At 67.8% G+C, this 57,671-nt stretch carries 49 protein-coding genes; 43 read left to right on the forward strand and 6 right to left on the reverse strand.

All coding sequences use genetic code 11. The features are described 5' to 3' along the window. The 20 genes from mraZ to B4M62_RS04295 all read left to right on the forward strand — a co-directional run. Positions 1 to 411: division/cell wall cluster transcriptional repressor MraZ (gene mraZ / locus B4M62_RS04200; RefSeq protein ID WP_290705592.1), on the forward strand; the 411-nt coding region annotated here is incomplete at its 5' end. A 152-nt stretch (positions 412 to 563) separates the two neighbouring features. Beyond that, complete coding sequence (gene rsmH / locus B4M62_RS04205; protein ID WP_290705595.1) at positions 564 to 1,571, forward strand: 16S rRNA (cytosine(1402)-N(4))-methyltransferase RsmH; 1,008 nt, start codon at positions 564 to 566, stop codon at positions 1,569 to 1,571. Continuing rightward, positions 1,568 to 2,434, forward strand: a complete 867-nt coding sequence (locus B4M62_RS04210; protein WP_290705598.1) for a hypothetical protein — start codon at positions 1,568 to 1,570, stop codon at positions 2,432 to 2,434. Before rsmH ends, B4M62_RS04210 begins: the two co-directional genes overlap by 4 nt. A 21-nt stretch (positions 2,435 to 2,455) precedes the next feature. After that, positions 2,456 to 4,408 carry a peptidoglycan D,D-transpeptidase FtsI family protein gene (locus B4M62_RS04215; RefSeq protein ID WP_290705601.1) on the forward strand — a complete coding sequence of 651 codons (1,953 nt, stop codon included), beginning with the start codon at positions 2,456 to 2,458 and terminating at the stop codon, positions 4,406 to 4,408. Between the two features lie 31 nt (positions 4,409 to 4,439). After that, positions 4,440 to 6,023 carry a UDP-N-acetylmuramoyl-L-alanyl-D-glutamate--2,6-diaminopimelate ligase gene (locus B4M62_RS04220; RefSeq protein ID WP_290705603.1) on the forward strand — a complete coding sequence of 528 codons (1,584 nt, stop codon included), beginning with the start codon at positions 4,440 to 4,442 and terminating at the stop codon, positions 6,021 to 6,023. Continuing rightward, the gene (locus B4M62_RS04225) at positions 6,020 to 6,532 is read left to right on the forward strand and encodes a UDP-N-acetylmuramoyl-tripeptide--D-alanyl-D-alanine ligase (RefSeq protein WP_290705606.1); all 513 of its coding nucleotides are present in this window, start codon (positions 6,020 to 6,022) and stop codon (positions 6,530 to 6,532) included. Before B4M62_RS04220 ends, B4M62_RS04225 begins: the two co-directional genes overlap by 4 nt. Before the next feature lie 114 nt (positions 6,533 to 6,646). Then, positions 6,647 to 7,747: a phospho-N-acetylmuramoyl-pentapeptide-transferase gene (mraY, locus tag B4M62_RS04230; RefSeq protein WP_290705807.1), complete on the forward strand. Its 1,101-nt coding sequence runs from the start codon at positions 6,647 to 6,649 to the stop codon at positions 7,745 to 7,747. Then, on the forward strand, positions 7,740 to 9,263 hold the full coding sequence (gene murD, locus B4M62_RS04235) for a UDP-N-acetylmuramoyl-L-alanine--D-glutamate ligase (protein ID WP_290705609.1): 1,524 nt from the start codon (positions 7,740 to 7,742) through the stop codon (positions 9,261 to 9,263). Before mraY ends, murD begins: the two co-directional genes overlap by 8 nt. Beyond that, positions 9,260 to 10,834, forward strand: coding sequence for a putative lipid II flippase FtsW (ftsW, locus tag B4M62_RS04240; RefSeq protein ID WP_290705612.1), 1,575 nt, complete (start codon positions 9,260 to 9,262; stop codon positions 10,832 to 10,834). The genes murD and ftsW overlap by 4 nt, the downstream gene beginning before the upstream one ends. Continuing rightward, positions 10,831 to 11,958, forward strand: a complete 1,128-nt coding sequence (gene murG, locus B4M62_RS04245; protein ID WP_290705615.1) for an undecaprenyldiphospho-muramoylpentapeptide beta-N-acetylglucosaminyltransferase — start codon at positions 10,831 to 10,833, stop codon at positions 11,956 to 11,958. The genes ftsW and murG overlap by 4 nt, the downstream gene beginning before the upstream one ends. 25 nt (positions 11,959 to 11,983) lie before the next feature. After that, complete coding sequence (gene murC / locus B4M62_RS04250) at positions 11,984 to 13,459, forward strand: UDP-N-acetylmuramate--L-alanine ligase (protein ID WP_290705618.1); 1,476 nt, start codon at positions 11,984 to 11,986, stop codon at positions 13,457 to 13,459. Next, positions 13,456 to 14,148: a cell division protein FtsQ/DivIB gene (locus B4M62_RS04255; RefSeq protein ID WP_290705621.1), complete on the forward strand. Its 693-nt coding sequence runs from the start codon at positions 13,456 to 13,458 to the stop codon at positions 14,146 to 14,148. Before murC ends, B4M62_RS04255 begins: the two co-directional genes overlap by 4 nt. Positions 14,149 to 14,368: 220 nt before the next feature. Next, the gene (gene ftsZ / locus B4M62_RS04260) at positions 14,369 to 15,523 is read left to right on the forward strand and encodes a cell division protein FtsZ (RefSeq protein WP_290705624.1); all 1,155 of its coding nucleotides are present in this window, start codon (positions 14,369 to 14,371) and stop codon (positions 15,521 to 15,523) included. Next, entirely contained in the window at positions 15,523 to 16,233 is a 711-nt protein-coding gene (pgeF, locus tag B4M62_RS04265) for a peptidoglycan editing factor PgeF (protein ID WP_290705627.1), read from the forward strand. The genes ftsZ and pgeF overlap by 1 nt, the downstream gene beginning before the upstream one ends. A gap of 144 nt (positions 16,234 to 16,377) precedes the next feature. Then, positions 16,378 to 17,133: a cell division protein SepF gene (locus B4M62_RS04270; protein ID WP_290705630.1), complete on the forward strand. Its 756-nt coding sequence runs from the start codon at positions 16,378 to 16,380 to the stop codon at positions 17,131 to 17,133. A gap of 57 nt (positions 17,134 to 17,190) precedes the next feature. Beyond that, a complete protein-coding gene (locus tag B4M62_RS04275; protein WP_290705633.1) occupies positions 17,191 to 17,484 on the forward strand; it encodes a YggT family protein in 294 nt (97 codons plus the stop codon). A 251-nt stretch (positions 17,485 to 17,735) separates the two neighbouring features. Continuing rightward, positions 17,736 to 18,527, forward strand: a complete 792-nt coding sequence (locus B4M62_RS04280) for a DivIVA domain-containing protein (protein ID WP_290705636.1) — start codon at positions 17,736 to 17,738, stop codon at positions 18,525 to 18,527. Between the two features lie 22 nt (positions 18,528 to 18,549). Continuing rightward, the gene (locus B4M62_RS04285) at positions 18,550 to 19,476 is read left to right on the forward strand and encodes a hypothetical protein (protein ID WP_290705639.1); all 927 of its coding nucleotides are present in this window, start codon (positions 18,550 to 18,552) and stop codon (positions 19,474 to 19,476) included. A 240-nt stretch (positions 19,477 to 19,716) separates the two neighbouring features. After that, positions 19,717 to 22,899, forward strand: a complete 3,183-nt coding sequence (gene ileS, locus B4M62_RS04290) for an isoleucine--tRNA ligase (RefSeq protein WP_290705641.1) — start codon at positions 19,717 to 19,719, stop codon at positions 22,897 to 22,899. Positions 22,900 to 22,954: 55 nt separating this feature from the next. Continuing rightward, on the forward strand, positions 22,955 to 24,283 hold the full coding sequence (locus B4M62_RS04295; RefSeq protein ID WP_414651779.1) for a DNA polymerase IV: 1,329 nt from the start codon (positions 22,955 to 22,957) through the stop codon (positions 24,281 to 24,283). On the opposite strand, the gene B4M62_RS04300 is transcribed toward B4M62_RS04295, so the two are convergent. Next, positions 24,280 to 25,245, reverse strand: coding sequence for an asparaginase domain-containing protein (locus B4M62_RS04300; protein ID WP_290705645.1), 966 nt, complete (start codon positions 25,243 to 25,245; stop codon positions 24,280 to 24,282). The two genes, B4M62_RS04295 and B4M62_RS04300, sit on opposite strands and share 4 nt — an antisense overlap. Positions 25,246 to 25,399: 154 nt before the next feature. Here B4M62_RS04300 and B4M62_RS04305 point away from each other — a divergent pair, with 154 nt between their 5' ends. Then, the gene (locus B4M62_RS04305; RefSeq protein WP_290705647.1) at positions 25,400 to 25,975 is read left to right on the forward strand and encodes a hypothetical protein; all 576 of its coding nucleotides are present in this window, start codon (positions 25,400 to 25,402) and stop codon (positions 25,973 to 25,975) included. Between the two features lie 41 nt (positions 25,976 to 26,016). Here B4M62_RS04305 and B4M62_RS04310 read toward each other — a convergent pair whose 3' ends face one another. Further along, positions 26,017 to 26,973, reverse strand: coding sequence for a hypothetical protein (locus B4M62_RS04310; RefSeq protein ID WP_290705823.1), 957 nt, complete (start codon positions 26,971 to 26,973; stop codon positions 26,017 to 26,019). A 48-nt stretch (positions 26,974 to 27,021) separates the two neighbouring features. Here B4M62_RS04310 and lspA point away from each other — a divergent pair, with 48 nt between their 5' ends. The 13 genes from lspA to B4M62_RS04375 all read left to right on the forward strand — a co-directional run bounded on the left by lspA (position 27,022) and on the right by B4M62_RS04375 (position 42,932). Continuing rightward, the gene (gene lspA, locus B4M62_RS04315) at positions 27,022 to 27,576 is read left to right on the forward strand and encodes a signal peptidase II (RefSeq protein WP_414651773.1); all 555 of its coding nucleotides are present in this window, start codon (positions 27,022 to 27,024) and stop codon (positions 27,574 to 27,576) included. Next, positions 27,569 to 28,495, forward strand: a complete 927-nt coding sequence (locus B4M62_RS04320) for an RluA family pseudouridine synthase (RefSeq protein ID WP_290705811.1) — start codon at positions 27,569 to 27,571, stop codon at positions 28,493 to 28,495. The genes lspA and B4M62_RS04320 overlap by 8 nt, the downstream gene beginning before the upstream one ends. A gap of 75 nt (positions 28,496 to 28,570) precedes the next feature. Continuing rightward, positions 28,571 to 32,119, forward strand: a complete 3,549-nt coding sequence (dnaE, locus tag B4M62_RS04325) for a DNA polymerase III subunit alpha (RefSeq protein WP_290705649.1) — start codon at positions 28,571 to 28,573, stop codon at positions 32,117 to 32,119. Positions 32,120 to 32,174: 55 nt separating this feature from the next. Then, the gene (gene ilvA, locus B4M62_RS04330; RefSeq protein ID WP_290705813.1) at positions 32,175 to 33,548 is read left to right on the forward strand and encodes a threonine ammonia-lyase IlvA; all 1,374 of its coding nucleotides are present in this window, start codon (positions 32,175 to 32,177) and stop codon (positions 33,546 to 33,548) included. Positions 33,549 to 33,689: 141 nt separating this feature from the next. Further along, entirely contained in the window at positions 33,690 to 34,511 is an 822-nt protein-coding gene (locus tag B4M62_RS04335) for an MlaE family ABC transporter permease (protein WP_290705651.1), read from the forward strand. Position 34,512: 1 nt separating this feature from the next. Further along, positions 34,513 to 35,379: an MlaE family ABC transporter permease gene (locus tag B4M62_RS04340; RefSeq protein ID WP_290705653.1), complete on the forward strand. Its 867-nt coding sequence runs from the start codon at positions 34,513 to 34,515 to the stop codon at positions 35,377 to 35,379. Positions 35,380 to 35,382: 3 nt separating this feature from the next. Next, positions 35,383 to 36,741 (forward strand): MlaD family protein, encoded by a 1,359-nt coding sequence (locus B4M62_RS04345; RefSeq protein WP_290705655.1) that lies wholly within the window; start codon positions 35,383 to 35,385, stop codon positions 36,739 to 36,741. Beyond that, positions 36,723 to 37,757 (forward strand): MlaD family protein, encoded by a 1,035-nt coding sequence (locus tag B4M62_RS04350; protein ID WP_414651780.1) that lies wholly within the window; start codon positions 36,723 to 36,725, stop codon positions 37,755 to 37,757. Before B4M62_RS04345 ends, B4M62_RS04350 begins: the two co-directional genes overlap by 19 nt. After that, positions 37,754 to 38,746, forward strand: a complete 993-nt coding sequence (locus B4M62_RS04355; protein ID WP_414651774.1) for an MCE family protein — start codon at positions 37,754 to 37,756, stop codon at positions 38,744 to 38,746. Before B4M62_RS04350 ends, B4M62_RS04355 begins: the two co-directional genes overlap by 4 nt. 5 nt (positions 38,747 to 38,751) lie before the next feature. Further along, positions 38,752 to 39,870: an MCE family protein gene (locus B4M62_RS04360; protein ID WP_290705661.1), complete on the forward strand. Its 1,119-nt coding sequence runs from the start codon at positions 38,752 to 38,754 to the stop codon at positions 39,868 to 39,870. Beyond that, entirely contained in the window at positions 39,871 to 40,986 is a 1,116-nt protein-coding gene (locus B4M62_RS04365; RefSeq protein WP_290705662.1) for an MlaD family protein, read from the forward strand. After that, positions 40,974 to 42,146 carry an MlaD family protein gene (locus tag B4M62_RS04370; protein ID WP_290705664.1) on the forward strand — a complete coding sequence of 391 codons (1,173 nt, stop codon included), beginning with the start codon at positions 40,974 to 40,976 and terminating at the stop codon, positions 42,144 to 42,146. Before B4M62_RS04365 ends, B4M62_RS04370 begins: the two co-directional genes overlap by 13 nt. A gap of 60 nt (positions 42,147 to 42,206) precedes the next feature. Further along, positions 42,207 to 42,932: a hypothetical protein gene (locus B4M62_RS04375; RefSeq protein WP_290705666.1), complete on the forward strand. Its 726-nt coding sequence runs from the start codon at positions 42,207 to 42,209 to the stop codon at positions 42,930 to 42,932. Between the two features lie 16 nt (positions 42,933 to 42,948). Here the strand turns inward: B4M62_RS04375 and treY are convergent, their stop codons facing one another. From treY to B4M62_RS04390, 3 genes are read right to left on the reverse strand one after another with little or no spacing between them, the layout of a single operon-like run. Beyond that, on the reverse strand, positions 42,949 to 45,270 hold the full coding sequence (gene treY / locus B4M62_RS04380; RefSeq protein ID WP_290705668.1) for a malto-oligosyltrehalose synthase: 2,322 nt from the start codon (positions 45,268 to 45,270) through the stop codon (positions 42,949 to 42,951). Positions 45,271 to 45,287: 17 nt separating this feature from the next. Beyond that, positions 45,288 to 47,522, reverse strand: a complete 2,235-nt coding sequence (locus tag B4M62_RS04385; protein ID WP_290705670.1) for an acyltransferase family protein — start codon at positions 47,520 to 47,522, stop codon at positions 45,288 to 45,290. Positions 47,523 to 47,562: 40 nt separating this feature from the next. Then, positions 47,563 to 48,180, reverse strand: coding sequence for a TetR/AcrR family transcriptional regulator (locus B4M62_RS04390; RefSeq protein ID WP_290705672.1), 618 nt, complete (start codon positions 48,178 to 48,180; stop codon positions 47,563 to 47,565). 112 nt (positions 48,181 to 48,292) lie between these two features. On the opposite strand from B4M62_RS04390, the gene B4M62_RS04395 reads away from it, so the two are divergent. From B4M62_RS04395 to B4M62_RS04420, 6 genes are read left to right on the forward strand one after another with little or no spacing between them, the layout of a single operon-like run. Beyond that, positions 48,293 to 49,564 (forward strand): adenosylmethionine--8-amino-7-oxononanoate transaminase, encoded by a 1,272-nt coding sequence (locus B4M62_RS04395; protein ID WP_290705674.1) that lies wholly within the window; start codon positions 48,293 to 48,295, stop codon positions 49,562 to 49,564. Then, a complete protein-coding gene (locus B4M62_RS04400) occupies positions 49,561 to 50,691 on the forward strand; it encodes an 8-amino-7-oxononanoate synthase (protein WP_290705676.1) in 1,131 nt (376 codons plus the stop codon). Before B4M62_RS04395 ends, B4M62_RS04400 begins: the two co-directional genes overlap by 4 nt. Then, entirely contained in the window at positions 50,688 to 51,440 is a 753-nt protein-coding gene (gene bioD / locus B4M62_RS04405; RefSeq protein WP_290705680.1) for a dethiobiotin synthase, read from the forward strand. Before B4M62_RS04400 ends, bioD begins: the two co-directional genes overlap by 4 nt. After that, on the forward strand, positions 51,437 to 52,474 hold the full coding sequence (gene bioB / locus B4M62_RS04410; protein ID WP_290705682.1) for a biotin synthase BioB: 1,038 nt from the start codon (positions 51,437 to 51,439) through the stop codon (positions 52,472 to 52,474). The genes bioD and bioB overlap by 4 nt, the downstream gene beginning before the upstream one ends. Positions 52,475 to 52,477: 3 nt before the next feature. Then, positions 52,478 to 52,732 (forward strand): hypothetical protein, encoded by a 255-nt coding sequence (locus B4M62_RS04415; RefSeq protein WP_290705684.1) that lies wholly within the window; start codon positions 52,478 to 52,480, stop codon positions 52,730 to 52,732. After that, complete coding sequence (locus B4M62_RS04420) at positions 52,729 to 53,346, forward strand: DUF2567 domain-containing protein (protein WP_290705686.1); 618 nt, start codon at positions 52,729 to 52,731, stop codon at positions 53,344 to 53,346. Before B4M62_RS04415 ends, B4M62_RS04420 begins: the two co-directional genes overlap by 4 nt. Before the next feature lie 14 nt (positions 53,347 to 53,360). Here the strand turns inward: B4M62_RS04420 and B4M62_RS04425 are convergent, their stop codons facing one another. Beyond that, entirely contained in the window at positions 53,361 to 54,077 is a 717-nt protein-coding gene (locus B4M62_RS04425; protein ID WP_414651775.1) for an NUDIX hydrolase, read from the reverse strand. Positions 54,078 to 54,238: 161 nt separating this feature from the next. Here B4M62_RS04425 and nadA point away from each other — a divergent pair, with 161 nt between their 5' ends. From nadA to B4M62_RS04440, 3 genes are read left to right on the forward strand one after another with little or no spacing between them, the layout of a single operon-like run. Beyond that, positions 54,239 to 55,273, forward strand: a complete 1,035-nt coding sequence (gene nadA, locus B4M62_RS04430; protein ID WP_290705688.1) for a quinolinate synthase NadA — start codon at positions 54,239 to 54,241, stop codon at positions 55,271 to 55,273. Beyond that, positions 55,270 to 56,133: a carboxylating nicotinate-nucleotide diphosphorylase gene (gene nadC / locus B4M62_RS04435; protein ID WP_290705690.1), complete on the forward strand. Its 864-nt coding sequence runs from the start codon at positions 55,270 to 55,272 to the stop codon at positions 56,131 to 56,133. The genes nadA and nadC overlap by 4 nt, the downstream gene beginning before the upstream one ends. 53 nt (positions 56,134 to 56,186) lie before the next feature. Beyond that, entirely contained in the window at positions 56,187 to 57,566 is a 1,380-nt protein-coding gene (locus B4M62_RS04440; protein WP_290705692.1) for an NAD-dependent succinate-semialdehyde dehydrogenase, read from the forward strand. Positions 57,567 to 57,671: the final 105 nt, after the last annotated feature.

Below are 57,671 nucleotides of genomic sequence, written 5' to 3' on the forward strand. Positions count from 1 at the left end.
CCGAAACTGGACGACAAGGGGCGGCTGACACTGCCCGCAAAATTTCGGGACGCATTGGCAGGAGGGGTGATGGTCACTCGCAACCAGGACAACAGCCTCGCCGTCTATCGCCTCGACGATTTCGATGTGCTTGCGGAGCGGACCAAAGCTGCCTCGCGCAACAACCCGCAGGCCCGCGCGTATCAGCGGTACTTCTTCGCCAGCGCCGATGAGCAGCGGCCCGACGGGCAGGGTCGTATCACCCTGTCGCCCGACCATCGGAACTATGCGGGGCTGACCAAGGACTGCGTGGTGATCGGCAGCTTCGACCACCTCGAGATCTGGGACGCCCAGACGTGGGGGGCATACCAGTCCGAGCACGAGGAGGACTTTTCCGCAGCGGGCTCGGACGCCTTTGAGGCCCTGCTCTAGACAACCGAATGAGCCCCGTGACCGCCATCGTGGGTGAGACGAGGCCTGCGCCCGATCCGACCCTGACGCACTTCCCCAGCGCCAGGTTCGCGATCGGGCGGGGACCCCGGTTCATCCACTCCAGCTGTCCGGCTACACGAGAAGGGCGCGCGATGAGCGGCGGTGATCACGGGCATATCCCGGTAATGGCGGATCGGATCATCGACCTGCTGGCGCCCGCGGTGACGCGGCGGAGCCCCACCGGGGTGGGGGCGGTGGTGGTTGATGCGACACTCGGCGCCGGTGGCCACGCCGAATTGCTCCTCGCGACCTTTACCGACCTGACTGTGGTCGGCATCGATCGGGACGGCGCTGCCCGCGAAGCAGCGGCCGACCGACTCGCATCGTTCGGCAGTCGCGCTTCGGTCAACGCCGGTCGATACGACGAACTCGACCGGGTCCTGCAGGCACCCACCGGCCTCGGTCGAAGCCTCACCGAGGTCGACGGAGTGCTCTTCGACCTCGGTGTGTCGTCAATGCAACTCGACCAGCGCAATCGTGGATTCGCCTACTCCGTCGATGCGCCGCTGGACATGCGGATGAACCCCGAGGACACCCTGACCGCGGCCGACGTGCTCAACACCTATTCGCACGGTGATCTGGCCCGGGTACTCAGCGACTACGGCGAAGAGCGCTTCGCCGGAAGAATCGCCTCGGCGGTGGTGGCAGCGAGGCGCGAACGTCCGTTCACCACAAGTGCACGGTTGGTGGAGTTGCTGTACGCGACAATTCCGGCCGCCACTCGCCGGACGGGTGGTCATCCGGCGAAGCGCACCTTCCAGGCGCTGCGTATCGAGGTTAACGGCGAGCTCGATTCGCTTCGGGCAGCCCTGCCGGGCGCTCTCGATGCGCTGACGATCGGTGGGCGAACGGTGGTGATGAGCTACCAATCGCTGGAGGATCGCATCGTCAAGCGCGAGTTCGCCCAGCGCTGCCGGTCGAGTTCTCCGGCGGGTCTGCCGGTGGAGTTGCCGGGCACCGCCCCGCGCTTCACCTTGGTCACCCGCGGAGCCGAGCAGGCGACGGAGACCGAGATCGACGCCAATCCACGCTCGGCCCCCGCACGGGTCCGCGCCATTGAACGAATCGCGCCCGACGGGGCGGAGGGGGGAGTGCAATGATGCGCATTTCGGGGGAATCGGCGGCAGTGCCGACTGGTGAGCTGTCGGTGATCGATGCGCCGCGCCAGCGGCGCGCTGGGGCCGGTGCGGTGCACCGCGCGAGCAGGTCGCGCGCCGCGCAACGTGCCGTCGACCGCCGCGCCGCGCGTCTCGCGCGGGAGGCGCGCAAGCCCGAACAGCCGGGCAAGCGCGGGCGGATCCGACCGCAGGTGCAACGCCCGGGCCTCATCGCGCAGATCCGGTCCATGCCGTTCGCGGTACCCGTTATCGGTCTAGTCGCAGCCGGCCTGATCGCCACCCTGTGGCTGTCCACCCGCGCTGCGCAAGATTCGTACGAACTCACCGTCGCCAAAGTGGCGCACCAGTCGCTGGTCGACAAGCGTGACGCGCTCAAACGGACGTACGAGTCCGCCGATTCGGCACCGGAGCTGTCGGACAAGGCAGCCCGGCTCGGACTTGTCCCGGCCCGCAACTCGGCCCGCCTGGTCGTCGGTGACAACGGGCGGGTGAACGTGCGGGGCACCCCGGCGCCGGCAGCGGGACGCGCGCCGCGCTCGATCAACCCGAAGCCCATTGACGAGGCGCTGCGTCATATCGATGCGAACAAGGTCGAGGACTCGACGGGTCTTCCGGGGGCCGATCCGGCGTCGCAGCCCGATCCAGGGCCGCCGGTGGGTGCGCCGCCGCCGTCGAACCCGAGCCGGCCTGATGACCAGGGACAAGCACAGGCACCGGGACAAATACAGACACCGGGGCAACAGGCGAATACGCCGGCGCCGACCGAGGCGACGCCCAATGTGCTACCCCAATCCGACGCGGCTACTCGCGGCGCGCCGAGGACAAATCCTCGGCGCAACTCGTAGTGACGGGAATGATTGAGAATCATGACGCGCGCCGCTTTTCACCTCCGAGCTCCCCGTCGGGGTCGGCCGGGGACTCCGGTGGAGGGCCGGGGGTTCACGCGTACGAACCCGTCGGCGGCGGGCGGTTCGCGCCGTCCGCCGACGGGCGGCACCGGACACCAGACGGGTGAGAAGGGGCCTGACCGGTTCACTGTTCGCACCCGCTGGGCCGTGGTCTTTGTGGCGATTGCCGTCACCGCGATCGCCGGCCGACTGGTCGTGGTGCACACCGTCGAGTCACGATCTCTCGCCGCGGCGGCGGCGGCTCAGCGTGAGTACACCCAGGTCCTGACGGCCACCAGAGGAGCGATTCTGGATCGCAACGGACGCCCGCTGGCCTACACCGACGAAGCCCGCGCGCTGACGTTCCTTCCGCAAGCGGTGCGCACCGCCGCCGACGCCGCCCATCACCGCGACCCCAAGGTGCCCGACGCCGCAACCAGATTCGCTGAAATAGCGAAAGGCGTCTCGGCCGCGCTCGGCGGATCGATTTCCGAGGCCGATCTGCTGGCGAAGCTGAACGGCTCGGAGAAGTTCGTGTACCTCGCACGCTCGGTGGCGACCGATGTGGCGGCCCGGATCGTCGCGGACTTCCCGGAAGTCGGTGCCGATCCGGAGAACTTGCGCCTCTACCCGGGTGGCTCGCTGGCGGCCAACGTCGTCGGCGATGTCAACTTCGACGGCAACGGCCTTATCGGCCTGGAGTCGTCGATGGACTCGGTGCTCGGCGGGACGAATGGGTCCAAGACCTACGACCGCGGCTCGGACGGTGCAATCATCCCGGGCAGCGCTCGCAACGTTGCGTCCGCGATCAACGGTGCGACGATCCGGCTCACCCTCGATTCAGATATCCAATGGTTCGTGCAGAGCCAGGTCTATGCGGCAAAGGCAGCCTCCGGGGCGAAGCGTGTCGCGGCCGTCGTCTTGGACGCCAAGACCGGCGAGGTTCTCGCGATGGCGAACGATTCGACATTCAACGCGTCGCGGCCGCTGTCGGAACAGCGTGACGCCAACCTCGACAACCTGGCCGTGACCACACCATTCGAGCCAGGCTCGGTGAACAAGGTCGTTACCGCCGCGGCCGCGATCCAGTACGGGGTCACCACCCCCGAAGCGCCGCACCTGGTGCCCGGCTCCATCCGGATGGCCGGGGTAACGGTCAAGGACGCGTGGTCCCACGACGCCCAGCGCTTCACCACCACCGGAATCTTCGGCAAGTCCTCGAACGTCGGCACGCTCATGCTTGCGCGGCAGGTGGGCGAAAAGCGGTTCGCCGACATGGTCAGCGCGTTCGGGCTGGGACAGCGCACGGGCGTCAGCCTTCCCGGTGAGAGCCCGGGCCAGGTACCGGCACTGTCCCAGTGGTCGGGCGGTTCGTTCGCCAACCTGCCGATCGGCCAGGGCCTCTCGATGACCCTGCTGCAGATGACGTCGGTCTACCAGGCGATCGCCAACGACGGCGTGCGCATTCCGCCGCGCGTCATCGCTGCGGAGGCACGTGACGGGCACCGGGAGTCGCCCTTGCCGGTGCCCGAGGGGGTGGCGGTGGTTTCGCCGGAGACTGCCCGGACGGTCCGCGATATGTTCCGCGGCGTCGTCCAGAACGATCCGACCGGGAGGCAGCGGGGCACCGGAACGCAGGCCGCGGTGCCCGGTTACCAGATTTCTGGAAAGACCGGGACCGCGCAACAGGTCGATCCGCGGTGCAACTGCTACTCGAACTCGCGCTACAACATCACCTTTGCGGGCATCGCTCCCGCGGATAGCCCCCGCTACGTGATCGGGTTGATGCTCGACAATCCGCAGCGCAGTGCGGACGGCAGCGGTGGGCAGTCGGCTGCCCCGTTGTTCGGCACGATTGCGAGCTGGTTGATGCAGCGGTCCCGGGTCCCATACTCGCCGCCCGCGCCGCGTTTGGTGCTCGAGGCGGACTGACCGTCGACGGCGCCCGGTAGATTGACACTCCATGGGTACTGACTCGATCCGTCCCGAGCACGTGGTTCCGACGCCGGTCGCCGATCTTGCCGCGCTGATCGGCACTGTCAGCGGGGGAGAGGGCGGCGAGGTCTCCGGGGTCACGCTGCGCGCGCAGCACGTGCGCCCCGGTGACCTGTTCGCCGCCTTACCCGGTCTGCGGGTCCACGGTGCGGCTTACGCCGAGGAGGCGATCCGGCGTGGCGCCACCGCGGTGCTCACCGATCCGGCTGGCGCCGACCTCATCGCGGAACAGGCCGGTCGGCGCCGGTCCGCGGTCGCCGTCCTGATCCATCCGGATCCGCGTAGGGTGCTCGGCGTCCTCAGCGCACGCGTCTTCCACCACCCGAGTGCGGCGTTGGCACTCATCGGAATCACCGGTACCTCGGGCAAGACGACGACCGCGTACATGGTGGAGGCGGCCTTGTTGGCGGCCGGGCGGTCGGTGGGGCTCATCGGCACCGTGGCCACCCGCATCAACGGCGTGGTGGCGCCCAGTTCGCTGACGACACCGGAGGCTCCGGACCTGCAGGCTTTGCTGGCGGCGATGGTCGAGCGCGGCGTCGACACGGTCGTCATGGAAGTCTCCAGCCATGCGCTGTCCCTCGGACGGGTGGCCGGTACTTCGTTTGCCGTCGGCGGATTCACCAATCTCTCGCAGGACCACCTCGACTTCCATCCGACTATGGAGGACTACTTCGCAGCGAAGACGGCGTTGTTCGCACCAGATTCGCCAGTGGCCGCCGCCACCGCGGTGATCTGCGTCGACGATGAGTGGGGGCGGCGGATGGCGGCGCTCACCGACGATCCGGTCACGGTTGCGACGGTCGACCTACCGTCGCAGCGGGCGGGCGACGCGCCGGCCCGGCGCTGGACGGCCCTGGTGGCAACCGGTGACGGGGCGGCGACCCTCCTCGAACCCTCCGGGGACGAGCACGCACTGTCGGTTCCGCTCCCCGGTCGCTACAACGTGACCAACGCGGCGCTGGCGGTCGCGCTGTGCGCCGCTGTGGGCGTCGACGTGCGGCGAGCCTGCGCGGGAATCGCCGATGTCGTGGTGCCCGGTCGACTGGAACCAGTGCAGGCCGGGCAGGACTTCCTGGCCGTAGTCGACTACGCCCACAAGCCGGCCGCGGTCGAGGCGGTGCTCGCGACGCTGGGCGCCGAATCCGCGGGGCGGATCGCCGTCGTCCTCGGCGCGGGGGGCGACCGGGACCGGGGGAAGCGGGCGCAGATGGGAGCCGCGGCCGCGCGCGGCGCCGATCTGGTGATAGTGACCGACGACAATCCGCGAACCGAGGACCCGGCTACGATTCGCGCCGCGGTGGCGGCGGGTGCCCGGGCGGTCGGTGACGGGCAGCGTCGTGCCGCCGAGATCCGCGAGACCGCCGGCCGGGCCGAGGCGATTGCCGCCGCGGTGGCATGGGCCCGGTCCGGCGATGTCGTCCTGATCGCGGGCAAGGGCCACGAGGCCGGCCAGGAGATCAATGGCGTCAAGCACGATTTCGACGATCGGGTGGTGTTGGGGAATGCGTTGGCAGACCTGATGAGCCGGCGGGACGAGGGCTCCCGATGAGCGTCGGCGCCGATCCCCGGCCCGGTTCTGACGAGATCACGGTGATCGACAGCGCCGGGGCCACATCGATTGCCGAGGGCAGGGCGGTGCTGCGTCGGTTGGTGGAGATAGCCGCCGATACCGGCGCCGGCAGCACCCATCGAGGGGCGCCCGGTGCCGCGCGCACGTGGTTGGTGCTCGGCGAGTTGGCCGACGAATCAGAGGTGGACCGTCGCGTCATCGACCATGACCTTCTCGGGCGTGCCGCGGTGCGGCTCGCCGTCGACAAGATCGTCTGCATCGGTGACTCACGGCCGGTCCGAGCGGCGCACCAGGGCGCGGTTATGGAGGGATCGTGGGGCGACGAGGCCAACCTGGTCGGGACCGCCGAGGAACTCGCGCTCCGGTGGCGAGACCCGGGTGAGCCGGCGCCGTCGGGCGGTGATGTGATCGCCCTGGTCGGCGGGTGGGATCGGACTGCGGTGCTCGCCGTGTTGGCCGAGCGGGACCTGGTGGTCCGGCGGATCTGACGACACGGTTGGATGGTGGGTGTGCCGGTCCCGCGCCGTTAGGCGGAGCGGGGCACCCGGGGACGGAAGGGACTGGGATTAGTTGAGCGGGATGGAGCAGATGTGACGCATGACGTGACGCAGATTCTGGTGGCGGGGGCGGTCGCCCTCGTTGTCTCGATCGGCTTGACGCCGGTGCTGATCAGGGTGTTCACCAAGCAGGGGTTCGGGCAGGAGATCCGTGTCGAGGGGCCGGAGAGCCACCAGACCAAACGGGGAACGCCGTCGATGGGCGGTGTGGCCATCGTCGCCGGACTGGTCGCCGGCTACTTCTGCGCTCACATCACCGGATACCTCCTAGACGGCTCGGGGCCGACGGCGTCGGGGTTGCTCGTACTGGGTTTGGCGGTGATGCTGGCGATCGTCGGCTTCCTCGATGACATCATCAAGGTCCGCAAGCATCGCAACCTCGGTCTGAACAAGACGGCGAAATCGGTGGGCCAGGCTGTTGCCGCAATCCTGTTCGGGGTGCTCGTACTCCGGTTCCGCAACGAGTACGGCTACACCCCGGCCAGTGAACACCTTTCCTACGCGCGCGATATCAGCTCGATCACGCTGGCCGGTCTCGGTGGCGTCGTGTTCGTCCTCTTCGTTTGGTTCGTCGTCGCCGCATGGTCCAACGCGGTGAACTTCACCGACGGGCTCGACGGGCTGGCCGCGGGCTCCATGGCGATGGTCCTGGGTTCCTACGTCCTGATCACCTACTGGCAGTATCGGAACGCCTGCCAGGGTGGCGCGGCGGGAGTGGCGTCGGCGCCGGGCTGCTACGCGGTGCGTGATCCACTCGATCTGACCATTCTGGCCACGGCCGGTGGTGCGGCCTGTCTGGGATTCCTGTGGTGGAACGCCGCTCCGGCGAAGATCTTCATGGGCGACACTGGTTCATTGGCCCTCGGTGGCCTGCTGGCGGGGCTGTCGATCGTGACCCGCACCGAATTGGTCGCGGTGGTCCTCGGCGCGCTGTTCGTCGCCGAGATGGTTTCGGTGGTCCTGCAGATCCTGGTGTTCCGGACATCGGGGCGCCGACTCTTCCGCATGGCGCCCTTCCATCACCATTTCGAGTTGGGCGGGTGGGCCGAGACCACGGTCATCATCCGGTTCTGGCTGCTGACGGCAGTCTCCATCGGATTGGGTCTGTCGCTGTTCTACAGCGAGTTCAAGAATTTCGGTGGCTAGCCACGGCGATGAGCGTGCCGCCGAACTCGTAGCCGGGTTGGGCGGCACGGACGTCGTGGTCGCCGGGTTCGGCACCGCGGGGCGTTCGGCGGCGGGCTATCTGCGTTCGGTGGGTGCGCGTGTCACGGTGGTCGATTCCGCGTTCGGTGCCGCCGAGTCCGGCGGCGGGCTGGACAGGGTCGGCGTCGACGAGGCGGTCGCCGATGCCGCGTTGTGGGGGGGTGTGCGACTGCTCGTCGTATCCCCGGGGTTCGCCCCGGACCATCCGGTGGTGGCGGTAGCGCGGGCCGCCGGTGTTCCGGTGTGGGGGGAAGTCGAGTTGGCCTGGTGGGTCGATCGCAGTGGTGTGACGGGCCCGCCGCGGACCTGGTTGGTCGTCACCGGCACCAACGGGAAGACGACGACCACCGCAATGCTCGAGTCGATCGTGGCCGCCGCCGGGCGGACCGTCGCGGCAGGCGGAAACTATGGGACCCCGGTCCTGGACATCCTGGTGCGGACCCCGCGGGTCGACGTGCTTTGCGTCGAGGCGTCGTCGTTTCAATTGCACTGGGCACCATCACTGGTCCCGGCGGCCGGTGTCGTTCTCAATGTGGCGCAGGACCACCTCGATTGGCATGGCGGGATGGCCGCATACAGCGCGGCGAAGGCGGGTGCGCTGCGCGGGCGGGTCGCGGTGGTCGGCGGCGATGATCCGATTGCGGCGCACCTTCGGGTTGGCGAGGCGTCCAGGCGCGTGGTCTTCACCCTCGGCGAGCCGGCCGATGGCGAGCTCGGCGTCGCCGGGGGCATGCTCGTCGACCGCGCCTTCGGTGTCCGCCGGGACCTCGTGGAAGTGGATTGCATCCATCCCGTGGGGCCGTCTGGGCGGGCCGACGCGCTGGCCGCGGCGGCACTCGCGCTGGCGATCGACATCCCGGTACCCGCAATTGCTGCGGGACTGGCGGGTTTTGTGCCGGCGGGGCACCGCGGCGAGCAGGTCGCCGAGTGCATCGGGGAGTCGGGCCGGCCGGTGGCGTTTATCGACGACTCGAAGGCGACGAATCCGCATGCGGCTGCGGCGGCGATCGCGGCCCGGCGCCGCGTGGTACTGATCGTTGGCGGCCTGCTCAAGGGTGCATCGGTCGACGAGATGATCGAGGGTGCGCGGGGTCGGTTGGCCGGGCTGGTAGTGATTGGACGCGATCGCGACGAGATTGTCCGTGCGATCGCGCGACACGCCCCAGAAGTCCCAACAGTCACAGTATTCACAAGGGACGATGGGCGGGTGACTGTTGAGAAGCTGCTGCCGACCCCCGACTTCTCCTCCGGAGAGGCGGGCACTGACCGGGCGAACGCGGTTGCGGTGATGGCTGCGGCGGTACGCCAGGCATGGGAGATCGCCCGTGTCGACGGCGACGTTGAAGCGGTTCTCCTCGCGCCGGCCGCGGCCTCCCTCGACATGTTCGACAGCTACGCCGCTCGGGGCGATGCGTTCACTGCGGCCGCCGCCGTAGTGGCCGGGGACCCGCGATGACGACGGCGGCGACCTCACCGAAGAAGGCAACTCAGGAGAAGGCAACTCAGAAGAAAGACACTGAAGGCGAGTCGAATCGGGCTGGCTCGCAGCAGCAGGAGTCGTTGCTGGCCTGGCCCAGGGTGATCGCCGACGCGGTGCGCAGCCTGCTCGCCCGTCCGACCGCTTCCTTTCACCTGGTCGTCGGGATGGCATTGGTGCTCACCGTGCTGGGGCTGGTCATGGTCCTGTCGGCCTCCTCGGTTGAGGGCTATTCGAAGGAAGGCTCCGCGTACAGCCTGTTCACCACGCAGGTGATCTTCGCGCTGCTGGGCCTCGTGGTGTTCTCGGTGACTGTTCGGCTGCCGGTGCGGCTGCTGCGCCGCGCCGCCGGTCCGATGATCGTGGTGACGACTATCCTGCTGGCACTGGTCCTCATCCCGGGAGTGGGCACGCTCAGTCAGGGCGCACGCCGCTGGTTCGTCGTATACGGGCTCTCGGTACAGCCATCCGAGTTGGTCAAAGTGGCACTTTGCGTGTGGGGTGCCCACCTGCTGGCCTCCCGCCGGCGCGACGGCGTCAGTCTCACCGAGTTGCTGGTGCCGCTCATCCCGGTGGCCGCCCTCATCTGTCTGCTGATTCTCTTGGAGCCGAACCTCTCGACGACCATCACCATCGCCATCATCGTGGCCGCCCTCCTGTGGTTCGCCGGACTGCCGTGGCGCGTCTTCGCGAGCTTCGTGGTGGTCGGTGCGATGATCGCGCTGGGCCTGGCTCTGATTGAGGGGTACCGATCTGAGCGTGTCCGAAGCTTCATCGGCGCGATCAACGACCCCCAAGGGGCCGGGTACCAAGCGCGGCAGGCCTTGTATGCACTGGCGAACGGCGGTGTGTTCGGTGTCGGGCTGGGTCAGAGCCGCGCCAAGTGGAACTATCTGCCGAATGCGCACAACGACTTCATCTTCGCGATCGTCGGCGAGGAGCTGGGACTCATCGGGGCCTTCGTCGTCATCGCGTTGTTCGTCGGCCTGATGCTCATCGGAATGCGGATCGCCCTGCGGTCGGAGGACCCTTTCCTCAAGCTGATGACCTCGACGATCACGGTGTTGATCACCGCGCAGGCGATCATCAACATCGGGTACGTGGTCGGCCTTCTGCCAGTCACCGGCATCCAGCTTCCGCTGGTGTCGGCCGGCGGTACGTCGACGCTGACCATGCTGGCCATGCTGGGTCTGATGGCCAACGCCGCACGTCACGAACCGGAATCGGTCACCGCACTTGCGCACGCCAGCCCGGTGGGCTGGCGTGCCCGGATGTGGCGACTGCCCGCTCCCGTGGCCTATCGGCCGAGCCGGGCGGAAAAGCTGCGCGACCGGATGGCCGGTCGCCCGCGGCGCTCGGAACCGGTTGCCCGTCGTCGTGCAGCGGCGCGCCCGGCGCGGCCCATCGCGGCCGGCGGTCGTTCGGTCGGCGCTCGCCCGCGCCTCACGGAGACCGGGTCACCGGTCCGGTCCGATCGTGATCGGCAGCAGTGGCCGCGGTCGGAAGCCGGTGCCGGCACACGACGCCGGGGATGGAACGGAGGGCGATGAGTCAGCGTTCATTGTCGGTCGTGGTGGCCGGTGGCGGCACGGCCGGCCACATTGAGCCGGCGATGGCCGTCGCCGACGCGGTTGCGGCGATCGACCCGGGCGCACGGATCACCGCGCTGGGCACCGCGAAGGGGCTGGAGACCACCATCGTGCCCGAGCGCGGATATGATCTGCGGCTGATTCCGCCGGCCCCGCTGCCGCGGGAAATGGGGCTCGACCTTGTCCGCACCCCGGCCCGGCTGATGCGCTCGGTGCTGGCGACCCGCAAAGTCCTGGCCGAGGTCCAGGCCGATGTGGTGATTGGATTCGGTGGGTATGTCGCGCTGCCGGCGTATCTCGGCGCGCGCGGTCACCTGCGCAGGCGCACCCGGATCCCGCTGGTGATTCACGAGGCCAACGCCAGTGCCGGGATCGCCAACAAGGTCGGGGCGCGGTGGGCCGACCGGGTGCTGGCCGCGACGCCGGATTGTGGACTCCCCGGCGCCGAAGTCGTCGGGATCCCGGTCCGCGGCAGTCTGGCGGGTTTGGACCGAGGGGCCGCGCGTGCCAAGGCCCGCCATTATTTCGGTCTCGACGAGTCAGCGCCCACACTGCTCGTGTTCGGTGGATCGCAAGGCGCACTGCGGCTGAACGACGCCGTCACCGGTGCGTCCTGGGCGCTCGGGGAGGCGGGGATCGGCGTCCTGCATGCCTATGGGCCCAAGAATGAGATCTCCCCGGCGCGGCCCGCGGGCGCTCCGCCGTACATTGGCGTCGGCTACCTCAAGCGGATGGATTTGGCTTACGCCGCGGCCGATCTGGTGATCTGTCGGGCCGGTGCGATGACGGTGGCCGAGGTATCGGCGACGGGACTGCCGGCCGTCTATGTTCCGCTTCCGCACGGCAATGGTGAGCAGGAGCTCAACGCTCTCCCCGTCGTCGATGCCGGCGGGGGGCTGTTGGTTCCCGACGGCGAGATGACGTCCGAATGGGTGGCTCGTGAGGTTCCCGCGCTGCTGGCCGATGCGCCGCGCCTGGCCCAGATGGCAGAGAAGGCGGCCGTGGGCGGGCACCGCGATGCCGCCAATCGCGTCGCGGCGGTGGCCCTGGCACTCGCCGCCGCCCACCGCGGGGCAGACTTGTAGCCAGACGAGAGGACCGAGACGTTCAATGGCGGAGATCGAATCGGCAGCATTGCCGGCACACCTGAAGCGGGTCCACATGGTTGGTATCGGCGGCGCCGGCATGTCCGGTCTGGCGCGCATCCTGCTGGCGCGGGGAGGCCAGGTTTCGGGGTCCGACGCCAAGGAGGGCCGCAGCGTCCTGGCGCTGCGCACGCGCGGAGCGGTAGTGGCCATCGGCCACGACCCGGCGGCCATCGATGCGCTGCCGGGCGGACCCACTGTCGTTGTGAGCACGCGAGCGGCGATCCCCGACTCGAACCCGGAACTGGTTGAGGCGCGCAGGCGCGGCATCGACGTGGTGATGCGCCCGGCCGTGCTGGCGACGCTGATGGCGGGCTATCGAACGTTGCTTGTCGCCGGCACGCATGGGAAGACGTCGACGACGTCGATGGCGGTGGCCGCGCTCCAGCACTGTGGGGCGGACCCGTCTTTCGCAGTGGGCGGTGAGCTCAATGAATCGGGGACGAATGCCCATCACGGGAGTGGCGAGGTGTTCGTCGCCGAAGCCGACGAAAGCGACGGCTCGCTGCTGGAGTATCCCGCTTCGGTGGTCGTGATCACCAACATCGAAGCCGACCATCTCGACTTCTTCGGCAGCGTGGATGCCTATGTCGCCGTCTTCGATGAGTTCGTCCGCGGAGTCGACCGGGGCGGTGTGGTGGTCGCCTGCGTCGACGACCCCGGCGTGCGCGCACTGCTGGAGCGGAGTGGTGACGCCCTGGCCGCCACCGGCGTGGCCGTGTGGGGCTACGGCCATCAATCCGGCGATTCGGCGGATCGGCCCGACCACCTGTTGGCCGAGTTGGTGGAGTTCACCAGCGATCCCACGGGGGGCCGTAGCCGGGTGCGGCTGCACCCGCCACTCGTCGACGAGGCCGTCGAGTTGACGCTGGTCACCCCGATGCCGGGAGTCCACATGGCCCTCAACGCGCTGGCCGCCGTCCTGGCCGACTTTGCGGTCGTGGATAAGTCGATCCCGCTGACTGCGGTGGCGGCCGGAATCGCCGAGTTTTCCGGGGTCCGGCGAAGGTTCGAATACCGTGGCAGCGCGGGCGGGGTCCGGGTCTACGACGACTACGCCCACCACCCGACGGAAGTTCGCGCAGTGTTGTCGGCCGCGCGCGCCGCGGCAGGCGGCGGGCGGGTGATCGCGGTGTTCCAGCCACACCTGTATTCCCGAACGCTGGAGTTCGCCGGGGACTTCGCCGGCGCGCTCGACCTCGCGGACGAAGCGGTTGTCGCCGAGGTGTTCGGCGCACGGGAAGAGCCGATGCCGGGGGTGAGTGGTCGATTGATCACCGAGCAGATGACTGGCCCGGCACAGTTCGTGCCCGATATGTCTGACCTGGTTCCGGCCGTCGCGGCGATCGCCAAACCCGGCGACCTCGTTCTTACGCTGGGGGCGGGCGATATCACGATGCAGGGTCCGGAGATACTCGCGGCGCTGGGCGGCCGGGGGTGAGTCCTGCCCGTCGCTGGCCGGTCGTCGTGGCGGTGGTCGCGCTGGTGGCAGGACTGGCGGCAGTCGCGTACTTCACCCCGCTGATGTCGGTCCGCGCCGTGTCGGTCCACGGACTCGAGTCGGGGTCGACGTTGACCGCGGACCAGGTGGTGGCGGCCGCGCAGGTCCCCAAGGGGCGCCCGTTGCTCCAGGTCAACACGGCGCAGGCGGCCCACCGGGTGGCCGCGATCGCGGCGGTGGAGACGGCTCGGGTTAGGCGGCAATACCCGTCGGCGATCGAGGTGATCGTTGTCGAGCGCAGGCCGGTCGTACGGGTGGAGACCGATCGCGCGGTCCACGTGCTTGACCGCCTCGGCGTGTCGTATCGGCACTATGATCGGGGGGTTGCGGTGCCCCCCGGCGTGGCCGGGCTGCCGCTGTTGTCGACGCCCAGCCCGGGGCCGACGGACCCGGCGACGACAGCGGCGCTGGGTGTTGTCGCAGGCCTTCCGCCGGACTTGCGGGCCTCGGTGGTTGCGGTGGAGGCCCAATCGCCGGTAGATCTGAGTTTCCGGCTGAAGAACGGGGCCACCGTGGTGTGGGGTGACTCGACGCGTGCCGACGACAAGGCCGTCGCGTGGCGGGCCATCATTACCCGCCGGGGAACCCTCTATAACGTATCGAGCCCTGACTACCCGTCGTACCGCTAGGGGATCGGGCACATCGGACGCCGCATTCCTGGTGCACGTCACTGAACAGGCGTGGAGGGTGTGACGGGAGTTAATCGGTGAGAGAAGTTTGCGACACGCCGCGGCGATGCTGGCCCGGGCACGCGGCAGTGCCTAGCGTGGCCCAGTGAAAGTTCAGTACTTGACATAACTCTACATCTATGGTTCAGGTTTAGAGTTTTTCCTAGAAGGGCGAGTCGTCATGACGCCACCGCACAACTACCTCGCCGTGATCAAAGTCGTCGGCATCGGCGGTGGTGGCGTCAACGCCGTCAACCGGATGATCGAGCAGGGTCTCAAGGGCGTCGAGTTCATCGCCATCAACACGGACGCGCAGGCACTGCTGATGAGTGATGCCGACGTGAAGCTCGACGTCGGCCGTGACTCGACGCGGGGGCTGGGTGCCGGCGCCGATCCCGAGGTGGGTCGCCGGGCGACCGAGGACAACCGAGACGATATCGAGGAGCTCCTCAAGGGCGCCGACATGGTCTTCGTGACCGCAGGAGAGGGCGGCGGCACCGGGACGGGCGGTGCGCCGGTGGTGGCGTCGATCGCCCGCAAACTCGGAGCGCTGACGGTCGGTGTCGTCACCCGCCCCTTCGCGTTCGAGGGCAAGCGGCGCAGTGGTCAGGCCGACGCCGGGATCACGTCGCTGCGGGAGTCCTGCGACACCCTGATCGTCATCCCCAACGACCGGTTGCTGCAGCTCGGCGACGCGAACGTGAGTCTGATGGACGCGTTCCGTAGTGCCGATGAGGTGCTCCTCAACGGTGTCCAGGGCATCACCGATCTGATCACCACACCGGGCCTCATCAATGTGGACTTCGCCGATGTCAAAGGCGTGATGAGCGATGCCGGCAGCGCGTTGATGGGCATCGGGTCGGCACGCGGCGAGGAGCGTGCCAAGAAGGCGGCCGAGCTTGCGATCAACTCACCTCTGCTCGAGGCCTCCATGGAGGGTGCGCGCGGCGTGCTGATCTCGATCGCGGGCGGGTCAGACCTCGGTCTGTTCGAGATCCACAACGCGGCGACTCAAGTCCAGGAGGCCGCCCACGAGGACGCGAACATCATCTTCGGCACCGTGATCGACGACAACCTCGGTGACGAGGTGCGCGTCACAGTGATCGCGGCCGGGTTCGACGGCGGCGCACCGCGTCGGCGCACCGATGCTCCGGCGGTTGGGCATACCGGCGTCGCCGCCGGTCAGGCCGGGAAGGTCAACTCGCCCGCTGTGGGGGAGTCGATCTTCAGTGGCGGGTTCGACGCCAATCCGGCGGTCCAGCGCAGCGACGAGATGCGCCCCAATGCGGTGCGCCTCGACGACGACGACGTCGATGTCCCCGACTTCATGAAGTGATGGGAGTCGTTCGCCGGGTGGTGACCACCCGGGAGGGGGGCGTATCGGTTGCGCCGTACGACTCATTCAACCTGGGCGACCACGTGGGTGACGATCCGCAGGCGGTCGCGGCCAATCGCTCCCGCCTGGCCCGGCACGTGGGCCTGCCCGATGAGCGGGTGGTGTGGATGGAGCAGATCCACAGCCCGACGATCACCGTCGTCGACGGGCCCGTCGACGGGCCCGTGCCGGCGACCGACGGATTGGTCACCGCAGCCCCGAATCTGGCACTGGCGGTGCTGACCGCCGACTGTGTGCCGGTGCTACTCAGCGACGATGAGGCCGGGGTGATTGGTGCGGTGCACGCGGGCCGGATCGGGGCCCGCAACGGCATTGTGGCCGAAGCGCTGCGCGTCATGGTCGGACTGGGCGCCGATCCGGCGCGGATCAGCGCACTCCTGGGGCCGGCCGCGTCCGGACACTTGTACGAAGTGCCGCCGGACATGGCGCGCGACGTGGAGGCGCGGCTGCCGGGGAGCATGTGCCGCACCGGCGCCAATACGATCGGGCTCGACCTGCGGGCCGGAATCACGCGACAACTCGCTGCAGCCGGGGTCACCGCGATCGCCGTTGACCCTCGGTGCACGATTGCCGATGAGCGGCTGTTCAGTCATCGCCGGGGTGCGCCAACCGGACGGTTGGCGTCAGTGATCTGGCGGGAGGCGCACTGATGGAATTGCTTGCGTGTCGTGCCGGGCGGGGGCCAGTGGCGAGGGCTACGGTAGGCAACAACAACAGATCACTTTGGTCACACGAGAAACATCAATCACAATCGTGACGCGGACCGTCGTCGCCGACCAACAGAGAGGCCCGAGATGACCACGATGCAGAAGTTCAAGGCCTATTTCGGCATGGTTCCGCCGAGCGAGTACGAGGACGACTACCTCGATGACGGGACCGGAGCGGTGCGCCGGGTGCGTGGACGTGGCGACTACGACGATCGGTACCGCCAGGACTCCTACCGCGACGGTGGTGGCTACGGCGATTCCTACGGTGACGAACCCTATGGCGCTGATGGGTTCGGCGGCAATCAGCACCATGCTGGCCGCTACGGAGACGAAGGCGACCTGCGCCGCGAGCGAATGCGCACGTCGAGTCGCTACGACGAGGACGAGCGAGACTACGCCGCCGTCGGCAACGGCGGATATGTCTACACCGGTGCAACGCGGGGCGAGCCGCGCGGCGCTGCCCGGCTCGAGCCCTTGCAGCGTTCGGCCGGCGCGACGCTGCGCGCGGTGGGGGCATCGGCGGCAGCGGGTCACGACGCCGATTTGGACGGGGTGGGCGGCGACGGACAGAAGATCACCACGCTGCGCCCGTCGAGTTACAGCGAGGCCCGCACAATCGGCGAGCGGTTTCGCAACGGCAACCCGGTGATCATGGACCTGGTGGATATGAGCAACGCCGATGCCAAGCGCCTCGTCGACTTCGCCGCGGGCCTCGCCTTCGCATTGCGCGGCTCCTTCGACAAGGTTGCGACGAAGGTCTTTCTGCTGGCACCAGCCGATATCGACGTCTCGCCGGAGGACCGTCGACGGATCGCCGAGACCGGCTTCTACAGTCACTCCTAATCGCGCCGCACCGACCCCGGAAGTGTCCCGGCGGCGGATTTGCGGCAGAGTGTCCCTGTGACCGTTTTCCTCACCGTCGTCGGCTATCTGCTCTGGGTGTACTGGATGCTGCTGCTCGCGCGACTGATACTCGAGCTGGTGCGCTCCTTCGCCCGAGACTGGCGGCCCAAGGGGGCCGTCGTCGTCGTCGTAGAAGTGATCTTCACCCTCACAGATCCGCCGATTAAATTGCTGCGCCGGGTGATTCCACCGCTCAACATCGGTGCGGTGCGGCTGGATTTGTCGCTGATGATCGCCCTTATTGTGGTGCTGATCGCCCGGCAGATCGTGATGGGCCTGGCTGCGGGCTGAACGGGCTAACCCACTGGTCGGAATGAGATTGGACTAGGGTGGCTAGGGACGCAATGTCAATGTCAGGCGACCGTTGTGTTGCGAGACCATCTCGGGCCGGTGCGACCAGCGGGAGGTTTGTGACAGGATGGTGCGCTAGTGGCAGGACTGCCAGTTGTTGATGGAGCGTCGTGAGAGACGTTCGATGGGCAACAGCCACGAGGACGTTGAGGCGAGACTCGCCTTCGACACGGATGTAAGGGGAATGAGCCATGCGGTTGACACCGGCTGATGTGCACAATGTCGCGTTCAGTAAACCGCCAATCGGCAAGCGCGGTTACAACGAGGACGAGGTCGATCAGTTCCTAGACTTCGTCGGGGCAGAACTCGCCCGACTCATCAGCGAGAACAACGAGCTCTCCACGCGCGTGGAGGAGCTCGAGTCTGAGGTCGCGCACGCCCGGGCCGCTGGTGGTCCCGCCCCCGTCCAGGCCCCGCTCGCCCCCGCGCCGGTCCCGGTCTATGCTGCCCCGGAGCCGCCGCGGCCCGCCGTGGTCAGTGACGACGACGCCAATGCCCGCGCAGCCCGGGTCCTCGCGCTCGCGCAGGACACGGCCGACCGGCTCACCGCCACGGCCCGGACGGAGTCGGAAAGCGTACTGGGCGACGCGCGCAATCGTGCCGACGCCATCGTCGCCGACGCGCAGGCTAAAGCCGACGGAATCTTCGTCGATGCCCGGCAGCGCGCCGAAGCCATCCTGGCCGATGCACAAACCCGCTCGGAGGCTCAGTTGCGCCAGGCTGCCGAGCGTGCGGATGCGATGGAAGCCGATGCGCAGCGCAAACACAGCGAATTCCAGGCGATGTTCAGCCAGCAGCGCGGACTGCTTGAGGGGCGTATTGAGCAACTCAAGACCTATGAACGCGAGTATCGGACCCGGCTGAAGACCTACCTGGAGTCGCAGCTGGAGGAACTTGACCAGCGCGGGAGTGCCGCGCCGGTCGATGGTGGTCGTGAGGCTATCGCCGATTCCGGGGGCTACCCGGGCAACGAGTTGGGCTGACGCCGATCGGGGGGTGTGAACCATGTTGAGTGCTGCCATTGTCGCCGCTGTCGCGGCGTTCGGACTGCTGGTCGCCGGATTGGTGACCGGGCAGGTGTGGCTGGCGATCGCCTGTGTGGTCGCCGCCGTGATCGGACTGGTCCTGTTGGTGATCGACCTCCGCCGGGGTGCCCGCCAAACCGCGCTGGAGGACGCGCCGACTACCGGCGCCTTTCTCGGTGAGGACGTCGATGCCTTCGTCGCCCAGCGCGAGGCCCAGCGCGAGGCGCGGCGCGAGGCCGGCACCGGCGGGATGTCCCTCGGACGGGTGGCCGCGGTCGGCGGATTCCGCGAGGCGGAGCCGGACTTCACCGGTCCGCTCAACCTCGCCGGGCTCGCGCAGCCGGGTGCAGCTGCGCCAGCGGGCGACCGGCCCATGGGTCGGCCATCCCAACCGCCGATGATGGCTCCCGCCCCGGCCCAGTCGGCCCCGGCCCAGTCGGCCCCGGCCCAGTCGGCCCCGGCCCAGTCGGCCCCGGCCCAGTCGGCCCCGGCCCAGTCGGCCCCGGCCCAGTCGGCCCCGATCACCGGACCGTCTTTCACCCTGCCGACGGTGTCCGCACCCCGCCGGCCGCCCGCCGACACCGGGAGCGGGGCGATTCGGACTGGTCCGGGGCACCGCCGCGTCGGTAATCTGCACGACTACGTCGCCTCGACCGGGTCCGTTCCGCGGGTTGAGGCCAGCGGAACGATTCCCGCCGACAACAGCGAGCCAGGCACGATTCGTTGGGAGTCCTCGATTCCGCCTGCCGGGTCAGCGCTGGTGTCCGACCAGTCACGGGAAGCTATTCGGCATGTCAACGACCTTCCGCCGACGCCGCCGACACCGCGGCGGGCCCGGCGTGACGAGCCGCCGCGGGCCAAGCCGATCGACCCGCTGGATCCCAATTGGCGTCCGCCGCGCGACTGACTAGACTGTCGACTGCGTCGATCCGGCAATCACCGGGGAGCACTCGGAAGAACAGGGGCGCCGCCCTCGGCGGCGACCCAGAGTAGAACCGAGCGGGTCTGGGCCCGTCATAGCCCGACTGAAAGAGTGGCCGTTGCACCGCCCGCCGGGCGCCGCGATCGGCAAGCGGGGTGGTACCGCGACGACCGGCCTCATGGCCGACGGCGTCCCCGTGCTGGTGAACGAGCACGGAGGTACTGCGTGGCAACGCCCGATCGACCCTATCCCGTCGTCGACCTGACCGGCGGCACCCCGCGTGCGCCGAGGTTCCCCGATATCGAACAGACGGTACTGGCGTACTGGGATGTCGATGGAACTTTTGCCGCGTCGATCGAAAACAGGTCCACCGCGCCGGAGTTTGTCTTTTATGACGGACCGCCGTTCGCCAATGGGCTGCCGCACTACGGCCATCTGCTGACCGGCTACGTCAAGGACGTGATCCCGCGGTTCCAGACGATGCGCGGCAAGCGTGTGGAACGCCGGTTCGGGTGGGACACCCACGGGCTCCCCGCGGAACTCGAAGCAGAGCGGCAACTCGGCATCACCGACAAGGCGCAGATCGAGACGATGGGCGTCGACAAGTTCAACGAGTACTGCCGCGATTCGGTGCTGCGCTACACCGGCGAGTGGCGGACCTATGTTCAACGACAGGCGCGGTGGGTTGATTTCGACAACGACTACAAGACGCTCGACCTCGACTTCATGGAATCGGTCATGTGGGCGTTCAAAGAGCTCTACGACAAGGGTCTGATCTATCAGGGCTACCGGGTGCTGCCGTACAGCTGGTACGAGCAGACGCCGCTGAGTAACCAGGAGTCCAAGCTCGACGACGCATACCGGATGCGCCAGGACCCGGCGCTGACGGTAACCATGCCGCTGCACGCCGGCGCAGGTGCCGACGGACCGCACGCAGAGTTGAACGGCGTGAACGCGCTGATCTGGACGACGACTCCGTGGACGTTGCCGTCGAACCTGGCGATCGCCGTGCACCCCGATACCGAGTACTCACACGTTCGCACCGCTCAGGGTACCGACTACCTCTTGGCTACCGCGCTGGTCGGCTCCTATACGCGCGAGCTGGGGGAGGTACAGACCATCGGCACCTATCTCGGAAGCGAGTTGGCCGGGCTGGCCTACACCCCGCCGTTCGACTATTTCCGGGGCCACCCGAACGCCCACCGCGTGCTCCTTGCCGACTACGTCACGACCGACTCGGGCACCGGCGTGGTTCATCTGGCGCCGGCATTCGGCGAAGAGGACATGGACGTCGCCGCGGCCAACGGGATCGAGGTGGTACAGCCGCTGGATCCGGGCGGCCGCTTCACCGAACTGGTGCCCGACTACGAGGGGCAGATGATCTTCGATGCCAACCCGGCCATCATCAAAGATCTCAAGGGCCGGGATCGGGTCCTGCGGCACGAGACGATCGAGCACTCCTATCCGCATTCGTGGCGGTCGGGCCAGCCGCTGATCTACATGGCGGTGCCCTCGTGGTTCGTCGACGTGACCGCCGTGAAGCCGCGCATGATCGAGCTGAACCAAGAGATCTCCTGGTCGCCGGCGCACCTGCGTGACGGACAGTTCGGCAAGTGGCTCGAAGGCGCCAAGGATTGGAACATCAGCCGCAATCGGTATTGGGGAGCGCCGATCCCGGTTTGGATCTCCGACGATCCCGCCCACCCGCGGATCGACGTGTACGGCAGCCTCGACGAACTCGAGCGCGATTTCGGGGTGCGTCCAGACGATCTGCACCGCCCGGGAATCGACGAGCTGGTCCGTCCCAACCCGGACGATCCGGCCGGGCGTTCGATGATGCGCCGGGTGCCGGAGGTCCTCGACTGCTGGTTCGAGTCCGGGTCGATGCCGTATGCCCAGGTCCACTACCCGTTCGAGAATCGCGATTGGTTCGATGGGAATGCCGCGACCGGTGTCCTGCCGCACAATCCGGGCGACTTCATCGTCGAGTACAACGGGCAGACGCGCGGCTGGTTCTACAATCTGCACGTCCTGGCCACGGCGCTGTTCGACCGTCCCGCGTTCCGCAACGTGTCCTCGCACGGGATCGTGCTGGGTGATGACGGACAGAAGATGAGCAAGTCGAAGCGCAACTTCCCCGACGTCAACGAGGTCTTCGACCGCGACGGCTCCGACGCGATGCGCTGGTTCCTGATGGCGTCGCCGATTTTGCGCGGTGGCAACCTCATCGTCACCGAGCAGGGTATCCGCGAGGGAGTCCGGCAGGCACTGCTACCGCTGTGGAACGCCTACAGCTTCCTGCAGCTCTACGCCGAGCGGCCCGCCACCTGGCGGACCGATTCCGATCACGTGCTCGACCGCTACATCCTGTCAAAGCTCGCCCTGACCCGCGACGAGATCACCGATGCGATGGAGATCTTCGACATCTCCGGTGCGTGCGAGTCGTTTCGCGAGTTCTGCGAGTCGCTCACCAACTGGTATGTGCGTCGTTCGCGTGCGCGGTTCTGGGCCGGGCAGGATGACGATCCGGCGGCCTTCGACACCCTCTACACGGTGCTGGAGGTGGCCAGCCGACTCGCGGCTCCGCTGCTGCCGCTGGCGACCGAGGCGATCTGGCGGGGCCTCACCGGGGGGCGGTCGGTGCATCTGACTGACTGGCCGTCAGCGCACGACCTGCCACGCGATCTGGAACTCGTGTCCGCGATGGACGAGGTCCGGGCGGTCTGTTCGGTCACCTCCAGGGTGCGCAAGGCCAACAAACTGCGGGTCCGCCTGCCGTTGTCGCAGCTGACGATCGCCTCGTCGACCGCAATGCGACTGGCGCCCTACACCGATCTGATCGCCGACGAGATGAATGTGAAGTCCGTAGCGCTGCATACTGACCCGTCCGAATTCGGCAGCAGTGAAATCGTGGTGAACGCACGGGCGGCGGGTCCGCGGCTGGGTAAAGACGTGCAGCGTGTGATCAAGGCGGTCAAGGCCGGAGACTGGTCGGTAGAGGCCGGCGCCGACGGAGCCGAGACAGTCGTCGCCGGTGGTGTTGAACTGCGCGCGGGCGAATACACCCGCAAGCTAGTGGCCGCCGCCCCCGATTCGACGGCGGAGTTGCCCGGGGGAGCCGGGCTGGTGGTGCTCGACACCGCGGTCACGCCCGCACTGGAGGCCGAGGGCTGGGCCAAGGACCGGGTGCGCGAGCTCCAAGAGGCGCGCCGTGACCTCGACCTGGATATCATCGACCGGATTGTGGTGCGGCTAGCAGTGCCCGCTGACCGGGCGGCGTGGGCACACGCCCACGCCGGGCTGATCGCCGACGAGGTGCTCGCCACCGACTTCGCGATCGACGCCGACGGCCTGCCCGGGGCGGTCGAACTCGGCGACGGTGTGAGCGCGGACATCCGCAAGGCCTGAGGTGGCGAAGGACGATCCGCGCCAGATCAGCAATCGGTGGGTGCTGCATCTGGACATGGACGCCTTCTTTGCGTCGGTCGAACAGCTGACCCGCCCAACGCTGCGCGGGCGGCCGGTGCTCGTCGGGGGCCGCGGCGGCCGGGGCGTCGTCGCCGGGGCCAGCTACGAGGCCCGCGCGTATGGCGCGCGATCGGCGATGCCGATGCATCAGGCTCGGCGTCTCGTCGGCGCCCCGGCGGTGGTGGTACCGCCGCGCGGCGCGGTGTATCGGGCAGCGAGCGAGCGAGTCTTCGGTGCTGTGCGCGAGTCCATTCCCGTCATCGAAATGCTGTCCTTCGACGAGGCGTTCGGAGAGCCCGCCGAGCTGGCCGGGGCGGGTTCGGACGACGCGCGGGCCTTTGCCGAAGCCCTGCGCGAGCGGATCCGCCGGCAGACGGGCCTGACGGCCTCGGTGGGCGCCGGCAGCGGCAAGCAGATCGCCAAGATCGCCTCGGGTGCCGCCAAGCCAGACGGAGTGCTGGTGATCGAACCCGATCGCGAGTTGACCTACCTCCACGCGTTGCCGGTCCGCAAGCTGTGGGGAATCGGGCCGGTATCGGGAGATCGGTTGGCGCGCTTGGGGATTGAGACGATCGGCGACTTCGCGGCGCTGGCGCCGACCGAGGCGGCCTCGGTGTTGGGGGCGAAGATCGGGCTGGCCCTGCACGAGTTGGCCCGCGGGATCGACGAGCGACCGGTGCGCGAGCGCGCCGAGGCCAAGCAGATCAGCTCGGAGTCGACGCTGGCCGTGGACATCGTCGACCTGGTCCCGTTGCGCGAGGAGATTTCGCGAGCTGCGGCAGATGCTCATCGTCGCCTCTCGACCGATGGCCGGCTGGCCCGCACGGTGGTGCTGAAACTGCGCCGCGCCGACATGTCGGTGCTGACCCGGTCGCTCACGCTGGCAGTCGGTGCGGCAGATCTCGTGGATCTCACCGCGGCAGCGCAGCGCCTCGCACTCGATCCGCGCGACATCGGGCCGATCCGGCTCGTCGGCGTCGGCTACTCGGGCCTGACCACCGCCGAGCAGTTCACCCTGTTCGACAGCCCGGCCGGCGAGGTGATCGGGGAGGCTGCGCCCGATGACGACTCACCCGAGCTCACCGCGGCCGGACTCGACAGCGCCTTCGGTGAGTCGCAGGAGTCGGGCTGGGCCACCGGCTCTGACGTCCGCCACAACGAATACGGTCACGGGTGGGTGCAGGGCACCGGCCATGGAGTGGTGACGGTCCGCTTCGAAACGCGCGCCACCGGGCCGGGAATCGCCCGGACATTTACCCTGCCCGAACCCTTCCTCCAGATCGCCGACCCACTCGATTCGCTCGACTGGAACGAACCGGGCTAGGCGGGACCCGACCGCGCGAGGAAGTCGGCGATGTCATCGCGGGAGGCGCCAGCGGTCAGCAGGGCGATCACCGCCATGCGGGCCTGCGGGGCACGCAGCCACGCGGAGACGAGGGCGCCCGCGGCGACGAGATCGACGGCACCGCCGCCGCCGCCGTAGCGGGCGGCCACCTTCCCATAGGGGACGCGGGTGCTCACCACGACCGTGACGCCTTGCTGCACCGCCAGGGACACCTGTGCGGTGATGTCCGGATGGGTGTTGCCCGAGCCGGTGGCGGAGAGAACGATGCCTGCGGCGTGTTGGGATACGGCCGCCGCGATCGTGCCGGGACTTACCCCCGGATACAGCGCGAGGGTGTCCACTCGTGCGGTGCGCCCCGCCGGTACCGGTAAATCGGCCAGTGGTCGACCAAGGCCGGGGTGTACGACATCGTAGGCGCGAAGAGCCTCGGTATCGACTTTGAATAGACCCCGGACGGGCTGCGGGTCGCCGCCCACCACCACCTGGACCCCTCGCCCGACCGAATCCGGATCGAGGGCGCAGGCAATGGCGGCGACAATGTTGCCCGGGCCGTCGGCGTCGGGCTGATCGCTGGGCAGCTGCGCCCCGGTGAACACGACGGGCCGCCGGTCATGGGCGTACAGGTCGACCAGGAAGGCCGTTTCCTCCATCGTGTCGGTGCCGTGTGTCACAACGACCCCGGTGACGCTGGGGTCGGCCAGGGCACCGATGACCGCCGTCGCGATGATGAACTGGTCGTGCGTTCGTAGGGCGGAGGAGTCCCGGGTCATCAGGTCGATCGTGGCGATATCCGGCTTCGCGGTGGTTCCGGCCTGGTCAAAGGCTGCCTGTGCGAGGTTCATGAGATCACCGGAGTGCAGGACCGGAACCGCGCCCCCGGCGGTTTGATGGGCGGCCACGGTGCCGCCGGTGGTGATGAGCGCGATCCGCTTTGACGCCATGTGTCCAGCCTGTGGGAACCAACCGCCGTGGTCAAGCGTTGTCGGCATGTTGACTGCTGCGAATACCAGCTTTGCGGGGTCGCGTGAACTAGCCTCGTTGAGGGCTTTGGCATAGTGGAGTGCGGCGCAATGGCCGTCAGAGAAGGATGGAAACGTGAAACTACCGAAGGTTTTCGCCGGTGTGATGGTCGCCGGAGTGGCGCTGTCGGTTGCCGCTTGCGGCGGCAACAGTGATGACGGCTTGCCTCCGCTTTCCCCGGTGAGCACAACAACCCAGGCCTCGGCTGCAGCGTCGAGCGGCGGCAAGTACGACCTGACCGGGGTCACCAACCCCAAAGTCCGCCCGACGGTGAAGACGCTCAACAAGATGCTGGACCTCGCCCTGGACCCCAACGTCCCCAACTCCGAGAAGACCAACCTGGTTGAGGGTTCGGAGAAGGATCCCGACGTGTTCAACAAGCTCGTCCAGGCCCGTAAGGACAATCCCGACGCGACGTACAAGATCTTCCCGCCGGTCATCCCGGCCGGGCCGAAGCGGGCCACCGTCAAGGTTCAGGTGAAGATCGGCGAGAACCCGCCGGCCAAGGCCGAAGCGGGCATCGTCTTCGTCGACGGCCGGTGGAAGTTGTCGAGGGACACCGTCTGCCCGTTGCTGAGCGGCAACAACGTCAAGACCGCGATGTGCCCGGCGCCGGCCGCTTCACATCCGGGGACCACGCCCACCGGATAGGTACCCGGCACTCCGGCGGGCCACCTCCCGTCAGCGACCCGCTATCGGCTCCACTGGAGTTGATAGCGGGTTTGCTGCACAAGGGGCCGCGTGGCGTCGTCGCCCACGAGTTCGCGCGCCCCGTGGACATCGATCGACCCGCCGATGGGCAGTGCGCGCCGAAGATCGAAGCGGGCCGTGCCATGCCCGAGCGCCGTATAGCGGGCGATGCGCAGCGTCTTACCGGTGCCCGGCACGGTGTACTCCGCCCCGGTGGGCGTCTCGTCGACGGAGATATCGAGGTCGATGAGGTCGCCGGCCCGCCTGCGCAGCGTCGCCGTGACGGTCTGGTGCAGGGTTGTCGCGCCGAGCAGCGTGCGGGTGATGCGCCAGCTCGCCCCGGTGCCGACGGGCTCGCTGGGCAGCGCGACAATATTCTGTAGCGCCGTCGCCACGGTGTTCTCCACGATGGCCCGCGCGGTCGTCGGGGCGCCGTCCCGGGGCCAGAGCCGCAGTGAGACCGGCGCACCCGAATCGCCCAGCGTCAATCCGCCGCGCGAGCCGTTGTCCTTGGCCAGGTCGGCCGACAGTCGGGGGTCGGTGGCCGACAGCGCGTCGAAGCGCAGCGCGACGTCGGTGTCATCGGTGCAGTTGCGGCGCTCGGTGATTTCGGCGGTGACCGATTGGTCCTCCCGCGAGATCGAGTCATCCCCGCCCGTGTCGGCCAGCCGGGTCAGCACCGTCGTCGTCGACGTGATGCGTGCCCGGTGTGCAGCCGTTCGGTCCGGTGCGGCGCGCAGTGCCTGATGCGGCGCCGTCCCGCTCGAGATCAACTCGACGGCCGGGGGGGCCAGCGGAATGGGTCGTGCCGAGGCGTCCGTCGTCGCGGCCGTGGCGCAGGGGCCGTCATCGGCCGCCTTGTCGGCGCCGCCGCAGGCGACGAGTGCGCCAACGAGCACGCCGGTGAGGGGGAGAAGTGCGGCGCGGCACAGCGCAGCCGTCGCGGACGGGGTCAGCACGGGGCCAGCGTAGCGGCTGCCCGGCCGGGCACCAGTACCCTGGTCAACGTGCAGAAGCGATATGCGACGACCATGACTGTGCTCGGGGTCGCACTCACGGTGTGGGTCCTTGACGTTCTCACCAAGAACTGGGCGGTGGCCGCTCTGGAAGGCCGTGACCCGCTGTATCTGATCGGTGACTGGGCGCGGTTGCTCGTCCTGCGGAATAGTGGAGCGGCATTCTCCATGGCCACCGGGTACACGTGGGTGCTCACCCTGATCGCCACCGGCGTGGTGATCGCCATCATTCGATTGTCGTCGCGGCTGCGCTCGGGGTGGTGGACCCTGGGATTGGGTCTGGTGCTGGGCGGCGCCCTGGGCAATCTCACCGACCGGGTCTTCCGGTCGCCGGGCGCACTGCGCGGCCACGTCGTGGACTTCATCGCCGTCGGGTGGTGGCCCGTCTTCAACGTCGCCGACTCGGCGGTGGTGTGCGGGGCGGTCCTGCTGGTCGTCCTGACCGTTCTGGGCTTCGACTATGACGGCGGCCGCAGCGGCTGGGCAGCCCGCCATGAACCCGCGGCCCCATCCGCGGACAGTGCGGCCGGTGACGCGCATGCGTGAGTCGCGGACCCTGCCGGTGCCCGACGGCGTTGCGCAGATGCGGGTCGACGCCGGGGTGGCGCGGATCCTGGGGATTTCGCGGACGGTGGCCGCCGAACTTGCCGCGGCCGGCGACATCACGGTCGACGGTGCACCGGTTGCCAAGTCCGACAAACTCCCGGTCGGGGCACTACTCGACGTCCTGCTGCCCGAACCGCCGCGGCCACTGCGGGTTGAGCCGACGCCGGTGGCGGACTTGACCGTCGTCTTTCACGACTCGGACATCATCGTCGTCGACAAGCCGGTCGGGGTCGCCGCACATCCGTCGCAGGGGTGGACCGGTCCGACGGTGGTGGGAGCACTGGCTGCGGCCGGGTACCGGATCTCCACCTCGGGCGCCCAGGAACGACAGGGCGTCGTGCAGCGCCTCGACGTGGGCACCTCCGGGCTGATGGTCGTCGCGGCCTCCGAGCAGGCGTACACCCTGCTCAAGCGGGCGTTCAAGAACCGTGAGGTGCAAAAGCGCTACCACGCACTGGTTCAGGGCCACGTCGATCCGCCCGCGGGTACGATCGACGCGCCGATCGGGCGGCACCCCGGAAGTGACTGGCGTTTCGCGGTGACAGCGAGTGGGAAGCCGTCGATCACCCACTACGACACGCTCGAGATGTTCGCCGCCGCCTCCTTGCTCGACGTGGCACTGGAAACCGGGCGCACCCATCAGATCCGGGTACACTTCTCGGCGCTGCACCACCCGTGCTGTGGTGACCCCACCTACGGGGGTGATCCGGTGCTCGCCGCTCGGCTCGGCTTGGACCGACAGTGGCTGCATGCGCGGGAACTGGCGTTCGCGCACCCCGCAGACGGGCGCGAGGTCCGTTTCACCAGCGCGTATCCCGATGATTTGCAGCACGCGCTCGACGTCTTGCGGGACGACTGAGTCCCGGGTGCCTCATCCGTCACGACGTGGCGTGGCGCTCGGTTTGTGTCGGACCGGAGTCCTAGAGTGGACGCCGTGACCGACTCCGGATCTTTCGTCCACCTGCACAACCACACCGAATACTCGATGCTCGACGGTGCGGCGAAGGTCGGTCCGCTGTTCGCCGAGGCCAAGCGGCTGGGGATGACCGCCATCGGCATGACCGACCACGGCAACATGTTCGGGGCCAGCGAGTTCTACAACGTCGCGGTGCGCAACGAGATCAAACCGATCATCGGCATCGAGGCCTATATCGCCCCGGAATCGCGGTTTTCCACCAAACGCGTGCAGTGGGGGACGCGCGACCAACGGTCCGATGACATCTCCGGCAGCGGTTCCTACACGCACATGACGATGGTCGCATCGAATGCGACCGGTCTGCGCAACCTGTTCAAACTGTCGTCCCTGGCATCGATCGAGGGACAGCTGGGTAAGTGGGCCCGGATGGACGCCGACCTCATCGCGCAGCACGCGTCGGGCATCATTGCGACCACCGGCTGTCCGTCGGGCGAGGTGCAGACCCGGCTGCGCCTGGGCCAAGAGCGGGAGGCGCTGGAGGCTGCGGCCAAGTGGCGCGACATCTTCGGTCCCGACAACTTCTATCTCGAATTGATGGAGCACGGCATCGAGATCGAGAGCCGGGTGCGCGATGGCCTTCTCGAGGTCGGTCGCAAGCTGGGCATCAAACCGCTGGCGACCAACGACTGCCACTACGTCACCCAGTCCGACGCCGGGGCCCACGAGGCGCTGTTGTGCGTGCAGACCGGCAAGTCCCTCTCCGATCCGACGCGGTTCAAGTTCGACGGCGACGGTTACTACCTGAAGTCGGCGGCAGAAATGCGCGCCCTGTGGGATGCACAGGTACCCGGGGCATGCGACTCGACGCTGGAGATCGCTGAACGGGTGGAGTCCTACGCGGAGGTGTTCACCCACCGTGATCGGATGCCGGTGTTCCCGGTACCGGCGGGCGACAGTGAGGCGACGTTTCTACGCAAGGAGGTGCTGAGCGGCCTCGCGCAGCGCCGGTTCCCCGGTACCGAGGTCCCGCAGGAGTATCTCGAACGCGCCAACCGTGAACTCGACATCATCATCCAGATGGGCTTCCCGGCCTACTTCCTCGTCGTCGGCGATCTCATCGCCCACGCCCACGAGGTCGGTATCCGCGTGGGCCCGGGCCGCGGCTCGGCCGCCGGGTCGATCGTTGCGTGGGCGCTGGGGATCACCAACATCGATCCGTTGCCCTACGGGCTGTTGTTCGAGCGGTTCCTCAACCCCGAGCGCGTGTCCATGCCAGACATCGACATCGACTTCGACGATCGCCGCCGCGGTGAGATGGTGCGGTACGCCACCGAGAAGTGGGGCGAGGACAAAGTTGCCCAGGTCATCACCTTCGGCACCATTAAAACCAAAGCGGCACTGAAGGATTCGGCGCGCGTCCAGTTCGGCCAACCGGGGTTCGCGATCGCCGACCGGATCACCAAGGCGTTGCCGCCGCCGATCATGGCCAAGGACATCTCCGTATCGGGGATCACCGACCCCGACAACGAGCGGTACGGCGAGGCCGCCGAGGTGCGCGCGCTCATCGAGACCGACCCCGATGTCAAAAAGATTTACGGCACCGCCTTGGGCTTGGAGGGCCTGATCCGTAACGCCGGTGTGCACGCGTGTGCGGTCATCATGTCCAAGGACCCGCTGACCGACGCGATCCCGGTCTGGAAGCGGGCGCAGGACGGCGCCATCATCACCGGTTGGGACTATCCGTCATGTGAAGCCATCGGCCTGCTGAAAATGGACTTTCTCGGCCTGCGCAATCTGACGGTCATCAACGACGCCCTGGAGAACATCACGCTCAACCGGGGCATCGAACTCGACATGGACAAGCTGCCACTCGACGATCCGGCGACCTTCGATCTGCTGTCGCGCGGGCAGACACTCGGCGTGTTCCAGCTCGACGGCGGCCCGATGCGCGACTTGCTGCGCCGACTGCGCCCAACCGTGTTCGAGGACATCATCGCGGTCGGTGCGCTGTACCGGCCCGGTCCGATGGGCATGAACGCCCACAACGACTACGCAGACCGAAAGAACAACCGACAAGACGTCAAACCGATCCATCCTGAACTCGAGGAACCGTTGCGCGAGATCCTCGCGGAGACATTCGGCTTGATCGTCTACCAGGAACAGATCATGCAGATCGCGCAGAAGGTGGCGGGGTACTCGATGGGCCAGGCCGACAACCTGCGCCGCGCGATGGGCAAGAAGAAGAAGGAAGTGCTCGACGAGGCGTACGACGGCTTCGCCGAGGGAATGTCGGGCAACGGCTTTTCCAAAGCGGCGATCAAGGCACTGTGGGACACCGTCCTCCCGTTCGCGGGCTACGCCTTCAACAAGTCGCACGCCGCGGCGTACGGACTCGTCTCGTACTGGACGGCCTATCTGAAGGCGAACTATCCAGCCGAATACATGGCCGGGCTGCTGACCTCGGTGGGTGACGACAAAGACAAGTCGGCCATCTACCTCGCCGACTGCCGCAAAATGGGGATCACCGTCCTGCCGCCCGACGTCAACGAGTCGCAGCCGAACTTCGCCGCAGTCGGCACCGATATCCGTTTCGGGTTGGCGGCGATTCGCAACGTGGGCGCGGGCGTCGTCGACTCGGTCATCGCCTCGCGCGCCAACAAGGGGAGGTTCGCCAGCTTCTCGGACTACCTGGCGAAGATCGACGTGGGCGCGTGCAACAAGAAGGTCACCGAGTCGCTGGTCAAAGCTGGCGCGTTTGATTCGCTCGACCATCCGCGCAAGGGCTTGTTCCTGGTCCACGCCGATGCGGTCGACTCGGTGCTGGGAACCAAGAAGGCCGAGGCGATGGGGCAGTTCGACCTGTTCGGCGATATGGGCGGCGGCGAGTCGGCCGCCGAGGTGTTCGCGGTCAAGGTGCCCGAGGAGGAGTGGGAGACCAAGCACAAGCTCGCCCTGGAGCGGGAGATGCTCGGGCTGTACGTGTCGGGGCACCCGCTGGCCGGCGTCGAACACGCCATCGCGGCCCAGACCGACACGTCGATCTCCAGCTTGCTGGAGGGAGAGGTCGCCGACGGCGCCCAGATCACCATCGGCGGCATCATCTCGAGCGTCAACCGCAGGGTGAACAAAAAGGGCGAGTCGTGGGCGGCGGTGACGATCGAGGACCTCGTCGGCGGCGTGGAAGTCTACTTCTTTCCGCGGGCCTACTCGGCGTTCGGCATGGACATCGGGCAGGACAACATCGTCCTGGTGCGCGCCCAGGTCCGCCAGCGCGACGACGGGTTGATGATCGCCGCCAACGATCTGGCCGTGCCCGACCTCAAAGCCGCCGGGGCCGCCAAGCCGGTTGCGCTCACCATCAGCGCGCGGCTGTGCACACCCGATCGGGTCACCGACCTCAAACAGGTCCTCAGTCGCCATCCCGGGCCGGCCGATGTGCACGTCACCCTGGTCAGCGAGCAGCGCTCGACGCTGTTGCAGCTCAACGAGTCGTTGCGGGTCACCCCGTCGTCGGCGCTAATGGGGGATCTGAAGGCACTCCTGGGTCCTTCGTGCCTGGGAGCGTGAGACGATTGGTGTCGTGACCGACGCCCCCGCCAGAGAATCCACCGGTCGGCAACCCGTGGCCCAGGACCATCCGGCGCTGCCGACGGTCGGCGACATCGCTGCGGCCGCCGAGCGGATCGCCGGCGCTGCGATAGTTTCGCCGCTGGAGTACAGTCCGCGACTGTCGGATCGCTACGGGGTGCAGGTATACCTCAAGCGCGAGGACCTGCAATCGGTGCGCTCGTACAAGATTCGTGGCGCCTACAACGTCATGGGACAGCTGACCAGCGCCGATCTCGCGCGTGGGGTGGTCGCGGCCAGTGCGGGCAACCATGCGCAGGGAGTCGCGTTCGCCTGCGCCACGCTGGGCGTGCCCGGCCGCATCTACGTTCCCACGACCACGCCCAAGCAGAAGTGTGATCGCATTGTCTGGCATGGCGGAGAGTTCGTCGAGTTGGTCAAGACCGGCGACACCTACGACGCGGCGCAGGCCGCGGCGCTGGCCGATGTGGCGACGTCGGGTGCGGCGTGGATCCACCCGTTCGACGACCCGCGCACCGCAGCCGGTCAGGGCACGATTGCGCGGGAGGTCGTCGACCAGCTGGGTGCAGCGCCGGCGATGATGGTCGTCCCGGTGGGGGGCGGCGGCTGCTTGACCGGGGTCATGACGTATCTGCGGGCCGCCGATCCGACTACTCGCATCGTGGCTGCCGAACCGGCCGGAGCGCCCTCGCTGGCCGCTGCTCTGGTGGCGGGTGAGCCGGTCACGCTCGCTGAGATCGATTCCTTCGTCGACGGCGCCGCGGTGCGCCGGGTCGGTGCGCTCGCCCATGCGGCGGTGTCGGCGGTGAGCCCCTCGGTGGTCGACGATCCCGATCTCGACCCCTATCGGGGCGCGGCCGCGCCCGGCATCCGGCTCGTTGAACCCGGCGCCCCCCTCGCGACGGGGGAGGTCCGGGTGACCCGGGTCAACGAGGGGGCGATCTGTTCGACGATGCTGGAGCTCTACCAGAATGAGGGTCTCATCGCCGAGCCGGCCGGTGCCCTGGCGGCTGCCGCGCTGGACGGACTCGATCTTGCCGGGTCCGGGTTGACCACATCGTCGACGGTCGTCGTGCTCGTTTCCGGCGGCAACAACGATGTCTCCCGTTACGGGGAGATCATCGAGCGCTCCCTGGTGCACCGGGGGCTCAAGCACTACTTCCTCGTCAACTTCCCCCAGGAGCCGGGTGCGCTGCGCCGATTCCTCGACCAAGTCCTCGGACCCGATGACGACATCACACTGTTCGAGTACGTCAAGCGGAACAATCGGGAGACGGGGGCGGCGCTGGTCGGCGTCGAGCTGGGTTCGCCCGACGGGCTGGCGCCTCTGGTGGCGCGGATGGACCAGTCCCGGTTGTTGTGCCAGTGGCTCGATCCGGGCTCGCCCGAGTACCGCTTTCTGACCTGACACGGGCGGGTCATGTGACCCAAATCGCAATGGGGGGCACGGTGCACGGTATATTACTCACGCACCGGGGAGTCAGGTGTGAAACAGAGGACTAGTGAAGGCAGGGGAGTGGTCACAAATAGTCCGGATACGCAAACGTCGGTGAAGCCTGTGCGGGTTTCAGCGGCGCGAAAGTGGTGGGACGGGCACATCGTCGCCTCCTTCGACACTTTCGGGCGTCAGCTCGGCATGTTCGTGGAAGTGTTCCGCACACTGTTCACCGATATCGTCAAGCGTCAGTTCCCATTCGGCGAATTCATTCGGCAGTGTGCCTTCATGACCAGCACCTCGGTGTTCCCGACCCTGCTGGTCGCCATCCCGATCGGTGTCATCGTCTCCATCCAGGTTTCCAACATCGCCGGGCAGATCGGCGCGAACGCCTTCGCCGGCGCTGCGACCGGCCTCGGTGTGATCCGCCAGGGCGCGCCGCTGGTGACCGCGCTGATCATGGCGGGCGCGATCGGCTCGGCCATCGCTGCCGACCTCGGTTCGCGGACCATCCGCGACGAGATCGACGCGATGAAGGTCATGGGCGTCAACCCGGTGCAGCGGCTGATCTCGCCGCGCCTGCTCGCGACGATGCTCGTCAGCTTCCTGCTCTGCGGCTTCGTCTGCTTCGTCGGCTTCATCACCGGCTATGTCTTCAACGTCTACATGCAGGGCGGCACGCCGGGTTCCTACACCGGCACCTTCGCGGCGTTCGCCTCTCCATCGGACTTGTGGTTCGCGATGATCAAAGCGGTGATCTTCGGGGCGATCGTGGCGATCGTGGCCTGTGATCGCGGCCTGACCACCCGGGGTGGCCCGGCCGGCGTCGCCGATTCGGTCAATGCCGCCGTCGTCAACTCGGTCATCCTGCTGTTCACGGTCAACGTGGTGCTGACCCAGGTCTTTGCGCTGGTCATCCCGGCAAAGGTGGTGTGACGTGACGGTTTCCCGATATACCCCGCCCGCGCTGCGCCCGGTTGAGATCGCCAAGAGCACCTACCGCGGTCCGCGCGACGCCCTCGCGCGGATGGGCCACCAACTGACCTTCCTACTCAAGTCACTGGGCGCGATACCGATCACCTTCAAGCACTATTCCAAGGAGGTGTGGCGGCTACTCGCCGACATCGCCTGGGGCAATGGAGCCATCGTCGTCGGCGGCGGCACGGTCGGCGTCATGATCATTCTGGGCGTCATGGGCGGGGCCACGGTCGGCATCGAGGGCTACACCGCCCTGCACCTGCTGGGCATGGACCCGGTCGTCGGCGCGATCTCGTCTTTCGCGACCACCCGGGAGATCGCGCCACTGCTCGCGGCGACGGCATTCACCGCCCAGGCGGGCTGTCGGTTCACCGCCCAGTTGGGATCGATGCGGATCAGCGAGGAGATCGACGCGCTGGAGTCGATCGCGATCCGACCGCTGCCCTACCTGGTGACGACCCGCATGATGGCCGCGGTCCTGTCGATCGTCCCACTGTACGCCATTGCGCTGGCCGCGAACTACCTCGCCTGCCAGGTCATGTTCCAGCTCCAGAGCGGCCAGGGAGATGGCACCTACCTCTACTACTTCCAGCAATTCCTCTTGTCCTCGGACATGGTGCTGTCTTTCGTGAAGGTCGTTGTCTTCGTCCTGCTCACCACGTTCATCCAGTGCTACTACGGCTACTTCGCCAACGGTGGCCCGGAGGGCGTGGGCGTGGCCGCCGGCCACGCCATCCGGTTGGCGATCATCGTCATCGTTTTCGCGAACCTGATCATGACGCTGGTCTTCTGGGGTACGTCGTCCGGAATCAGGATCTCGGGGTAGGCCATGCCATTCATCGATACCACCGGGCGCAACCCGTCCCTGACGAGCTACGTGCTGCGCGGCGTCGCCTTCGTGACGGTCCTCGCCGCTCTCTTCGCAGTGCTCGCACTGCGCTACACCGGCACCTTCGACAAGGTCGTCCCGGTGACCGCGACGCTCAAAGACGTCGGCGACGGTCTGGTCCGAGCCGCCGACGTGCGCTATAACGGCTACATCGTTGGCGAAGTGACCGGCGTGACCGCATCGGATTCGAGTGTGGGCGGGGAGATGCGCATCGTGCACATCAATCTCGACCCGAAACAGGCCGACGGTATTCCGGGCAACGTGACGGCACGGACCGTCCCGTCGAACCTCTTCGGCGTCAACTCGGTGGAGTTGATCCCACCGGCCCAGGGCGTGGCACCGGCAAGGATGGTCGCCGGGACCCAGATCCGGGAAGACAAGACCCTGGCGACACTGGCGCTGCAGGACGCGCAGAATCAGTTGCGCGACATCATGCGGGCGGTTCCGCCAGAGCAGTTGGCGGCGGTCTTGGGCACCATCGCCGACGCGATGCGTGGCGGCGGCACGACGTTCGCCATGTTCTCCGAGTCTTTGCGCGAGTACTTCGAGCATCTCAACGCGATGTTCCCGGCCGGGGCGCCGCCGGGCTTCGACGACTTCAACGCGACGGTGATGGGTCTGTCCCGTTCGGCGCCCCAACTGTTGGACGCGCTGGGTAAGAGCGTTGTCCCCGCCGCGACGATCGCCGAGAACCAGCACAATCTGACCGCGCTCCTGGCCGCCGCGCAGGGCGTCACCGAGGAGGCGCAGGCCCTGTTCGCCGCGAACGGCGATGTGGGCAAACATTTGGTGGCCGACATGAGCCAGGTTGTCGGGGCAGCGGTCCTCGAGCCGCACTCAATGCCGGAGGCCATCGTCGCCCTGAATCGTCTCGCCGCCCGGGCGCAGACCGTGTTCACCGGCGTCAACGGTCACGCCCAGCTGAACCTGGGGATCAGCTTCAGCGCCTTCTTGCAGTACACGCGACAGAACTGTCCGGTCTACAACGGCGGGAAGTACGGTCAGCTGCGCGGACCCGGGTGCGTCGGGCCGGGGACGGGCACCGGCCCGACGAGTTCGGGGCCGCTGATGGTCTACCCGCCCAGCATGCGGCGGATGACCGCCGGATCGGTCACCACTGGAACCGACGTCGCCACGCTGCGCGCGATGCTAGGGCATGACCCGTCGCCGGCCGAGATCCTGATGCTCGGCCCACTGGTCGACTCGACCCGGGTGAAGCCGGACCGCAAGCCGGGGCAACGCCGGCCCGCGGGGCAGCACGGCGCCACGCCCCAGAACCGATCGGAAGGAGGACGATGAGCATCCGCAAGCCGCTGATCGGGTTCTCCCTGTTCGCAATCGTCGCGCTGCTGTTGACCTACACCATCTGGTCGACGCTGATGCGCACCGGTCCGCGTCACACCCACGAGTACACGGCGGTCTTCCACGACTCCTCCGGCCTGGCCAGTGGCGACGATGTCCGCATGGCCGGTGTCCGGGTCGGCCGCGTGAGTTCCCTCAAGCTGGAGAACGGTAAGGCCAGGGTGGACTTCACCGTCGATTCGTCCCAGTCGATCTACGCGGCGACGAAGGCAGCGATTCGCTACCAGAACCTCATCGGTCAGCGGTACATCCAGCTGACTCTCGTCGACGGTCAGCCGCGCACTCCGCTGGGCCCGGGATCGCGCCTGCGGCAGCCGTCGGAAGACTCGTTTGACGTCACCCGACTGCTGGCCGGTTTCCAGCCGCTGTTCGACACGTTGACTTCGGAGCAGATCAACGGCCTGTCCCAGGGATTGATCGCCGTCTTCCAGGGCGACCAGGTGTCGTTGACCAACACCGTCGCACAAATCAGCACGCTGGCCAACGACATGGCCAACCGGGACCAGGTGATCGGATCGATCGTCACCCACCTATCCGGCGTTATGCGGGACCTCGCGAGGCAGGGCACGCAGATGAGTGATCTGGTCAAGGGGACCGGCGACCTCATCGCCAGCCTGAACAGCAACTCGGCCGCCTTCGGCAAGGTCGTCACGGACGTCGGGCGCACCGCGGCGGGATTCGGCGCCATCCTCGGCCAATCGCAGAGTTCACTGGCGAGGGCGGGAGCCGATGCGGCCCTGGCGACGAAGAAGCTCATCGGGCTGGGTCCGAAGCTTGATCGCGCCGCTGTTGAGGCGCCGGTCTTCTTCGCACACTTCCCGATGGTGATGGGGCAGGGCGCGCACCTCAACATCTACGCCTGTGAACTCGATGTCGCGATCGGCGATGTCCTGCTCCCGCCGGGAATCATAAGCAAGATCGGCGGCACGGCGCACTCGGAGGCATGTCGATGAGCGTGAAGGCAATGTATCGGGACAAGCCGCAGCTGGTGACCGGTGTGCTCGGGGCGCTGGCGCTCGCCCTGGTTCTCCTGGCTGTTTTCGTCCTGGCCGGGGCGGATCTGGGCAAGCGGGGTTATGAGGGCGACTTTGCCCAGGCCGGCGGAATCCGTCCGGGCGACAAGGTCCGCGTGGCCGGGATCGACGTCGGCGAGGTGAGTGGGGCCAGCCTTCAACGCGACCATGTCAAGGTGTCGATGAAGGTGAACCGTGACGTCGACGTGCGGTCCAATGGATCGGCCGAGATTAAAATGTCGACACTCCTCGGTCAGCGCTATATCGATATCGCCTTGGGCGACGCCCCGGACAAGCTGAAGGACAACCGGTTCGGGCTGCAGAACACGCGGGTGCCCTACGATTTGCAGAAGACGATCGAGGCGGGTACCCCGATTCTGGTCGGGATCAATCCCGACGACATGTCCGCGAGCCTGACCGAACTCAACCGGCAGCTGGCCGGCACCCCCCAGTTGGCGCAGCCCGCCATCGACGGACTGGCCCGCATGTCCGAGGTGATCACCAGCCGCAAGGACCAGATCAACCAGTTGATCAAGGACACCAAGACGGTGACCGCGGTTGTCGACGACAGTCAGGTGCAGTTGGCGATGATCATCGGCCAGGGTCAGCAGTTGGCGACCAAGATTGCCACCCGGGAAGCATTGGTCACCCGGCTGCTCGACGGTTTGGCCGCGTTGACGCGGAACGCCCAGGCGGTGGGTGTGGAGAACGCCGGACGGCTGGCGCCGGTCATGGCGAACATCCAGACGATCTCGCAAGGCTTGGAGAAGAACCGCGCCAATCTGCGAAAGCTGCTGGAGATCCTGCCGATCACCGCTCGCGCGACGGTGAACATCATGGCCGACGGACCTTACGCGAACGACTACCTGCCGTGGGGCCTCTTCCCCGACAACTGGCTGTGTACGGCCCGAGTGGTGGACGGATGCTGACAACGATGACGAAGCAGGGCGCGTCGCGGGTGACGCGCACAGCGGCCGGCGCGGCCCTGGTGGTCGCCGCGGCGGTGGGCACGTCGTCGTGCTCGCTGGTACCGAGTGGGGTGAATTCCGCACTGGGGCGTGCCATTGAGGTCACCGCCTACTTCGACAGTGTGGCGGGGCTGTACAACGGCAACGACATCGCGGTTCTGGGCATGCCGGTCGGCCGGATCACCCAGATACAGCCCGAGGGCCAGCGGGTGAAGGTCCGGTTCACCGTCGACAAGTCGGTGCCGATCCCGAAGGATGTGACCGCGGCGATTGTGAACACGTCGATCGTCACAACCCGGCACATCGAATTGTCGCCGGTGTACACGGACGGTGACCAGTTGAGCAACGGGGACACCGTCGCGCATACGAAGGCGCCGGTGGAGATCGCCGATCTGTTCGACTCGGTCGACAAGCTCATGAGGTCGTTCGCCGGCGACGGCGGCGGCAAGGGTCCGCTGGCCGACTTCCTGGGCCTGGCCAACGGCATCACCGATGAGAACGGCCAGCGCTTCGCCGAAGCGGTGACCCAGATGAGCAAGGCCGGGAAGCTGGCCGCCGACAACGGCGATACGCTCGTCGAGCTGATCAAGATGATCAACGACCTCACCTCCAAGCTGGTGGCGAACTATCCGAAGATGCGGGTCTTCTCCGCCTCGGTGACCGATGTTGCCGCCACTCTCGACCGCCAGTCGCCCGGACTGGTCGCCGCGATGGCCGATCTCAACGTGATGCTGCGCAACACGACCGATTTCCTCGCGGGCAACGCCGGGACCATCGGGGTGTCGACGAGCAAGCTCGCGGCGCTCACGGAGAATCTCGGCGACTACTCGCGACAGCTGGTGGAGACCATCGACCTCGGTCCGCTGCTGTTTCAGAACCTGTCCAATTCGGTATCCGAGGAGCAGGGTGCGTGGCGGGCCGGGGTGTTCACCGACAAATCGCTCGTCGACAACGAGATGCTTCACCGGTTCTGCGAGTCGATCAATTTGCAGAAGAACGGATGCCGGACCGGCCAGCTGAAGGACTTCGGTCCGGACATGGGCATTTTCTCGGCGATCCTGCAGAAGCTCAGTGGGGGAGGATAGATGACAGTCCGTACGCGCACGCGCGCCGCGGTGATCGTCGGGGTCGCGGCAACACTCGCCTTGTCCGGGTGCAGCCGGCTGCCGGGCCTCACCGTCGAGCAGATCCCGCTGCCTGCCCCGGGTGGCATCGGTGAGTCCATCACGGTGCGCACTTCGTTCGACAATGCGCTGAACCTGCCTGCCCGGGCAAAGGTGAAGCTGTTCGGCACCGACGTCGGCATGGTGGAGAAGATCGAGGCGAAGGACTACCGGGCCGTCGTCACCATGGCGGTCGGCAAGAACACCAGACTGCCGGTTGGCACAGGCGCCGAGCTGCGGCAGGCGACCCCGTTGGGCGACGTCTTTGTCGCACTGCAGCCGCCGAGCGGCACCGCCGCGGGGAACTACATCGGTGATGGCGGCATGCTCGACGGTCCGACCAGTGCGGCCGCGACAGTCGAGGACCTACTGGTCACCGCCGCGGCCACGGTCGACGGCGGGACGCTCGGCTCGCTTCAGACGGTCATCACCGAGTTGTCGGCCGCCGTCGGAACCACCCCGGCCGACCACAACGACCTCATCGGCGTGATCCGCGGCTTCACCACGGCGATCACCAGGCTCAATTCCACGGCCGCCGAGGTGGACAAGTCGATGAGGGTGACCCGAGACCTCACCGCGCAGATCGACAACGGCCGGCCACAACTACAGGCGGCCATCGCGAAGCTGCCGGTGGCGGTCAACGCCATCAACGGCCAGATGTCGATGATCCTCGCGACCATGGAGAAGACGAACAAAGTCACCTCGGCGACAACGGACTTCCTCAACACCAACCAGCAGAACACCATCGATCTGCTCGATTCGCTGTCTGTTGCACTCGCCGGCCTGCAGGAGGCGTCCGACAGCCTCGGGCCGCTAGTCGACAACCTGCACCTGTTGCTGCCGAAGTGGGCGAAGACGACGAAGACGTCGGCGGCGTCGGTTTCGACGCGGGTCTACTACCTGACCCCGGGTACCGGCTTCGACTCCGCGTCGCGCTTCCCCGAACTCAGAGACCTCGACGCGGGCACCAAATCGTTGCAGCAGACGCTGACGCGGATCCTCGCGCAGCTGACCGGGACGAAAGGGTGCTGCGGATGATTGGGTGGGTCAAGAAGCATTCGGTGCTCGCGGGCAACGTGGCGCTGGTCCTGGTCATGCTCGTGGGGTTGTCGTACCTTGCCTTCGGCTCGTTGCGCTGGCGCCCGCTGGCGGACACGTACGGGTTGACGCTTCAGTTCCAGAACTCGGGTGGCATTCAGACCACTTCCGACGTCAATCTTCGGGGTGCCCGCATTGGCAGCATCGATTCCATCGCGGTCCGCCCCGACCATGTCGAGGTGAAGGTCCGGATTGACGGCGACGTCAAGATAAACCGGAACTCGCTCGTGCGCGCGAGTGGTCTGTCGGCGGCGGGCGAGCAGTTCATCGATTTCCGGCCGCCGACCGCGGACGGGCCCTACTTCCGCAATGGCGACACGATCAGTCAGCCGCAGACCTCATCGGCGGTGCCATTCCCGAAGATGCTCGAGACGACGCTCGACGTCGTCGAACAGATCGATCCGAAGAAGCTCGCATCGACCATCGAGCAACTCGACATAGCACTGGGTCGCGGTCACGACGGTAACGATCTGCGCGTCCTGTTCGACTCGGCCGGCACCATCTTCGCCGATCTCTACAAGGTACTGCCCCAGACCCAGAACCTCATCAACAACACTGGTGAGATCCTCAATACGACTAGCGGGATCCAGCCAGACCTGCAGCGACTGGTCAGTGGCGGCAGTTCGATCATGAACGCGGCGATGTCCGCAGACAAAGAGCTGCGCACCCTGCTGGGTAGCGGCGCCACCCAGGTGAGCAGCCTGACCGGTTCGCTCAACGAGATCCGGGACCCCGTCACCGACGTCCTCAAGCAGTTCCGTGAGGTGGCTCGGCAGGGCGCGTTGCGGGCGCCGGCGATCGCCGTCCTGCTGCCGTCGATCCGTGATGCGAGTTCTAAGTCGTTGGCGATGTTCCACAATGGTGCGTGGTGGGCGATGGGATCGATCTACCCTCGTCCATCGTGTACCTACCCGGTGACTCCATCGCGCCCGACGAAAGTGCAGGAATTGACGATTCCGCTGAACCTGTACTGTGTCACCGAGGATCCCAACCAGCAGATCCGTGGCGCGGCCAACGCGCCGAGGCCCGCCGGGGACGACACCGCCGGGCCGCCGCCGAATTTCGATCCCAACGCGCGGACGGTCCCGCTCGACCGGTAGGTATGGCCCGAATCGTCCGCCTCCCGGTGACCGGGACCCACGACACCTGAAGAAGGACGCATGGCGAAGTCTGCCCCACACGATGATGACTCCGATGAGACCGGCACCGCCAACGACTTGTCATCGGTGAAGCGCAGGGCGCGGGCGTCGAGTGCGCCGGAGTCTTCTGAGTCGACGGATTCTTCCGAGCCGTCGGTGGGTGACACGTCGACGCCCGCAGACGGCGGTGAGTTCTCCTTGACGATCAATGCTGCGATGTTGCGCAAGGCCGGCATTGCAGCCGGCGCGCTGATCGTTGTGGCCCTGCTGGCAATCGGTGGCTGGCAATGGTACTCGGCGCGCCAGCAGATTCGGGCGTTCGGCGAGGTAAAGTCGGCCGCCAGCACCTTCATCGTCACCAGTATCGAGTACACCAGCTCAGACAAGGTGGACAAGGCCAAAGAGGCTCAGGGGCCGCTCGTGACCGGCAAGATGCGCGAGGAGCTGAGCCAGGATCGCGCAGCGGAGACAAAGGCCGTTCGGGACCAGGGGATCAAGGCCACCGCGAAGGTCGACTCGGCTGCGGTGGAGAGCATCAGCGGCAACGAAGCGACGGCGCTGATGATCGTGACGGCGACGGGGACGTCGAATCTGTCTCCCACGCCGCAGAAGCGGACCGTGGCACTGCGCCTGAATCTGCGCCGTGAGGGTGGGAAGTGGCTGGTCGCCGAGTCGAAAGGCGTCGGCGACTTCAGCCCCACGGGTAGCACGCCGGCGCCGGGTGCGCCGGCACCGACCCCGAACTGATCGCGCGACAGGCGCGTTACCGTTGTTCGAGTACGGCCACCGGGTGGTCGCGTTCGAGTAGCTCGGAAACGGCGACGACTCCGGTGAATCGGCGATGTCCCTCGCGATCGTGCCAGGTGCCGTCGGGCAACTCGAGGAATGTCGATTCCTGCGGCTCGTGGGCAAAACTGTAGGTGTGGCGCGCGCAGGCGACGACGACGCGCGGCCCCCGTTCCACGGATGGACCGCGGCCGAAGGCGAGGATGCGATCGGCGGCTTCGCCACCCGCTGTCAGCGGCACGTAGGTCGAACCGGGGCCGAACGAGGTGGGATGGCGCCGACGTACGGCCAGCGCATTGACTATCGCCCGGCTCTTGGGGTGGTCGAGGCTGCGGTCGTAGTCGACCGGACCGCGGTTGTCGGGGTCGGTCAGTGAATCAGTCCACCACTGGGTGCCCTGATAGATGTCGCCGGCACCCGGGCACAGCAGGCTGACGACCTTTCGCGCCGTCGCATCGGCGCGCCAGGCGTCGAAGGTCAGCCCGACGAGATCGATGAGCGGGCCACTGGCCGCAGGGGCGGTAACCGCATCGATCCATGCGGTGAGGCGTTCCTCGAAGTCGGTCGCGGGCCGGGCCCACGACGAGTGCTCGCCAGCCTCGCGCACCGTTTTCACAGCGTAGGCCCGCATCCGGTGGCGCCAGTGCTCGTCGGGCTCAACCGGTCCGTCCTCGTCCACGGGCCACGCGCCGAACAGGTTCTGCAACAGGAACATTCCGGTGGCGGGATCGGGGGCCGGGGCGGCGCGCATGAGCTGCCCCACCGTCAGGGCCCACCGTTGCGGTACCTGGGACAACATACTGATCCTGGTCCGGACGTCTTCGCTGCGTTTGGTGTCGTGGGTGGTCAATGTGCTCAACGCTCGTGGGTGTCGCACGGCCCGTTCGAGGTTGGCGGTGTGGAATCGCGACATTTCAGGGAGGCCCAGCCAGGCTTGGCAGCCGAGCTCGTTGAGCGAAACCAGGCGCGGGTTGCGGTAGAACAGGGTGTTCTCCACTGCGGTCACATAGACCGACGCGCAGAGCTGGCCCAGCTCGGCGCCCGCAGCCGGATTGTGCTCGAAGGCGTCGACGATGACGGGAATCGATTCGCGCACAAGCGGATCGCCGTCGGCGACCACCTGGCCGATTTCCCGGATCAAGCCGGACGCGAGGTGCTGGTCGGGTCGGGTCACCGGCATGAGCGCAATCAGTTCGGCGCTCGCCGCACACAGGTCGGTGATCGATGGCGACTGGTCGCCGATGGCGTCGGCCAGGGTCACCGCCAGTCGGGCGTGCTCGGCGCTGTAGTGCAACGCCAGGGCCTCGTGCTTGAGCTTCTGCTGCTCCAACAGTGCCCAGGTGGCATCGCCGGCGATCCCGGTGGTGACCTCGCACAGTTCGGTGAGTTCACGCAGGCCCGCATTGGAGGTGAACGGTGTGCCGATGATGGCCAGCTGGTCGTAACCGGTGGTGCCGTCAACGTCGAATTCCGGGTTCAGCTGTTCGAGTGGGGCCAGGGTCTTCTCCACGTAGATCAGCCGGTCCGGGCCCAAGTCTGCCCGGAGGCGCTGCAGGTAGGCGGTGGGGTAGGCGAATCCGTCAAGATTGTCCACCCGCACGCCGTCGAGGAGGTCGTCGGCGACCAGATCGCGCAGCCAGCCGTGGGTGGCGTCGTACACCTCGGGAAGCTCGACGCGCAGCGCAGCGAGATCGGTGACGTCGGTGAAGCGGCGGTAGCCGTAGCGGCCACTCGCATGCGGCAGCAGGCGGTAGTGCTGGCGGGCGGCAACGGCGGCCGGGCTATCGCCGGGATGGACGGTGCCGGGCCCGGTTGGGAACACGCGCTGGTGATAGACCAGGTTGCCGTCGCCGTCGAGGGCGACCGCATTGATTCCGTCATCCCCCAGTACCGGCAGTTCGATGACCCCTTCGGGGGAGGGCAGCAGGTCGAACCAGGAGGCGTACGGTGACGTGAGTCCGTGGCGCAGCACGTCAGCCCACCACGGATTGGCAGCGGGATCGGCGATACCGACGTGCTGCGGGACGATGTCGACGATCATGCCCAGACCGCGTCGGACGGCTGACGCGCGCAGCCGGGCGTACTCGTCGGGCCCACCGAGCTCTGGGTTGATCCGGGCCGGCGGAGACCAGTCATAGCCATGTGACGAACCCGGTGTCGCCGCCAGAATCGGGGACAGATACAGGTGGCTGACTCCGAGCGCGGCAATGGGTTTCAGTACCGCCCGCAGGTCGGCGAACCCGAAGTCGGGACCGAGCTGGACGCGGTAGGTCGCGACCAGCGCGGAGGTTTTCGCCACAACCGCAACCCTACCGGTCAGTGATGGCCGATCCAGTCGATCTGTTCGGAGAGTTGGCGGCCCAGCTCGTCGGTGAGGCTGCGGACATACGTTGCCGACAGGTGGTGGTAATCCTTGTACACCACGATGTTGCCGACGATCGCCGGGCAGATCTCGGGCTCACAGATGCCTGCGGTCATGTCGATCCGGTGGAACAGGCCCGGATGCGCCTGGGCGAACGGAATCGATGGATCCGTCGGAGAAAGCGCCGACGCTCGGACGGTGCCACAGCTGAGCGCATCGCCGCCGTCGGACAGGCAGACCGGGGTCACGAAGCCCTCGCCGTGGCGATCGCGCGGCCACGGCGTGTCCCGCATGCCGATCACCGGGATCCCGGCGTCCATGAAGTCGGTGAAGATCGGCTGGTAGGCATCGGGCATCCAGTCACCGGGATGCCGGTCCCGCGGCCGGGTGGACGTCGTCATTACCGCATCGGGGTGATCGGCGATGACTTTGGCGACGACTCGCTGTCCCCAGTCGTAGCATTCCGGATAGGGGTTGTCGGTGCCGGACTTCTTGGGCACGCGCTCGGTGGTCAGCGCGCAACCCATCTTCAGATAGGTCTTGACCTTGAAGCCGTAGCGCTTGCCGAGGATATTCATCGCGGTGATCCACATTTCGGCGTGTGAGCCGCCGGCCAGGGCGATGGTGCGCGTGGCGTTCTTGTCGCCGTAGACGCCGACGTGGATGTCGTTGTCGAGGAAGTTCGACATGAAACCGTCAGTGCTGGTTTCGGGAAAGTCCCGGTCGGCGACGTTCGGTGAGGGCTGCGGCGGCATCATGGGCACCGGCCAGCCGTCGAGTAGGGCGCGGGCCCCCGGGTAGAGGCGCGGGTCGAGTTTTGCGGTGTCGACCACCTGCGACGAGACGTGTCGCGCCCACACCTGGGTGGACACGCCGATCGTGGCGACGCCCACGAGCAGCACGGCGGTTACGACGCGGCTGTAACTCCACATCCGTCGGCGCAGCGAACCGGGGTGGCGGGCGCCGTCGACCGGTGGCGTTGCCCCGCGCAGCAGGGGTTCGGGGCGCCGGGAGTGGCGTACCGGATCCTCGATGTAGCGCTTGCACAACCACGCCAGCAGGACCGAAACCAGCAGGATCGTCGTGCCCTCGACGAAGTTGGCGTGGTTCTTGTCGCGCCAGGTGAGGTAGAAGATGAGGAGCGGCCAATGGATCAGATACAGCGAGTAGGCGATGTTGCCCAGCCAGATCCCCTGCGGCGTGGCCAGCATCCGCGATACCGCCGGCTGGCGTTGTACCGATCCGTCGGTCCGCGGCTTGGTCGACGCGGTGGCGCCGGCCCAGATCAGCGCCACCGTCGCGCCGACCGGGACCAGCGCCATCGGCCCCGGGTATTGCTTGACGCCGTCGATCCACCATCCGCACGACAAGATGAGGCCGAGGGCCGCCCCACCCACGGTGTTGCGAATCCAGTTCGGCACTCGGACCCGGGGCATCCACACCGCGAGCAGCCCGCCCGCGAGCGGCTCCCACGCGCGCGCGAACGTGTCGTAGTAGTTGAACGGCTGGTCGACGCCGTGGCGCATCGACGCCCAGTAGAACGACGTCGCAGCGAGGCCGAGGACGAGCACCCCGACGATCAGCCGAACGCTGCGCTCGGTACCCAGGCGGGCCAGCGGCGCGGCGGCAAGTTTGAGGAGCGCCGCGCTGATCAGCGCCAACAGCAGCACGACCACGAAGAACTGGCCCTGCACCGACATCGACCAGATGTGTTGCAGCGGGCTGTTCGCCGAACTCGCGGCCAGGTAGTCCTGGGAGTTGAAGGCCAGGAACCAGTTCTGGTAATAGGCCGCCGAGGCGATCAGTTCGCTGCCGATGTTGCCCCACCGAGTCGGCGGGATGACTACGACGGTGAGGATCGCGACGCCGATGAGGACGGTGTACAGCGCGGGCAGGAGGCGCTTGAGGAGGCGTTTGAGGCGTGGCCAGGGATCGATCGCGTCGCGGTAGGTCATCAGCGGAGACTGGGCGGCGACGGAGTGGCGCAGCAGCGAACCGATGAAGAAGTACCCGGACAGGGCGAGGAAGACGTCGACGCCGCCGGAGACGCGGCCGAACCACACATGGAAGCAGGCCACCAGCAGGATCGCGACGCCGCGCAAACCGTCTAGATCCCAGCGATAGGCCTGGGCGGCGGCGTCGGCGACCTGGGCAGCGGGAGTGCTGCGGGACTTGGTTCCAGGGTCCACCACGGTGAGCGAAGTTACCACGCCCAACCTGAGAGAGGCCTCAGGCCAGGGTGATTGCCGGGGCGTTTTGGCGGGCTTGCGCGGTATCGGCGTCCGGGGCCTGGGTGATGGCCATCTGTCGGGCGCCGTGCAGAACGATCTCCAGCGCGTCGGCGAACTCCGCGTCGTAGTCCCGCTCGGTCGGCCCAGTTACGCCCAGCCGGGTCATCTGGCGTCGCGTCTGCTCCTCGATGGTGAGCCCGATGACCAGCTGTGCGATCGCGGTCACCAGGCCTCGCCGGGCCCGTTCGGGGAGGTCGGCCGCGCTCGCCGCCTCGGTGAGGTGGTCGAGGACCGTCATCGACGACAGGCCGCTCGACCAGCTCGAGGAGACGAGTTCGGCGCTGTCGGGGACGGCGGTCAGGGTGGCGCGCATGTCCCGAGCGAGTGATTCGAGGCGGTCGTCCCAGGGCAGGCCGGCCGGCGGCGCCGCGACCGGGGAGAGGATGTCGTCGCCGAGGGCGGCCAGGAGTGTCTGTTTGTCGGGATAGTGCCAGTAGAGGGCGTTGGGGGATACCCCCAGCTCGGCGGCCAGTCGCCGCATCGACAGGTCGGCAAGGCTGTGGCGGCAAAGAATCTCGCGTGCCGCGGCCAGTACGTCGCTTCGATTGATCGCCACCCGACCACCGTAGCGGGTGCCGGTTTCCGCCGGACACCGGCCCTGTACGGTGTACAGGACGCCTCACCTGGCCGGTGAGGTGTGTTCCGTGACGCAGAGGAGGATCGCGCCCATGTCCGCACCGGTCGGCACCTCGCTCGCGCAGATCGACGCTGATCACGTCTGGCACCCGTACGGCGCCCTGCCGGCGGCCGTTCCGTCGCTGATCGTCCACTCCGCCGACGGGGTCCACTTGGAAACCGAGGCCGGCCGCCTCGTCGATGGGATGAGTTCCTGGTGGGCGGCGATCCACGGCTATCGGCACCCGGTTCTGGACGCCGCGGCGATCGAGCAGCTCGGCGCGATGAGTCACGTCATGTTCGGCGGACTGACGCACCGGCCCGCCGTGGAACTGGCCGCGCGCCTGGTTGAGATCACGCCGGCCGGTCTGGACAAAGTGTTCTTCTCCGACTCGGGTTCGGTGTCCGTCGAAGTCGCCGCGAAGATGGCACTCCAGTTCTGGCGGGCCAGGGGACGGCGGGGCAAGACTCGGCTGCTGACCTGGCGCGGGGGCTATCACGGGGACACGTTCACCCCGATGAGCGTCTGCGACCCCGTCGGCGGCATGCACGCCATGTGGACCGACGTGCTAGCCCATCAGGTGTTCGTCGATGCGCCGCCGACCGGCTACGAAGAGGGGTACGCACAATCGCTGCGGGACGCGATCGGCGCACACGCCGATGAACTCGCGGCCGTCATCGTCGAGCCGATCGTCCAGGGTGCCGGCGGGATGCGGTTCCACGACGCGCGGTACCTGCGGGTGCTGCGCGAGGCTTGCGACGAGGTCGGCGTGCTGCTGATCTTCGACGAGATCGCCACCGGCTTCGGTCGTACCGGTGAACTGTTCGCCGCCGGTCATGCCGCGGTGACACCGGACATCATGTGTGTCGGCAAGGCCCTCACCGGCGGCTATCTGACGCTCGCGGCAACCCTGTGCACCACCGAGATCGCCGAGGCGATCAGCGCCGGGGAGGCCGGTGGGCTGGCACACGGCCCCACCTTCATGGGCAACCCGCTGGCCTGCGCGGTAGCGTTGGCTTCGGTCAACCTGCTGCTCGACGGCCCGTGGCGCGACTCGGTCGCGGCGATCGGCGACGGTCTGCGTGCCGGGCTCGAGCCGCTCGCCGGTACCGCCGGGGTTCGCGACGTGCGAGTCCTCGGCGCGATCGGCGTCGTCCAACTCGATCGGCCGGTCGACATGGCTGCCGCCACCGCCGCCGCTGTCGGCGCCGGGGTGTGGCTGCGGCCCTTCCGCGACCTCGTCTACACCATGCCGCCCTACATCAGCAGCGCTGACGACGTGGCGTCGATCTGCCGGGGCATCGCCGCGGTGGTGCGGACATGAGCGGGCTGGGGTGGCTCGCCGCCGCCGCCCTCGACCGCGATCGGGCCGGACTCCACCGGGAACCGCTGATCCGCAGCCGCGACTCGGACCTGCTCAACCTCGCGTCCAACGACTACCTGGGCCTGTCGACCGATCCGCGCGTGGTCGCCGGCGCGCAGTCCGCCCTCACCGACTTCGGCGCCGGCGCCACGGCTTCGCGGCTGGTAGTCGGGACGACCACATTGCATATCGACTTCGAAGCGGAGCTGGCCGACTTCGCGGGGTTTGATGCCGGGCTGTGCTTTTCGTCGGGCTATCTCGCCAACGTCGGCGCGATCACCGGGCTGGTCGGGCGCGGCGACCTCATCGTCAGCGATGCCGGCGCCCACGCCTCGCTCATCGACGGGTGCCGGCTTTCGCGCGCACAGGTCGTCGTCGTCGACCGCGGTGACGTCGCCGCGGTCGGGGCGGCGCTGTCGGCCGGCGGGTGGCACCGAGCATTGGTCGTCACGGACTCGGTGTACAGCATCGACGGCGAGATCGCCCCCGTCCCCGAGTTGTATCGCGTCGCCCGAGCACACGGTGCGGCACTGCTGGTCGATGAAGCGCATGCGCTCGGTGTGCGCGGTCCGGGCGGTCGCGGGGTGATCGCCGAGGCCGGGCTGTCGGGTGCCCCCGACCTGGTCATGACGACGGTGCTGTCGAAATCGCTGGGCGCGCAGGGGGGTGCGGTCCTCGGGCCGGCGGCGCTGCGCGCGCACCTGATCGATACCGCCCGGCCATTCATCTTCGACACCGGCCTCAACCCGGCGGCCGTTGGTGCTGCTCGTGCCGCGCTGCGCGTGCTGCGCGAGGAGCCGTCATTGCCGCAGCGGGTGCGGGCCAACGCTGCCGCACTTGCTCGCGCCTGCGGCGGCGGCGAGCCGGCGGCCGCGGTCGTTTCACTCATCATCGGCGACCCGCATCGAGCTGCCGCGCTGGCCGCCGGCTGTCGGGCCGATGGGGTGCTCGTCGGCTGTTTCCGGCCACCATCGGTGCCGGTGGGAACGTCACGGCTGCGGATCACCGCCCGGGCCGATCTGGACGGAGCCGCAATCGGCCGGGTCGCCTCGGTCGTCAATCGGCACCGGGCGGCGGTGAGCGCATGATCCTCGTCGTCACCGGGACGTCGACCGACGTCGGCAAGACGGTCGCCACGGCGGCGCTCGTCGCGCGGGCCCGCGCGCGCGGCGCACAGCGGATCGCCGTCGTCAAACCCGCCCAGACCGGCGTCGGACCGGGGGCACCGGGTGACCTCGCCCAGGTGCGGCAGTTGGCGGGACCGGTGAGCACTGTCGAGTGTGCCCGCTACCCCGAGCCGTTGGCGCCGGACGTCGCCGCACGCCGGGCGGGACTACCCGCGGTGAACCGGGCCCGGGTCACCGCCGCCGTAGCGGAGGCGGCCACCACCCACGACGTCACCATCGTCGAGGGGGCCGGGGGAGTCCTGGTCCGGCTGGCGGATGTCGGCGGCGAGACCGGGCCGCTGACCGTCCTCGACATTGCCGCCGACGTCGGCGCGCCGATCGTGGTGGTCTGCTCACCGGCACTGGGCGCCCTCAACCACGCGGAACTGACCGTCGGCGCGATCCGTTCCCGTGGGTTGACGCCGGCCGGACTCATCATCGGGTCGTGGCCGACCGCGCCCGACCTGGCGATGAGCTGCAACGCCGAGGACTTGCCGCGTGTCACCGGCGTGCCGGTGATCGGTACGCTGCCCGCAGGCGTCGGTGTGCTGGGACATGACGAGTTCGTTGATCGGGCCCCATCGTGGTTCGACCCCGACTGGACTCCCAGTCCAGTCCTTTCACCGATCGCGCGGACGATCCGCCGAGCAGACAAAGGAGTTCAACCGTGACCTCAACATCAACCACATCGGCGGTCCCGCCGGCCGACACTGCCGACATTCTGGCGGTCGCCCGCGAGCAGGTTCTCGACGGCGGCACCGGCCTGTCACAAGAGCAGGTGCTCGCTGTGCTGCGCCTGCCCGATGAGCGGCTCGAGGAACTGCTGGCGCTGGCCCACGACGTCCGGATGCGCTGGTGTGGACCCGAGGTCGAGGTCGAGGGCATCATCTCCCTCAAGACGGGTGGCTGCCCGGAGGACTGCCACTTCTGCTCACAGTCCGGGCTGTTCGCCTCGCCGGTGCGCAGCGCGTGGATCGACATCCCGTCCCTGGTGGAGGCTGCCAAACAGACCGCCAAGACCGGCGCGACCGAGTTCTGCATCGTCGCGGCGGTCCGTGGGCCGGACAAACGGCTGATGAGCCAGGTAGCGGCGGGCATCGAAGCCATTCGCAACGAGGTCGACATCCAGATCGCCTGCAGTCTGGGGATGCTCAGCCAAGAGCAGGTCGACGAACTCGCGGCCATGGGCGTGCACCGTTACAACCACAACCTGGAAACGGCCCGATCGCACTTTCCCAACGTGGTCACCACCCACACGTGGGAGGAGCGCTCAGACACCCTGCGCATGGTGCGCGAAGCCGGCATGGAGGTGTGCTGCGGCGGTATCCTCGGCATGGGGGAGACCCTCGAGCAGCGCGCCGAGTTCGCCGCCGATCTCGCCGAACTCGAACCCGACGAAGTGCCGTTGAACTTCCTCAATCCGCGCCCCGGCACCCCCTTCGGCGACCTCGAGGTGCTGCCGGCGGCCGAGGCGCTCAAAGCGGTGGCGGCGTTCCGGCTCGCGTTGCCGCGCACCATCCTGAGGTTCGCCGGCGGGCGCGAGATCACGCTGGGTGATTTGGGTGCGGAGAAGGGCATCCTCGGCGGTATCAACGCGGTTATCGTCGGCAACTACCTGACCACGCTGGGGCGGCCGGCCGAAGCGGACCTCGATCTGCTGGACGACCTGTCGATGCCGATCAAGGCGCTCAACGACACCCTGTAGCCGATGACACCTGCCGAGCCTGTGCCCGCCACCCCAGGTCCCCTCGCCACCCCGCGCCGATACGGGGTATACACGGGGATCGAATCCGAACTGCAATCCGATGAAGCGGTGCCCACCACCGCGCGCCTGGGCCTCGAGCCGCCGCGCTACTGCGGCCAATGCGGGCGGCGCATGGTCGTGCAGGTGCGACCCGACGGCTGGCGGGCGCGTTGCTCGCGCCACGGGACCGTGGATTCCAGCGAATTGGAGCAGCGATGAGTGAGCCGGTGATGCTGGCGCCCGGTCCCGATCCGGGCCTGCCGGTGGGCTCGGGCCATGGCGCCAGCGCCTGGCGCGCCAACGTCTTGGTGTCCGCGCAGCTGATCCGGTTGGTCGTCGGCGTCGCGCTGGTGAGCGCGATCGCGGCAATCGTGTGGGCCTACACTGCGCCGATGCCCGTCGGGATCGTCGTCCGGGCAGGCCTGGCGGCGGTGCCGTCGGATCAGATGAGCCGCTACTTCGACGGCATCGGCTGGTTCAGCATGGGCCTGTTGGCGATCGGCGTTCTTGCGGGCTCGGCGTTCTGGTGGTTGGCGCGAACGTGGCGCGGCCCGATCGGGGTACTGGCGCTGACCGCGACCACGGTCGTTTCCTCGGGGCTCGCGATCGAGGTGGCGCACGCCGCCCTGCGGATCCGCCTGCCCGATCCGACCACGCTGCCGGCGGGTGAGACATTCCTGCACGGGCCGAAGCTGTGGCTGGCCGCCCCCGTCGACGGGGCGGTGGGGGCGCCGGGAGTCCTCCTCGTCCTGATGCCGACGATGGCCCTGCTGGTCTATCTTTTCCATGCCCTGTTTGCCGGTGACCCGACGTTGGACGCGGACTCCGTTTGACCGAGCCGGGTCGGTCACATCGGCGGGCGCAGCGTCGCGAACTCGTCGGTGACCCGCAGCGAGGTGTCGGTGAACCGGTACAGCGCGGGTGGGCGCCCGCCGCCGCGGGTGCGCCGGACCCCGCCGGTGGCGGTGATGACCGCGCGGCGCGACAGGATTCGCAGGAGGTTGGTGGTGTCGACCGGATAGCCCAGCGCCGCACAGTAGATCCCGGATAGCTCGGACATCGGGAACTCGGAAGGGGCGAGCGCGAATGCGATGTTGGTGTAAGAGAGCTTGCCGGCCAGCCGGTGGTGCGCCGCGGCGACGATCGCGGCGTGATCGGCGATCAGCGGCGGCACGGCCTCCACGTCGTGCCACTGCGCCCCGCGCGCCGGCGTCCATTGCGCCTCGCGCGCCGGCGTCTGCGGTCGGACCAGTCCCAGGTAGGTCGACGCGACGGTTCGAACACCCGGCACCCGATGTGGGGCGGAGAACACCTCTAACTGTTCGAGGTGCGCCACCGCGGCGACGTCGGCCTGCTCCCGCAGACTGGTCAGTGCGGTGTCGGCGATATCGGTGGCACCGTCGATCGGACCGCCGGGCAGCGCCCAGCCCTGCGAATCGGCGGACCGGACCAGCAGCACCTGTAATTGCGGGGCCGACCTGTGTGGCCCGTCGTCGACGCGCAGCGCCGCGGAACGCACTTCGAGGCGCACCGCAGTGGGGGACGGGTCGGCGGGGGAGGTCACGAGCCTGATCATAGGGGCCGGGTGTGCGACTGCTCTGCCACGGCGTACCGGCCCGATCGCGGGAACAGTTGAAATTGTTCGGGTGGTAACATGAATCAGGTTTTCGACTCATAGTCGAAAAGTCCCTGAATCGCCCAGCCCGGGGCGAAGGAGGAAATGACGTGAGCATTGCCGCAGACTTCACGAGCAGCCTGACGTGGACCGACGGTCCGGCCGGTTATACCGGTGTGGAGGCTACGCCGCAGTGGGCCGAAGAGGTGCGGCGCCTGGCTGCGGCGCGCAACGCGACGATCCTGGCGCACAACTACCAGCTGCCCGCCATTCAGGACATCGCCGATCACACTGGTGACTCGCTGGCGCTGTCACGGATCGCTGCGGAGGCCGACGCCGACGAGATCATCTTCTGCGGCGTCCACTTCATGGCCGAAACCGCCAAGATTCTCAGCCCGGACAAACGGGTGATGATTCCCGATGCCCGCGCCGGGTGCTCGCTGGCCGATTCGATCACCGCTGACGACCTGCGCGCCTGGAAGGCCGAGTTCCCCGACGCCGTCGTGGTGTCGTATGTGAACACGACCGCCGAGGTCAAAGGACTCACCGACATCTGCTGCACGTCGAGCAATGCCGTCGACGTCGTCGCGTCCATCGACCCCGGCCGAGACGTGCTCTTCCTGCCGGACCAGTTCCTCGGCGCCCACGTCAGGCGGTTGACCGGACGGGACAACATTCATATCTGGGCCGGCGAATGCCACGTGCACGCAGGGATCAACGGCGATGAGTTGGCCGAGCAGGCGCAGGCGCACCCCGATGCCGACCTGTTCATCCACCCCGAATGCGGCTGCGCCACCTCTGCCCTCTACCTGGCCGGCGAGGGTGCCGTGCCGGCGGAGAAGGTGAAGATCCTGTCCACCGGCGGCATGCTCGACGCGGCACGGGAGACGAAGGCGTCGCAGGTACTCGTCGCCACCGAGATCGGCATGCTCCACCAGCTGCGGAAGGCGGCGCCCGGTGTCGACTTCCAGCCGGTCAACGGTCGGGCATCCTGCCCGTACATGAAGATGATCACCCCGGCTGCGCTGCTGCGCTGCCTGGTTACCGGGCGCGACGAGGTCGAGGTCGATCCGGCCGTCGCGGCCCGCGCCCGCGCCAGTGTCGAGAAGATGATCGCGATCGGCAACCCCGGCTCGGGCGAATGACTGATGCCCCCACCGGAATCGTCACCGACGAGGTCCGGGCGCTCATCGCCATTGCACTCGACGAGGACCTGCGCTACGGCCCCGACGTCACCACCGTGGCGACGATCCCGGCCGACGCCATCGCCGAAGCGGCAATAGTCAGCCGGGCACATGGCGTTGTCGCCGGGGTACCGGTGGTGCGCGCCGTCTTCGACGAGGTGATCGGCGCCAGCCGCTATTGGGTTACCGCCGAACTCGCCGACGGTGATCGCGTCGCTCCCGGCGACACGGTGCTGGCACTGCGCGCGCCGGTGCGGGAGCTGCTGACTGCCGAGCGCACCGCGCTGAACCTGCTGTGTCACCTGTCGGGGATTGCCACCGCAACCGCCGAGTGGGTCGCGGCCGTCGAGGGGACCAACGCGAAGATCCGTGATTCGCGCAAGACGCTGCCCGGGATGCGCTTTCTGCAGAAGGCGGCGGTGCGCGCCGGCGGGGGAGTCAACCACCGGATGGGTCTGGGCGACGAGGCGTTGATCAAGGACAACCACGTGGCGGCCGTCGGATCCGTCGCCGCCGCTTTACAGGCGGTCCGCGAGGCCGCGCCGGAGATCCCGGTCGAAGTCGAGGTCGACTCCCTCGACCAGTTCGACGAGGTGTTGGCGCTGACGCCCACCCTCGTCCTCCTCGACAATTTCCCCCTCTGGGCGACTCAGATGGCCGTCCAGCGACGCGATGCCCGCTCGCCCGCAACCAAGTTGGAGAGTTCGGGTGGGCTCACCCTCGATGTCGCTGCCGACTACGCGGGGACCGGCGTCGACTACCTGGCCGTCGGCGCGCTGACCCACTCGGTTACCGTGCTCGACCTTGGCTTAGACATGTAGGTGCGAACCCGAACTCACCGTCGTATCGAAGAGGCGCCGCGTACCTTTGGGGCATGACCGCATATGTGACTGAAAACCCCGCGACCGGTGACGTTGAGCAGACCTTCGCGACCATGAGTGACGACGACGTTAACGACGTGTTGGCCCGCTCGGCCGCCGCGTATCAGGAGTGGCGGCACACAGCCGTCGAGGACCGGGTGGCCATGTTGCGAGCGACCGCGCAGGCCTACCGCGACCGCGCCGACGAACTCGCCGCACTGATCAGCAAGGAGATGGGCAAACCGCTCGCGCAGGCGCACGGCGAACTCGCGCTGACGGCGATGATTTATGACTGGTATGCCGAGAACGGCCCGGCGCAGCTCGAGACCGAGCAGCTCGCCCCGCAGGGCGCGGCCGAGTCGACGGTGACACGTGAGCCAATCGGCCCCCTCTTGGGGATCATGCCGTGGAACTTTCCGTATTACCAGGTGGCGCGGTTCGCGGCGCCCAACCTGTTGCTGGGCAACACCGTCATCCTCAAGCACGCGCCGATCTGTGCGGCGAGCTCGGCGGTGATGGCGGAAATCGCCCACGCTGCGGGCGTGCCGGCTGACGCATACATCAACGTCTACGCCAGCAACGAGCAGGCCGCCGCCATGATCGGGGACCGTCGTGTGCAGGGCGTGTCGCTGACCGGGAGTGGGCGTGCAGGTGCGGCGGTCGCGCAGACGGCCGCGCAGCATTTGAAGAAGTCGGTACTCGAGCTCGGTGGCTCGGATGCGTTCATCCTTCTCGACACCCCCGATGTCGCGGCGACTGCCGCGGGCGCCGCGGCCGGCCGGATGATGAACTGCGGGCAGGCGTGCAATTCGCCCAAGCGCTTCATCGTCCACGAAGACATCTATGACGACTTCGTCGCCAACCTGACCGCGGCCATCGAGGCCATGGCCGTGGGCGACCCGGCCGATCCGGCGACGAATATCGGACCGCTGTCCTCGGTCGCCGCGCGCGACCGGGTTGTCGAGCAGGTCAAGGATGCTGTTGCCCAGGGCGCCACCCTGCACACCGGCGGTGACGCGCTCGATCAACCGGGCGCCTTCATGGCCCCCGCCGTGCTGACCGGGATCACCCCAGAGATGGCCGCGTACCGCGAGGAGATCTTCGGACCCGTCGCCGTCGTCTACTCTTTCGCCGACCCCGATGAGGCCGTCAAGCTGGCCAATGACGTTGATTACGGCCTGTCGGGTTCGGTGTGGAGCAGTGATGTCGCCAAGGCCGGTGAGCTCGCCGACCGGCTCGACGTGGGGATGGCGATGATCAACGAGCACGGCACCTCGCTGCCCGGTCTGCCGTTCGGCGGCGTGAAGGCGTCGGGATACGGTCGCGAGCTCGGGCCGTGGGGCCTGGGCGAGTTCGCGAACCTGAAGCTGCGCCGGGTCGCCAGCGCGGGGTAGGTGCACGGGCATCGGGCCAACCCGCTAGAACGGTGGCCGACCGTCCAGTCGGCATCCCCCGGGGCGATCGCCGCGGCGGGCATCAGCTTCTCCGCCCGCTCGGCC

This window comes from Gordonia sp. UBA5067 (genome assembly GCF_002414845.1).
Classification (GTDB): Bacteria; Actinomycetota; Actinomycetes; order Mycobacteriales; family Mycobacteriaceae; genus Gordonia; species Gordonia defluvii.

Excerpts from the sequence above, each read along its gene's own strand:
- rsmH (WP_290705595.1), top strand. The coding sequence starts at position 564 with ATGAGCGGCGGTGATCACGGGCATATCCCGGTAATGGCGGATCGGATC.
- B4M62_RS04210 (WP_290705598.1), top strand. The coding sequence starts at position 1,568 with ATGATGCGCATTTCGGGGGAATCGGCGGCAGTGCCGACTGGTGAGCTG.
- B4M62_RS04215 (WP_290705601.1), top strand. The coding sequence starts at position 2,456 with ATGACGCGCGCCGCTTTTCACCTCCGAGCTCCCCGTCGGGGTCGGCCG.
- B4M62_RS04220 (WP_290705603.1), top strand. The coding sequence starts at position 4,440 with ATGGGTACTGACTCGATCCGTCCCGAGCACGTGGTTCCGACGCCGGTC.
- B4M62_RS04225 (WP_290705606.1), top strand. The coding sequence starts at position 6,020 with ATGAGCGTCGGCGCCGATCCCCGGCCCGGTTCTGACGAGATCACGGTG.
- ftsW (WP_290705612.1), top strand. The coding sequence starts at position 9,260 with ATGACGACGGCGGCGACCTCACCGAAGAAGGCAACTCAGGAGAAGGCA.
- murG (WP_290705615.1), top strand. The coding sequence starts at position 10,831 with ATGAGTCAGCGTTCATTGTCGGTCGTGGTGGCCGGTGGCGGCACGGCC.
- murC (WP_290705618.1), top strand. The coding sequence starts at position 11,984 with ATGGCGGAGATCGAATCGGCAGCATTGCCGGCACACCTGAAGCGGGTC.
- ftsZ (WP_290705624.1), top strand. The coding sequence starts at position 14,369 with ATGACGCCACCGCACAACTACCTCGCCGTGATCAAAGTCGTCGGCATC.
- pgeF (WP_290705627.1), top strand. The coding sequence starts at position 15,523 with ATGGGAGTCGTTCGCCGGGTGGTGACCACCCGGGAGGGGGGCGTATCG.
- B4M62_RS04270 (WP_290705630.1), top strand. The coding sequence starts at position 16,378 with ATGACCACGATGCAGAAGTTCAAGGCCTATTTCGGCATGGTTCCGCCG.
- B4M62_RS04280 (WP_290705636.1), top strand. The coding sequence starts at position 17,736 with ATGCGGTTGACACCGGCTGATGTGCACAATGTCGCGTTCAGTAAACCG.
- B4M62_RS04285 (WP_290705639.1), top strand. The coding sequence starts at position 18,550 with ATGTTGAGTGCTGCCATTGTCGCCGCTGTCGCGGCGTTCGGACTGCTG.
- B4M62_RS04295 (WP_414651779.1), top strand. The coding sequence starts at position 22,955 with ATGGACGCCTTCTTTGCGTCGGTCGAACAGCTGACCCGCCCAACGCTG.
- B4M62_RS04300 (WP_290705645.1), bottom strand. The coding sequence starts at position 25,245 with ATGGCGTCAAAGCGGATCGCGCTCATCACCACCGGCGGCACCGTGGCC.
- B4M62_RS04320 (WP_290705811.1), top strand. The coding sequence starts at position 27,569 with ATGCGTGAGTCGCGGACCCTGCCGGTGCCCGACGGCGTTGCGCAGATG.
- B4M62_RS04345 (WP_290705655.1), top strand. The coding sequence starts at position 35,383 with ATGCCATTCATCGATACCACCGGGCGCAACCCGTCCCTGACGAGCTAC.
- B4M62_RS04355 (WP_414651774.1), top strand. The coding sequence starts at position 37,754 with ATGAGCGTGAAGGCAATGTATCGGGACAAGCCGCAGCTGGTGACCGGT.
- B4M62_RS04360 (WP_290705661.1), top strand. The coding sequence starts at position 38,752 with ATGACGAAGCAGGGCGCGTCGCGGGTGACGCGCACAGCGGCCGGCGCG.
- B4M62_RS04365 (WP_290705662.1), top strand. The coding sequence starts at position 39,871 with ATGACAGTCCGTACGCGCACGCGCGCCGCGGTGATCGTCGGGGTCGCG.
- B4M62_RS04375 (WP_290705666.1), top strand. The coding sequence starts at position 42,207 with ATGGCGAAGTCTGCCCCACACGATGATGACTCCGATGAGACCGGCACC.
- B4M62_RS04395 (WP_290705674.1), top strand. The coding sequence starts at position 48,293 with ATGTCCGCACCGGTCGGCACCTCGCTCGCGCAGATCGACGCTGATCAC.
- B4M62_RS04400 (WP_290705676.1), top strand. The coding sequence starts at position 49,561 with ATGAGCGGGCTGGGGTGGCTCGCCGCCGCCGCCCTCGACCGCGATCGG.
- bioD (WP_290705680.1), top strand. The coding sequence starts at position 50,688 with ATGATCCTCGTCGTCACCGGGACGTCGACCGACGTCGGCAAGACGGTC.
- B4M62_RS04415 (WP_290705684.1), top strand. The coding sequence starts at position 52,478 with ATGACACCTGCCGAGCCTGTGCCCGCCACCCCAGGTCCCCTCGCCACC.
- B4M62_RS04420 (WP_290705686.1), top strand. The coding sequence starts at position 52,729 with ATGAGTGAGCCGGTGATGCTGGCGCCCGGTCCCGATCCGGGCCTGCCG.
- nadC (WP_290705690.1), top strand. The coding sequence starts at position 55,270 with ATGACTGATGCCCCCACCGGAATCGTCACCGACGAGGTCCGGGCGCTC.
- B4M62_RS04440 (WP_290705692.1), top strand. The coding sequence starts at position 56,187 with ATGACCGCATATGTGACTGAAAACCCCGCGACCGGTGACGTTGAGCAG.